The organism is Streptomyces sp. WM6372 (assembly GCF_001279655.1).
Lineage (GTDB): Bacteria > Actinomycetota > Actinomycetes > Streptomycetales > Streptomycetaceae > Streptomyces.
On record NZ_LGDB01000227.1, the window covers coordinates 1 to 54,876 of the forward strand.

Annotated in this window: 59 protein-coding genes (1 of these 59 only partly in view); 32 read left to right on the forward strand and 27 right to left on the reverse strand. The window is 73.9% G+C overall.

Annotation, left to right across the window (positions count from 1 at the left end; genetic code table 11):
- Positions 1-274: 274 nt before the first annotated feature.
- A complete protein-coding gene (locus tag ADK52_RS32880) occupies positions 275-1,669 on the reverse strand; it encodes a hypothetical protein (protein ID WP_159046082.1) in 1,395 nt (464 codons plus the stop codon).
- 400 nt (positions 1,670-2,069) lie between these two features.
- Here ADK52_RS32880 and ADK52_RS32885 point away from each other — a divergent pair, with 400 nt between their 5' ends.
- The 6 genes from ADK52_RS32885 to ADK52_RS32910 are packed head-to-tail and all read left to right on the forward strand — an operon-like array spanning position 2,070 to position 6,850.
- Positions 2,070-2,519, forward strand: coding sequence for a hypothetical protein (locus ADK52_RS32885; RefSeq protein WP_053693519.1), 450 nt, complete (start codon positions 2,070-2,072; stop codon positions 2,517-2,519).
- Positions 2,520-2,521: 2 nt separating this feature from the next.
- Entirely contained in the window at positions 2,522-2,857 is a 336-nt protein-coding gene (locus ADK52_RS42660) for a hypothetical protein (RefSeq protein ID WP_053693520.1), read from the forward strand.
- The gene (locus tag ADK52_RS42665) at positions 2,854-3,192 is read left to right on the forward strand and encodes a DUF4288 domain-containing protein (RefSeq protein WP_053693521.1); all 339 of its coding nucleotides are present in this window, start codon (positions 2,854-2,856) and stop codon (positions 3,190-3,192) included. Before ADK52_RS42660 ends, ADK52_RS42665 begins: the two co-directional genes overlap by 4 nt.
- Before the next feature lie 3 nt (positions 3,193-3,195).
- Positions 3,196-4,500: an MFS transporter gene (locus ADK52_RS32900; RefSeq protein ID WP_053693522.1), complete on the forward strand. Its 1,305-nt coding sequence runs from the start codon at positions 3,196-3,198 to the stop codon at positions 4,498-4,500.
- Positions 4,497-5,723 (forward strand): anhydro-N-acetylmuramic acid kinase, encoded by a 1,227-nt coding sequence (locus tag ADK52_RS32905; protein ID WP_053693523.1) that lies wholly within the window; start codon positions 4,497-4,499, stop codon positions 5,721-5,723. Before ADK52_RS32900 ends, ADK52_RS32905 begins: the two co-directional genes overlap by 4 nt.
- Before the next feature lie 56 nt (positions 5,724-5,779).
- The gene (locus ADK52_RS32910) at positions 5,780-6,850 is read left to right on the forward strand and encodes an alpha/beta hydrolase (RefSeq protein ID WP_053693524.1); all 1,071 of its coding nucleotides are present in this window, start codon (positions 5,780-5,782) and stop codon (positions 6,848-6,850) included.
- Positions 6,851-6,862: 12 nt separating this feature from the next.
- On the opposite strand, the gene ADK52_RS32915 is transcribed toward ADK52_RS32910, so the two are convergent.
- From ADK52_RS32915 to ADK52_RS42670, 5 genes are all read right to left on the reverse strand, one after another.
- The gene (locus ADK52_RS32915) at positions 6,863-7,597 is read right to left on the reverse strand and encodes an SOS response-associated peptidase (RefSeq protein WP_053693525.1); all 735 of its coding nucleotides are present in this window, start codon (positions 7,595-7,597) and stop codon (positions 6,863-6,865) included.
- Positions 7,598-7,867: 270 nt separating this feature from the next.
- Positions 7,868-8,530, reverse strand: coding sequence for a hypothetical protein (locus ADK52_RS32920; protein WP_053693526.1), 663 nt, complete (start codon positions 8,528-8,530; stop codon positions 7,868-7,870).
- A 170-nt stretch (positions 8,531-8,700) separates the two neighbouring features.
- Positions 8,701-9,918, reverse strand: coding sequence for an FAD-dependent monooxygenase (locus tag ADK52_RS32925; RefSeq protein ID WP_053693527.1), 1,218 nt, complete (start codon positions 9,916-9,918; stop codon positions 8,701-8,703).
- A gap of 103 nt (positions 9,919-10,021) precedes the next feature.
- Positions 10,022-11,662: a phosphoglucomutase (alpha-D-glucose-1,6-bisphosphate-dependent) gene (gene pgm, locus ADK52_RS32930; RefSeq protein ID WP_053693528.1), complete on the reverse strand. Its 1,641-nt coding sequence runs from the start codon at positions 11,660-11,662 to the stop codon at positions 10,022-10,024.
- Positions 11,663-11,854: 192 nt separating this feature from the next.
- A complete protein-coding gene (locus ADK52_RS42670) occupies positions 11,855-11,998 on the reverse strand; it encodes a hypothetical protein (protein WP_159046083.1) in 144 nt (47 codons plus the stop codon).
- A 57-nt stretch (positions 11,999-12,055) separates the two neighbouring features.
- Here ADK52_RS42670 and ADK52_RS32935 point away from each other — a divergent pair, with 57 nt between their 5' ends.
- The gene (locus ADK52_RS32935; protein ID WP_053693529.1) at positions 12,056-12,688 is read left to right on the forward strand and encodes a helix-turn-helix domain-containing protein; all 633 of its coding nucleotides are present in this window, start codon (positions 12,056-12,058) and stop codon (positions 12,686-12,688) included.
- Between the two features lie 11 nt (positions 12,689-12,699).
- On the opposite strand, the gene ADK52_RS32940 is transcribed toward ADK52_RS32935, so the two are convergent.
- Both ADK52_RS32940 and sigK read right to left on the reverse strand, forming a co-directional pair.
- A complete protein-coding gene (locus ADK52_RS32940) occupies positions 12,700-13,449 on the reverse strand; it encodes an anti-sigma factor (RefSeq protein ID WP_053693530.1) in 750 nt (249 codons plus the stop codon).
- Positions 13,446-14,066: an ECF RNA polymerase sigma factor SigK gene (gene sigK / locus ADK52_RS32945; RefSeq protein ID WP_078988779.1), complete on the reverse strand. Its 621-nt coding sequence runs from the start codon at positions 14,064-14,066 to the stop codon at positions 13,446-13,448. Before sigK ends, ADK52_RS32940 begins: the two co-directional genes overlap by 4 nt.
- A gap of 272 nt (positions 14,067-14,338) precedes the next feature.
- Between sigK and ADK52_RS32950 the strand changes: the two genes are divergently transcribed.
- The 5 genes from ADK52_RS32950 to ADK52_RS32970 all read left to right on the forward strand — a co-directional run bounded on the left by ADK52_RS32950 (position 14,339) and on the right by ADK52_RS32970 (position 19,251).
- Positions 14,339-15,601 carry an NAD(P)/FAD-dependent oxidoreductase gene (locus tag ADK52_RS32950; RefSeq protein ID WP_053693531.1) on the forward strand — a complete coding sequence of 421 codons (1,263 nt, stop codon included), beginning with the start codon at positions 14,339-14,341 and terminating at the stop codon, positions 15,599-15,601.
- A gap of 86 nt (positions 15,602-15,687) precedes the next feature.
- Positions 15,688-16,455 carry a DUF1365 domain-containing protein gene (locus ADK52_RS32955; protein WP_420714978.1) on the forward strand — a complete coding sequence of 256 codons (768 nt, stop codon included), beginning with the start codon at positions 15,688-15,690 and terminating at the stop codon, positions 16,453-16,455.
- Positions 16,452-17,753, forward strand: coding sequence for a class I SAM-dependent methyltransferase (locus ADK52_RS32960; RefSeq protein ID WP_053693532.1), 1,302 nt, complete (start codon positions 16,452-16,454; stop codon positions 17,751-17,753). Before ADK52_RS32955 ends, ADK52_RS32960 begins: the two co-directional genes overlap by 4 nt.
- Positions 17,750-18,559 carry a DUF1295 domain-containing protein gene (locus ADK52_RS32965; RefSeq protein WP_053693533.1) on the forward strand — a complete coding sequence of 270 codons (810 nt, stop codon included), beginning with the start codon at positions 17,750-17,752 and terminating at the stop codon, positions 18,557-18,559. Before ADK52_RS32960 ends, ADK52_RS32965 begins: the two co-directional genes overlap by 4 nt.
- Entirely contained in the window at positions 18,556-19,251 is a 696-nt protein-coding gene (locus ADK52_RS32970; protein ID WP_234344351.1) for an alpha/beta fold hydrolase, read from the forward strand. Before ADK52_RS32965 ends, ADK52_RS32970 begins: the two co-directional genes overlap by 4 nt.
- Here the strand turns inward: ADK52_RS32970 and ADK52_RS32975 are convergent.
- Positions 19,237-19,857, reverse strand: a complete 621-nt coding sequence (locus tag ADK52_RS32975; protein ID WP_053693534.1) for a hypothetical protein — start codon at positions 19,855-19,857, stop codon at positions 19,237-19,239. The two genes, ADK52_RS32970 and ADK52_RS32975, sit on opposite strands and share 15 nt — an antisense overlap.
- Positions 19,858-20,023: 166 nt before the next feature.
- Complete coding sequence (locus ADK52_RS32980) at positions 20,024-20,434, reverse strand: organic hydroperoxide resistance protein (protein WP_053693535.1); 411 nt, start codon at positions 20,432-20,434, stop codon at positions 20,024-20,026.
- A 124-nt stretch (positions 20,435-20,558) separates the two neighbouring features.
- Between ADK52_RS32980 and ADK52_RS32985 the strand changes: the two genes are divergently transcribed.
- The 13 genes from ADK52_RS32985 (at position 20,559) to ADK52_RS33045 (ending at position 35,640) form a co-directional block, all read left to right on the forward strand.
- A complete protein-coding gene (locus tag ADK52_RS32985; RefSeq protein WP_053693536.1) occupies positions 20,559-21,032 on the forward strand; it encodes a MarR family winged helix-turn-helix transcriptional regulator in 474 nt (157 codons plus the stop codon).
- Between the two features lie 102 nt (positions 21,033-21,134).
- Positions 21,135-21,521 (forward strand): VOC family protein, encoded by a 387-nt coding sequence (locus ADK52_RS32990; RefSeq protein ID WP_053693537.1) that lies wholly within the window; start codon positions 21,135-21,137, stop codon positions 21,519-21,521.
- 76 nt (positions 21,522-21,597) lie between these two features.
- The gene (locus ADK52_RS32995; protein ID WP_053693538.1) at positions 21,598-22,326 is read left to right on the forward strand and encodes a class I SAM-dependent methyltransferase; all 729 of its coding nucleotides are present in this window, start codon (positions 21,598-21,600) and stop codon (positions 22,324-22,326) included.
- Between the two features lie 202 nt (positions 22,327-22,528).
- Positions 22,529-24,136 (forward strand): benzoylformate decarboxylase, encoded by a 1,608-nt coding sequence (gene mdlC, locus ADK52_RS33000; RefSeq protein ID WP_053693539.1) that lies wholly within the window; start codon positions 22,529-22,531, stop codon positions 24,134-24,136.
- A gap of 58 nt (positions 24,137-24,194) precedes the next feature.
- Complete coding sequence (locus ADK52_RS33005; RefSeq protein ID WP_053693540.1) at positions 24,195-25,601, forward strand: FAD-binding oxidoreductase; 1,407 nt, start codon at positions 24,195-24,197, stop codon at positions 25,599-25,601.
- Positions 25,598-27,025, forward strand: a complete 1,428-nt coding sequence (locus ADK52_RS44655) for a cytochrome P450 (RefSeq protein WP_053693541.1) — start codon at positions 25,598-25,600, stop codon at positions 27,023-27,025. Before ADK52_RS33005 ends, ADK52_RS44655 begins: the two co-directional genes overlap by 4 nt.
- A 138-nt stretch (positions 27,026-27,163) precedes the next feature.
- Positions 27,164-28,519, forward strand: coding sequence for a lipase family protein (locus ADK52_RS33015; RefSeq protein WP_053693542.1), 1,356 nt, complete (start codon positions 27,164-27,166; stop codon positions 28,517-28,519).
- A gap of 74 nt (positions 28,520-28,593) precedes the next feature.
- Entirely contained in the window at positions 28,594-30,504 is a 1,911-nt protein-coding gene (locus ADK52_RS33020; RefSeq protein WP_078988780.1) for a peroxidase family protein, read from the forward strand.
- On the forward strand, positions 30,501-30,758 hold the full coding sequence (locus ADK52_RS33025; protein ID WP_053693543.1) for a hypothetical protein: 258 nt from the start codon (positions 30,501-30,503) through the stop codon (positions 30,756-30,758). The genes ADK52_RS33020 and ADK52_RS33025 overlap by 4 nt, the downstream gene beginning before the upstream one ends.
- 137 nt (positions 30,759-30,895) lie before the next feature.
- Complete coding sequence (locus ADK52_RS33030) at positions 30,896-31,906, forward strand: cation diffusion facilitator family transporter (protein ID WP_420714979.1); 1,011 nt, start codon at positions 30,896-30,898, stop codon at positions 31,904-31,906.
- A 238-nt stretch (positions 31,907-32,144) separates the two neighbouring features.
- Positions 32,145-32,504: an SAV_915 family protein gene (locus ADK52_RS33035; RefSeq protein ID WP_053693544.1), complete on the forward strand. Its 360-nt coding sequence runs from the start codon at positions 32,145-32,147 to the stop codon at positions 32,502-32,504.
- A gap of 13 nt (positions 32,505-32,517) precedes the next feature.
- The gene (gene lysA, locus ADK52_RS33040; RefSeq protein WP_053693545.1) at positions 32,518-33,855 is read left to right on the forward strand and encodes a diaminopimelate decarboxylase; all 1,338 of its coding nucleotides are present in this window, start codon (positions 32,518-32,520) and stop codon (positions 33,853-33,855) included.
- A gap of 141 nt (positions 33,856-33,996) precedes the next feature.
- A complete protein-coding gene (locus tag ADK52_RS33045) occupies positions 33,997-35,640 on the forward strand; it encodes an FAD-dependent monooxygenase (protein WP_053693546.1) in 1,644 nt (547 codons plus the stop codon).
- On the opposite strand, the gene ADK52_RS33050 is transcribed toward ADK52_RS33045, so the two are convergent.
- On the reverse strand, positions 35,565-36,356 hold the full coding sequence (locus ADK52_RS33050) for a DUF4386 domain-containing protein (RefSeq protein ID WP_053693547.1): 792 nt from the start codon (positions 36,354-36,356) through the stop codon (positions 35,565-35,567). The genes ADK52_RS33045 and ADK52_RS33050 overlap by 76 nt on opposite strands.
- Before the next feature lie 108 nt (positions 36,357-36,464).
- Here ADK52_RS33050 and ADK52_RS33055 point away from each other — a divergent pair, with 108 nt between their 5' ends.
- Positions 36,465-37,181, forward strand: coding sequence for a TetR/AcrR family transcriptional regulator C-terminal domain-containing protein (locus tag ADK52_RS33055; RefSeq protein ID WP_053693548.1), 717 nt, complete (start codon positions 36,465-36,467; stop codon positions 37,179-37,181).
- 9 nt (positions 37,182-37,190) lie between these two features.
- Positions 37,191-37,811: an L-threonylcarbamoyladenylate synthase gene (locus tag ADK52_RS33060; protein WP_053693549.1), complete on the forward strand. Its 621-nt coding sequence runs from the start codon at positions 37,191-37,193 to the stop codon at positions 37,809-37,811.
- A 79-nt stretch (positions 37,812-37,890) separates the two neighbouring features.
- Here ADK52_RS33060 and ADK52_RS33065 read toward each other — a convergent pair whose 3' ends face one another.
- Entirely contained in the window at positions 37,891-38,313 is a 423-nt protein-coding gene (locus ADK52_RS33065) for a ribonuclease domain-containing protein (protein ID WP_053693628.1), read from the reverse strand.
- 186 nt (positions 38,314-38,499) lie between these two features.
- On the opposite strand from ADK52_RS33065, the gene ADK52_RS33070 reads away from it, so the two are divergent.
- From ADK52_RS33070 to ADK52_RS33080, 3 genes are all read left to right on the forward strand, one after another.
- Entirely contained in the window at positions 38,500-39,168 is a 669-nt protein-coding gene (locus tag ADK52_RS33070) for a maltokinase N-terminal cap-like domain-containing protein (RefSeq protein ID WP_053693550.1), read from the forward strand.
- 116 nt (positions 39,169-39,284) lie between these two features.
- The gene (locus ADK52_RS33075; RefSeq protein ID WP_053693551.1) at positions 39,285-39,512 is read left to right on the forward strand and encodes a DUF6296 family protein; all 228 of its coding nucleotides are present in this window, start codon (positions 39,285-39,287) and stop codon (positions 39,510-39,512) included.
- Between the two features lie 227 nt (positions 39,513-39,739).
- Entirely contained in the window at positions 39,740-41,158 is a 1,419-nt protein-coding gene (locus ADK52_RS33080; RefSeq protein ID WP_053693552.1) for a L,D-transpeptidase, read from the forward strand.
- An 85-nt stretch (positions 41,159-41,243) separates the two neighbouring features.
- On the opposite strand, the gene ADK52_RS33085 is transcribed toward ADK52_RS33080, so the two are convergent.
- Together ADK52_RS33085 and ADK52_RS33090 are read right to left on the reverse strand one after the other, a co-directional pair.
- Positions 41,244-41,906, reverse strand: coding sequence for a DUF4360 domain-containing protein (locus ADK52_RS33085; RefSeq protein WP_053693629.1), 663 nt, complete (start codon positions 41,904-41,906; stop codon positions 41,244-41,246).
- A 60-nt stretch (positions 41,907-41,966) separates the two neighbouring features.
- A complete protein-coding gene (locus tag ADK52_RS33090; protein ID WP_182508475.1) occupies positions 41,967-42,614 on the reverse strand; it encodes a DUF4360 domain-containing protein in 648 nt (215 codons plus the stop codon).
- Between the two features lie 209 nt (positions 42,615-42,823).
- Here ADK52_RS33090 and ADK52_RS33095 point away from each other — a divergent pair, with 209 nt between their 5' ends.
- Positions 42,824-43,231: a hypothetical protein gene (locus ADK52_RS33095; protein WP_053693553.1), complete on the forward strand. Its 408-nt coding sequence runs from the start codon at positions 42,824-42,826 to the stop codon at positions 43,229-43,231.
- A gap of 35 nt (positions 43,232-43,266) precedes the next feature.
- Here the strand turns inward: ADK52_RS33095 and ADK52_RS33100 are convergent, their stop codons facing one another.
- The 7 genes from ADK52_RS33100 to ADK52_RS44130 are packed head-to-tail and all read right to left on the reverse strand — an operon-like array spanning position 43,267 to position 47,595.
- Entirely contained in the window at positions 43,267-45,105 is a 1,839-nt protein-coding gene (locus ADK52_RS33100; protein ID WP_053693554.1) for a complex I subunit 5 family protein, read from the reverse strand.
- Positions 45,106-45,109: 4 nt separating this feature from the next.
- Positions 45,110-45,457, reverse strand: coding sequence for a sodium:proton antiporter (locus ADK52_RS33105; protein ID WP_053693555.1), 348 nt, complete (start codon positions 45,455-45,457; stop codon positions 45,110-45,112).
- Positions 45,457-46,227 (reverse strand): MnhB domain-containing protein, encoded by a 771-nt coding sequence (locus ADK52_RS33110; RefSeq protein ID WP_053693556.1) that lies wholly within the window; start codon positions 46,225-46,227, stop codon positions 45,457-45,459. Before ADK52_RS33110 ends, ADK52_RS33105 begins: the two co-directional genes overlap by 1 nt.
- Positions 46,224-46,514 carry a Na(+)/H(+) antiporter subunit B gene (locus tag ADK52_RS33115; protein WP_053693557.1) on the reverse strand — a complete coding sequence of 97 codons (291 nt, stop codon included), beginning with the start codon at positions 46,512-46,514 and terminating at the stop codon, positions 46,224-46,226. The genes ADK52_RS33110 and ADK52_RS33115 overlap by 4 nt, the downstream gene beginning before the upstream one ends.
- On the reverse strand, positions 46,507-46,812 hold the full coding sequence (locus tag ADK52_RS33120) for a monovalent cation/H(+) antiporter subunit G (RefSeq protein ID WP_053693558.1): 306 nt from the start codon (positions 46,810-46,812) through the stop codon (positions 46,507-46,509). The genes ADK52_RS33115 and ADK52_RS33120 overlap by 8 nt, the downstream gene beginning before the upstream one ends.
- Position 46,813: 1 nt before the next feature.
- A complete protein-coding gene (locus tag ADK52_RS33125; RefSeq protein ID WP_053693559.1) occupies positions 46,814-47,104 on the reverse strand; it encodes a monovalent cation/H+ antiporter complex subunit F in 291 nt (96 codons plus the stop codon).
- Entirely contained in the window at positions 47,101-47,595 is a 495-nt protein-coding gene (locus tag ADK52_RS44130; protein WP_053693560.1) for a hypothetical protein, read from the reverse strand. The genes ADK52_RS33125 and ADK52_RS44130 overlap by 4 nt, the downstream gene beginning before the upstream one ends.
- 193 nt (positions 47,596-47,788) lie before the next feature.
- Here ADK52_RS44130 and ADK52_RS33135 point away from each other — a divergent pair, with 193 nt between their 5' ends.
- Positions 47,789-48,628, forward strand: coding sequence for a class II glutamine amidotransferase (locus ADK52_RS33135; RefSeq protein ID WP_053693631.1), 840 nt, complete (start codon positions 47,789-47,791; stop codon positions 48,626-48,628).
- 34 nt (positions 48,629-48,662) lie between these two features.
- On the opposite strand, the gene hypE is transcribed toward ADK52_RS33135, so the two are convergent.
- The 6 genes in view from hypE to ADK52_RS33165 are tightly spaced (at most 4 nt apart) and all read right to left on the reverse strand, a layout consistent with a single transcriptional unit that may run on beyond the window.
- Positions 48,663-49,724 (reverse strand): hydrogenase expression/formation protein HypE, encoded by a 1,062-nt coding sequence (gene hypE / locus ADK52_RS33140; RefSeq protein ID WP_053693632.1) that lies wholly within the window; start codon positions 49,722-49,724, stop codon positions 48,663-48,665.
- A 4-nt stretch (positions 49,725-49,728) separates the two neighbouring features.
- On the reverse strand, positions 49,729-50,865 hold the full coding sequence (hypD, locus tag ADK52_RS33145) for a hydrogenase formation protein HypD (protein ID WP_053693561.1): 1,137 nt from the start codon (positions 50,863-50,865) through the stop codon (positions 49,729-49,731).
- A complete protein-coding gene (locus ADK52_RS33150; protein WP_078988783.1) occupies positions 50,862-51,191 on the reverse strand; it encodes a HypC/HybG/HupF family hydrogenase formation chaperone in 330 nt (109 codons plus the stop codon). The genes hypD and ADK52_RS33150 overlap by 4 nt, the downstream gene beginning before the upstream one ends.
- On the reverse strand, positions 51,160-53,565 hold the full coding sequence (gene hypF, locus ADK52_RS33155; protein WP_053693563.1) for a carbamoyltransferase HypF: 2,406 nt from the start codon (positions 53,563-53,565) through the stop codon (positions 51,160-51,162). Before hypF ends, ADK52_RS33150 begins: the two co-directional genes overlap by 32 nt.
- The gene (hypB, locus tag ADK52_RS33160; protein ID WP_078988784.1) at positions 53,565-54,482 is read right to left on the reverse strand and encodes a hydrogenase nickel incorporation protein HypB; all 918 of its coding nucleotides are present in this window, start codon (positions 54,480-54,482) and stop codon (positions 53,565-53,567) included. Before hypB ends, hypF begins: the two co-directional genes overlap by 1 nt.
- A 3-nt stretch (positions 54,483-54,485) precedes the next feature.
- Positions 54,486-54,876 carry the 3' portion of a hydrogenase maturation nickel metallochaperone HypA gene (locus ADK52_RS33165; protein WP_053693564.1) on the reverse strand. Its footprint extends 41 nt past the window's final position, so the window shows 391 of its 432 coding nt (coding positions 42-432); the start codon falls outside the window, past its right edge; it ends in the stop codon at positions 54,486-54,488.

Consider the following 54,876-nt stretch of genomic DNA (forward strand, 5'->3'; position numbering starts at 1 on the left):
CGGCAGCTTCGCCCTCGGCAACACCGTGTCGGTACAGACCGTTCCCGCCATCAGCAACGCCAATGCCGGCGGCGACGGTTCCGTCTACGTCACGTTCGTCGGCAGCGCGATCTAGGCCGGACGGTCTTGGACGTCTGTCCCGCAGCGGCTCGGGCCGGTGCGGGACAGAGGCGTACCCGGAGGGCGGCCCATCGCCCACGCTCCGATGCTCCTGCCGCGGACGGTGTCCGCGGCAGGAGCATCGGAGTGGAGAGGAACGCTGCTCCCTCGGGCGTCAGTTGACGCAGGTGCTCACCGGCGCAGGACTGCGGTCGCAGTTCGTGGGCGTGTTGTTGGCGAACACGGAGCCGGGGACGGTGGTGATCGCGACGTTGGTCCAGATGCCGCCCGGGGCGGGATCCGCCGGTGCCGAGTTGTTGGAGACCGAGGCGCCGGTGAAGGTGACGGTGCTGTCGCTGTTGTAGACACCGGCCGCGAAGGAGCCGGTGCCGGCCACCTTGTTGAAGTCGATCGCGGAACCGTCGACGTTCACGGTGACGCCCTGACCGAAGTCGTTGCCGGCGTGGATGCCGCCGCCTTGTGAGTACCGCCCCGAGAGCAGGTTCTTCGTCACGTCCGAGCCGTTGTTGATGTTCAGCGTGCCGCCATTGGCCAGGATGCCGCCGCCCTTGGCGTTCTCGCCGATGACCTGGTTCGCGGTGACCTTGGTGTTGTCCAGGGTCAGCGTCCCCTCTCCCAGGAGGTGGATGCCTCCGCCGCCTCCGTCGATGCCGTTTCCGGCGACCTTGTTCCCCGCGATGCTCGCGTTCTTGATCGTGTGGGTACCGCTGACCACCACGACTCCGCCACCCGAGCCCGTCTGAACGCCGCCGGTGGTGATCCGGTTGTCGGCGATGACCGTTCCGTCCACGGTGGAGGTGCCGGCCGTGAGGTCCAGGCCGGCGCCGAGGTCGTCGGCGGTGTTGAACTTGATGTTGCCTCGGGTGACCGTGAGCGTGCCCGATGCCTTGCCGATGCCCCCGGCGTTGCCGGCCCGGTTGCTGAGGATGTCCGTGTCGACGAGGCTCGTCGTGCCTTCGGAGTAGATGCCGCCCCCCGTGGTGGCGCCACCGGTCGTTCGGTTGTCCCTCACGATGCTGTTGCTGAGCGTGAGGGTGCTGCCGACCCTGCCCCTGATGCCTGCGCCGAGGTTGCCGGTACTGCCCTCCACGGTCACGTTGTCCCCGATGAACGTGCCGCCGTTCTGGACCAGGATCGCACCGCCACCGATGTTGCTGGCCGGCTCCCCGTTCTCGACGCTCAGATCGAAGGCGCTGAGCTTGCCGCCGGAGGCGATGTCGAAGAGGCGGAAGTTCGCGGGGACGGTCCTTTTGATCGTGGCGTTGTTGCCGTTGATGGTGATGCCCGCGGCGAGCGTGATGGGCGGAAGCCCGTCGTCCGCCGATGCGGCCGCGGTGACCTCGTAGACGCAGTAGGACGTCAGGTTCAGGACCGGGTCCCCCATGCCGCTGTTCGCATTGTTGATCGCGGTGACCAGATCCGCCGTGGTGCAGCCCACCGTGACGTCTGCGTGGGCAGGCACCGCGGATGTGGCCGTCGCCGCCAGCGTCGTCAGGGCGAGGGCGGTCAGGTGCCGCAACCGCCGCGAGGTCGTCCTATGCCGTGTCATCGTCGTGCCTTTCGTACCTGGGCTGCGGGATCCGCACGCAGGAGCTGAGCCACAGCAGGTGCGGGTCGGGGTCCGGTGTCAGCACGCGGCGGGGCGCAACGCGGCTGAGACACGCAGTAGGGGTAACCGCACCACGGCGACTTCATGCCGTCCGCCGCCCCGAATACCTCATCTGTCATGCATCCGGACCGCAGTGGCCGCTCGATCAGCGGCAACAGCGCCCCCGGACCGTCCGGCCCGCCGCCCTCCAAGAAGGCTCCCGCCGTGGCCCCGACGCCCCGATAGCCGGACCGCGGGCGCTGCGCGTCAACAGAGCGCCACGAAGGTCGAACCCTCCGTAGTCGAGCTGCTACCTTTCGTGATCGACGAGGGAAGTGATCATGCGGAGAAGGGTGCGTCCATGAAGACGGTCGGGAGCACGACCCGTGCACTGGCGTTCGCGGTGGTGAGCCTGCTGGCGGCGGCAGCGGTACCGGCCGGGCAGGTCTCCGCCGCGACGGGGCGGGCGGCCGAGTGCCGCAACGTCGGAACCTCGTTCACCGACAAGCTGATCCCCGGCCAGTGCATCAGCCACGGCGCCCACCGCCTGGAGATGCAGTACGACGGCAACCTGGTCCTCTACTCGGGCAGTCGGGCCTGCTGGGCGAGCGGCACCGACGGAACCGACGGGGTGTACGCCGAGTTCTCGGGCGACTGGAAGCCCGACTCCCCGTACCTTTCCCTCGAATCGCAGTTCGGGCAGCTCAGGAAGTACCGCGGGAAGTACACCGGACTGCACAAGACGGGCAACGTCAGCATCAACGCCAAGGGCGAGGTCTGGATCGCGTACGGGAAGCTCGCGGGCTGCTGATCATGGCCGTCGACGGAAAGCCGGCGCGTGGCGCGGCCGCGCTCGTCCTCGCCTGCGCCGTCCTGTTCGGCGCGCCGACGGCCGCCGGAGCGGCGGGCGGCGCGCACCCGGCCGCCGGGGCCGCCGCCGTGCCGGTGCGGCCGGCGGACGCGTGCGTGGCGGGCGAGAACCTGGGCGAGATCGCGAACAACTTCATCTCGCGGTGCCGGAGGGGGTCCATCCGGCAGGCGTTCCCCGGGGAGCACTACGGGGACACGCTCGGGTACATCCGGGGCTGCGGGCTCAAGTCCTGCCAGACGGCGTGGAAGCTGCTGAACGACAACCGGTTCAAGAAGTGAGGACGTACGTCGCCGTTCTCGTCTGCGTCGCCGAGGCCGCGGCCCCGGCGACGTCCGGCGGCCAAGCGCCCCTGTACCGGGAGAGCTTCGTCCTGCTGACCGCCCGGACCGAGGACGAGGCCAGGTCGAAGGCCCGGGCCCACGGCGAGGGCCTGGAGACGAGCTACCGGAACGAGCGGGGTGAGCTGATCACCTGGACGTTCCGTCAGCTCGTGGACGTCGCGGAGCTGCCGGACGAGCGCCTGGGCGACGGAACGGAGCTCTACACGCGACACTTCCGGGACTTCGCCGCGTACACCGCGTTCGAACCCCTCCTCTCGGGCGAGGACCTCTGACGCGTGGGACCTCTCGAGCTGCGTTCCCCGGCCGTCCGCCGCAGCACGTCCCGGCGGGCGCTGCTCGCCGGGTCGGTCGGCAATCTCGTCGAGTGGTACGAGTTCGGCGTCTACGGGTGCCTGGCCACCGTCATCGCCGCGAACTTCTTCCGGTACGAGGGGAGCAGCGGAGCCGAGGCGCTGGTGGCCACGTACGCCTCGTTCGCGCTCGCCTTCTTCTTCCGGCCCGTCGGCGCCGTGCTGTTCGGGCGGCTCGGCGACCGGCTGGGGCGGCGGCCCACCCTCATCGTGGTCGTCGGCCTCATGACCCTCGCCACCGTGACGATCGGGCTGCTGCCGACCCGCGCCGCCATCGGCTCCGCCGCGCCCTGGCTGCTCACCCTCCTGCGGGCGCTGCAAGGGCTCTCCGCGGGGGGTGAGTTCGGCGGGGCCGTCGCCCTCATGACGGAGTACGCGCCCGTGGGCCGCCGCGGCCTCTTCGGAGCCTGGCAGTCCTTCACCGTCGCGCTCGGCCTGCTCACGGGGGCCGGTACGGCCGCCGCCCTGGCGAGCGCGCTGCCCGCCGGAGCCCTGCACGCGTGGGGCTGGCGCATCCCGTTCCTGCTGGCCCTGCCGCTGGGTGCGGTGGCGCTGTGGCTGCGTACGGCCTTGGAGGAACCGCCCCCGCCGCCCCCGCCGCCGGCTCCCGCGGCGGACGTCCGTCCCGCCCGCCCCCGGGAGCTCGCGCGGGCCGTCGTCCTCGGCATCGGGCGGATCATGGGGTGGTCCGCGGCCGGGTACACCTTCCTCGTCGTCCTGCCGTCGTACCTCCAGGCGACCCTGGGCGCCTCCCTCCGCGAGGCCCTGTTCGCCACCGCGCTCGCCAACGCCGGGTTCGCCGCCTCGATCCTGCCCGCCGGGGCGCTCAGCGACCGGATCGGCCGGCGCCCGGTGATGCTGGGCGGAGCCGTCGGCGTCGTGGTCCTCGCCCTCCCCCTCCTCCACGTGCTCCGGTCCCCCGACGCCTCGCCGTGGTCCAGGGCCGGGGCCGTACTGCTCGCGGGTGCGCTGGTCGGCCTGATGGCCGGACCGGGGCCGGCCATGCTCGCCGAGATGTTCCCGCGCCGGGTGCGCTGCACCGGGCTCGGACTGGCCTACGCCCTCGCCAACGCGGTGTTCTCCGGCTGCGCCGGGCTCGTCATCACCGCCCTGATCGCCCGGACGGGAGACACCTCCGTGCCCGCCTACTACGCCGCCGGCGCCTGCGCCCTCAGCTGCTGCGCCCTGCTGAGCCTGCGCGGCCGCGACCACCGGGAGCCCCTGCGATGAGGGTGATCGGGCTGATGTCGGGGACCTCGTACGACGCCGTCGACGCCGCGGCCGCCGACCTCGAACTCTCCGCCGAGGACGGCGCGCTGCACCTCGTGCCGCTGGGCATGGTCAGCGAGCCGTACCCGGCCGACGTACGGGAGGCCCTCGCCGCCGCCCTGCCGCCCGCGGCGACCACCCTGGCCGAGGTCTGCCGCCTCGACACCCGGATCGGGCAGGTCTTCGCGGCCGTCGCCGCCCGCGCCGACCGGGAACTGTGCGCGGGGCGCGCCGAGTTGGTCGCCTCGCACGGGCAGACGGTGTACCACTGGGCCGAGGACGGGCGGGTGCGCGGCACTCTGCAGCTCGGCGAACCGGCCTGGATCGCGGAGCGCAGCGGCTGCCCGGTCGTCTCCGGGTTCCGGCCGCGCGACGTGGCGGCGGGCGGACAGGGCGCACCCCTGGTGAGTCTCATCGACCTGATGCTGCTGCGCGGGCGCCCCGGCGTGCCCGCCGCCCTGAACATCGGGGGGATCGCCAACGTCACCGTGGTGCCGGCGGGCGGCGCTCCCATGGCGTTCGACACCGGCCCGGGCAACGCCCTGATCGACGCCGCGGTCCGTGAACTGAGCGCCGGGAAGCGCGCGTACGACGCGGACGGCGCGCTCGCCGCCGCCGGGCGCGTCCACGAGGGGCTGCTGGAGCGGCTGCTGAGCGGGGAGCCGTACTACCGGATGCCGGCTCCCCGGACGACGGGCAAGGAGCTGTTCCACGCGGGCTACCTGCGGGCACGGCTGGCGGGGTTCGGCGAGATCCGGCCGCAGGACCTCGTCGCCACCCTCACGCGTCTGACCGCCCGGACGGTGGCCGACGCGCTGCGCCCGCTGGGAACCACCGAGGTGTTCGTGTCCGGCGGCGGCGTACGGAACCCCACGCTGATGGCGATGCTCCGCGACGAGCTGGCGGACGGCACGGGGCCCTCAGCGGGCAGTACGGCGGTACGCGGGTCGCAGGAGCTGGGGCTGCCCGCGGAGGCGAAGGAGGCCTACGCCTTCGCGGTGCTCGGATACCTGACCCTGCACGGCCTTCCGGGCAATGACCCGGGGTGTACGGGCGCCGCGGGGCCGCGCGTACTCGGGTCGCTCACCCCGGGCGGGCGCCCGCTGCGCCTTCCCGCCCATCCGGGCCGCGCCCCGCAGGCCCTGACCGTACGCGGGCAGGCCACCGCGCGGGCCGCCCGGTGACCGGCGTCCGGAGGGACCGGCCGGGGAACAGCGCGTCGGACGGAGGGAAGGTTCTCGTGCAGGTTCTCGTGCACCATCGGATCACGCGACACGCGGCCGCGGTACTGGCGGCGCTCGTACTCCTGTTGCAGCCGGCGGGGGCCGGGGCCGCCCGCGCCGCCGACAACCCGGCCCAGGTGGTGGAGGAGGAGCGGATCGACGCCCGGACGCTCGATCTCACCGTCTCCTCGCCCGAGATCGACGCGCCGGTCAAGGTGCGGCTGCTGCTGCCGCCGGCCTGGTCCAAGACCGCCACCCGCACGTGGCCCGTCCTGTGGCTCCTGCACGGCGGCCCGGGAGACCACACCGACTGGACCTCCCACACCCACATCGAGGAGCTCGCCGCCCCTCGGGACGTGCTGGTGGTGTTGCCGCAGACCAGCCCGTGCAGCGGATACAGCGACTGGTACAACACCGGCGGCGGCGGCCCGCCGGCCTGGGAGACGTACCTGATCGACGAGATGCGGCCGCTGCTGGAGAGCGGGTACCGCGCCGGTACGGAGCGTGCCGTCGCGGGGCTGTCGATGGGCGGGCTCGGCGCGATGAAGCTCGCCGCCGCGCACCCCGGCATGTTCCGCGCGGCGGCCTCGTACAGCGGGGCGGTGAGCACGCTCCACCTGTCGCTCGACGGCGGGCTCTCCGGCCCCGACCTGGTGAAGGGCGCCGGCGGCGCGTGCCACACCGACTGGCGGCGCATCTGGGGCGAGCCGGGGTTCCCGTACGACACCGCGGACCCGGCGGACGTGCGCCAGCGCGGCGTGTGGGAGCGCAACGACCCGGTCCATCAGGCCGCCGGGCTGACCGGTACCGCCCTCTACGTTGCGTACGGCGACGGCACGGACGCCGGAACGGGCTGGCAGTGGGGCGACCCGCCGGCGAGCCCGACGCGCTGCACGAACCCGCTCCGCCACGGTACCGAACGCGTGGAAGCGCTCATCCACGGCATGAACCAGGATCTGCTGCTGCGGCTCGCCGGGCTGGGCGTTCCGGCGGCGGTGTGCTCGTACCGGGGCGTCCACGCGTGGCCGTACTGGGAGCGCGAGCTGGTGTCCTCGTTCCCGATGCTGATGGCGGCCATCGGCGCCTGACCGGGGCCGGGCTCAGCGGTCGGCCGGGGGTTCGAGCAGTTCGGGGCCGTTGTTCCGCACGCTGTTGACCGCCGTGGAGACCGCCCGTACGTCGAGGTGGCCGTCGGACGGGGTGTGGAGCAGGGCCCGGAGCTCGTGGACGTCCTCGTGGGCGGGATCCAGCCAGGCGTCCTGGTCTTCGGCGGCCACGGCCAGGGGCATGCGGGGGTGGATGCGGCCGGCCGCGTCGGTGGCCTCGGTCGTGATGATCGTGGTGGTGATGAGCCAGGCGACCGGGTCGTCCTCATCGGTCACGGCCGGGTCGCGCCAGAACTCGTACAGCCCGGCCATGGCCATCACCCCGGCGTCCTCGGGAGTGATGAAGTACGGCTGCTTGTACGCCTTCGCCGTGGCGGTGGCGGCCACGGCCTGCCACTCGTAGAAGCCGTCGGCGGGCAGCAGGCAGCGGCGCCGGGTGAAGGCGCGGCGGTAGGCCGGTTTCTCGTGCACCGTCTCCACCCGCGCGTTGATCATCCGGGCGCCGCCGTTCGGGTCCTTCGCCCAGGAGGGGACCAGGCCCCACCGCAGGGTGCGCAGCCGGCGCTCCACCTCCCCCGTCGTGCGGTCGGGGCGTTCGAGGACCGCCCACACCGCGTCGGTGGGGGCCACGTTCCAGCTCGGTGCCAGCGTCTCCCGGGGGTCCCAGCGGGCCTCGAACAGGCCGGCCAGGTCTTCGGGGGCCCGGCTGGATGCATATCGACCGCACATGGCATCCACTGTCCCACCGCGGGGGCTGTTCCGGCCCGGCTCCGCGCCGCGTCGCGCCTCCCGCCCCGCCGTGACCGGCCGCCGTGCCGGCGCCGCGGGCGCGGGATTCAAGGAGGGGTACGTGCCCGCAGCCACCGGGGCGGCCGCCCGGGCCGCTCACCGCGGACGGCCGCCGTCTCCAGGGTAGGCCGCACTGCCGCCGCCGCGCTCAGTGGCGGTCGTCATGCGGGTTCCGGGCCGGGCCGGGTCGGGCCCGGCCGAGCCGCGGGCCTACGAGACGAACTCCTCGTCCCCGTAGCTCACCTTCGCCGTGTTCCAGTCCACCCCGAGGTCGGCCGTGAGGCGCCGGGCCAGCGGGAGCTCGGCGAGCGGGGTGACCAGGATCAGGCGGCCGCCGACGGTGACGGAACCGCCGCCGAGGCGCTCGCGGGCCTCGGGGTCCGCGAGCAGCGCTTCGCGCAGGCGGGCCGCCGAGACGCCCGGGGCCCGGATCTCGGCCGCGTCGGTCTCCGGCGAGGAGCGCGGCAGGCAGCGGAAGGTGAGCACCGACTCTTGGTGGTACTGCTTGCGGACGACGTCGGCGATGTGGTGGAGCCCGTCGGCGCCGACCTCGTCGACGTCGAACTCCCGCGAGCGCTCGTACGTGGTCCGCTTCAGGTCCGCGGACCAGAAGACGCCGTCGAGCAGGGTGGACTCCCCCGACCTGGCACCGTTGGCGCGGATGATCCGGCGCACCTCGTGGTCGAAGCGGGTCAGCCGGGTCCGCAGCCGTTCGTCGTCGGGATCCGTGATGACCGCCGTGTTGTTGGTGGCGAAGACCTCTCCGGCCGCCCGGCAGCCACCGCTGTCGGCACTCGCCCGCGCGGTTGCGGTACCGGCGGCCCCCCACGTCAGAACCCCGACCGCGATCAGGACGCCCCACCGCTGCTTCATGCCTCAACTCCCTGCCCACGGGCCCATGGTGCTGCGCCGGCGGGCGCAACGGGATCACCGTAGGGCCCGCGGTGCGGCTCCCGGGGCGGCGACGCTCCGCTTGGCCGATAACGGGCGGCAGGACTGTCCGGTCGGGTACGGGTCTTCAGGCGCGGGTCCTCGGGTACGGCCTACGGCCTCATGGCCTGGCCGCCGATGCCGGCGGCGCCGTCGAGCAGCTCCTGCCACCACGACTCCACCTCGCGGTGGTTCATCGCGGCCCAGGCAGGGGTCTGCTCCACCTGGCCCCGGCCGAGACGGCGGGCCAGCGCGACCATCTCCCGACCTGCCGCACCGCGCGCGGCCTGGTACCCGCCCAGCAGCTCGGCCCAGGTGCCGGCCCGGCGCCAGGCGTCCTCGAACGCGGTGGCGTCCTGGAGGGCCTTGGCCACCCCGCTCGTGTTGTGCGGGCGCACCACCGTGGCCGCGTCGCCCGCGAGCAGCAGGCGCCCGGCCGTCGTGCGCGCCGTCTCGAGGTCGTAGATGGGCTGGACGTAGGTGTCGGCGGGCTCCGTCATGGCGAGCACCCGCGCCCAGTGGGGCGGGAACTCCCGTTCCAGCAACGTGCGCAGGTGCGCGGTGAGTTCCTCGGTCACCCGCCCCGGCGGGAAGCTCGTCGGGTCGTCGAACGGCAGCCGGCCGCTCCGCGGGGGCATGGCGTACAGGACCCAGTTCACCCGCGGGCCGTCCGGTCCGGGGATGGGGTAGATGACGCAGCTCCCGCCGTCGAAGCAGACGGTGGTCACCGCGTCGGAGGGCACTCCGTCTTCGCCGAGCGCGGCCGGCCCCCGGGCGTCGAGGTTGCCGCGCCAGCAGACGTACCCGGCGTAGACCGGCCGGGAGCCGGGGCAGACCGCCTCGCGCACCACCGAGCGGTACCCGTCGGCGCCGACGACCAGGTCGAACGGCTCGGCGCTCCCGTCGGCCAGCCGTACCTCGGCCCGCTCGCCGGTGTCGGCCACTCCCGTCACCACCGTGCCCTGCCGGTAGACCACCGAGGCGGGCGTCGCCTCCCGCAACCCGCGCCACAGCAGGCCCCAGTGGTACGAGTGGAAGGGGAACGGCTGCTCCCAGAACACCCGCCCGGCCGGCCCGGCCGCCGCGTCGTCCCGGACGATCCAGCGGCGCCGGGTCAGCGGGTGCGCGGCGATGCCTGCGGGCAGCGCGCCGGTGGCGGCGAGTTCCGCGGCCCGGCCGTCGTGGATGCAGAGCCCCAGGCCCCGGTCCGCCAGCCGTCCGTGGGTGCGCTCCAGCACCACCACCTCGTCGGCGCCCGCGCGGGCCGCCGCCGAAGCCAGCGCGCAACCGGCGACGCTCCCGCCCACCACCGCGACCGTACCGCCTCGCATGCCTGCTCCCTCCGCGCGAACTCCCGGAGCCCGCCACCCTACTGAGAAATCTCCGGTCGGGGTGGCGGGTTCGTCCGCGAGGGGTTCGCCGACGGACGGCGGCTCAGCCGGACAGCGCCGCCGAGACGACGGAGCGGGCCTCCTCCTGGACGCGGGCCAGGTGGTCGGCGCCGAGGAAGGACTCGGCGTAGATCTTGTAGACGTCCTCCGTGCCCGACGGGCGGGCCGCGAACCAGGCGTGCTCGGTGGTGACCTTGATGCCGCCGATGGCGGCCCCGTTCCCCGGAGCCTCCGTCAGCACCGCCGTGACCGGCTCACCCGCCAGGGTGTCGGCGGTGACCTGTTCGGGGGAGAGCCGGCCCAGCACCGCCTTCTCCTCCCGGGTGGCCGGGGCGTCGATCCGCGCGTACGCGGGCTCGCCGAAGCGGGCCGTGAGGCCGGCGTACCGCTGGCTCGGGGTCTGCTCCGTCACGGCGAGGATCTCCGAGGCCAGGAGGGCGAGGAGGATGCCGTCCTTGTCCGTGGTCCACACCGAGCCGTCGCGGCGCAGGAAGGAGGCCCCGGCCGACTCCTCGCCGCCGAAGCCGATACCGCCCGCGGAGAGCCCGTCCACGAACCACTTGAAACCGACGGGCACCTCCACCAGTTCGCGGCCCAGGTCCGCGGCCACCCGGTCGATCATCCCCGAGGACACCAGCGTCTTGCCGACGCCCGCGTCCGCCGGCCACTGCTCGCGGTGGCTGTAGAGGTACTCGATCGCGGTGGCGAGGTAGTGGTTGGGGTTCATCAGTCCGCCGTCCGGTGTCACGATGCCGTGCCGGTCGGCGTCCGCGTCGTTCCCGGTGGCGATCTGGAACCGGTCCCGGCCCTCGATCAGGGAGGCCATCGCGTACGGGGAGGAGCAGTCCATCCGGATCTTGCCGTCCCAGTCCAGCGTCATGAAGCGCCAGGTGGGGTCGGTGTACGGGTTGACCACGGTCAGATCGAGGCGGTGTTCCTCGGCGATCCGCCCCCAGTACGCCACGGAGGCCCCGCCGAGCGGGTCGGCCCCGATGCGCACGCCCGCGGCGCGTACGGCGTCCAGGTCGAGCACGGACGGCAGATCGCGCACGTACGTGCCGAGGTAGTCATACGTACCCGTCGTCGGGGCCGCCGAGGCGCGCGCGAACGGGATCCGCCGGACCTCCTTCATGCCTCCGGTGATGATCTCGTTGGCGCGCTCCTGGATCCAGCCGGTCGCATCGGATCCGGCGGGTCCGCCGTGCGGCGGGTTGTACTTGAAGCCGCCGTCCGCGGGAGGGTTGTGCGAGGGGGTGACCACCACTCCGTCGGCCAGGGCCGAGGTGCGACCGCGGTTGTGGGTGAGGATCGCGTGCGAGACGGCGGGCGTGGGGGTGTAGCCGTCGGCGGTGTCGACGAGGACGGTCACGTCGTTGGCGGCGAAGACCTCCAGGGCGGTCACCCGGGCGGGTTCGGACAGGGCGTGGGTGTCCGCACCGAGGAAGAGGGGGCCGTCGATGCCCTGCTGGGCCCGGTACTCGCAGATCGCCTGGCTGGTCGCGGCGATGTGGTCCTCGTTGAAGGCCGTGGCGAGGGAGGAGCCGCGGTGTCCCGAGGTGCCGAAGCTGACGCGCTGGCCGGAATCCGCGGGATCGGGGTGCAGGGCGTAGTACGCGGTCACGAGCCGGGCCACGTCGACCAGGTCCTCCGGGCGCGCCTGCTGCCCCGCTCTTTCGTTGAGCATCCGCCCATTCCTCCGTACTGGATCAAAGAGAACAACCGTGGTCATTGTGTCGCCCCCTGAACGTGCCCGCACCGCCGCGTCCCCACTCGGCCCCCACCTGTGCCCCGGGTCACGCAGCGGGGCAGGCGGCGAGGGTGGCGTCGACGGCCACGGTCCCGGCGCCGGCGAAGGCCTCGGCGAGCACGCAGGTCATCACGCCGGGTCCGCTGCCGACGTCGAGGATGCGGCGGACCCCGGCCGGGGGGCCGGGGGGCCGAGCAGCTCGCCCAGGTGGGCCGCCGTCCGGCGCAGGCCGGGGAGCTGCTGTTCGGCGCGGTTCTCCGGCTGGGTCGCCATGAGGTCCCGGTGACAACTCTTGTTGCTGTTTCCGGGACAGCGCGGTGGAATGCCCCCATGGACACACCAGCCGACGCCCCGCCGCCCTACCAGAGCGTCCTCGACGAGGTCGGCCCACGGCTCAAGCGGCTCCGCGCCAAGCGCGGGCTCACACTGGCCGCGCTCTCCGAGACGACCGGCATCTCCAAGAGCACCCTGTCCCGGCTGGAGTCCGGGCAGCGCCGTCCCAGTCTGGAGCTGCTGCTCCCGCTGGCCGGCGCGTACCGCGTACCGCTGGACGACCTGGTGGGGGCTCCCGAGGTGGGCGACCCCCGGGTCCGGCTGACCCCGCATGAGCTGCCGGGCGGCGGTACGTTCGTCCCGCTGTCCCGGACTCCGGGACCCCTCCAGGCGTACAAGATGATCATCACGGACCGGGGTTCCGAGCCGGACCCGCGTACCCACGAGGGCTACGAGTGGATGTACGTGCTCCAGGGCCGGCTGCGGCTGGTGCTCCCCGAGCACGACCTGGTCCTCGGCCCCGGCGAGGTCGCCGAGTTCGACACGCGGCTGCCCCACTGGTTCAGCAGCGCCGACGGGCGGCCCGTCGAGGTGCTCAGCCTCTTCGGCAGGCAGGGCGAACGCATGCACGTCCGCGCGAAGCCCGCTCCGAAACCGGCCCGGCCGGGCGGAGCCGACCGGCCCGCGTGAAGCGCCGCGGGTCAGGCCGGCAGGTTGAGGAGCACCAGCGGGCGGCTGGTGGGCCGGGCGGATCCGCCGGCGGGTTCGACGGTGAGTCCCACCCCTGAGGCGCCCTGGATGCCGCCCTGCATCAGCGTGGCCCCGTCCTGCGTGAGCAGCCCGGCGGGGCGCATGGTGCCGTGGTCCTCGAACCAGAGCTGGTACGTCCGGTCCGCGCCCGGGTCGGGGAGCCCCGCGCCGATGAAGACCGCGCGGTTCTGCACCTTGGAGCTGACCACGGAGGCGGCGGCGCCGGTGGTGGTGCGGCCCCGTACCGTACGGGCGTCGGCGGCGGCCACGACGGCGGAGACGTCCTGGAGCCGGCGTTCGGTGGCCTGGGCCTGCTGCCGGGCCTCCTCGGCGAGCTGGTTCTGCCGGACGGTGACGCCCCCGAGCACGGCGACCCCGGCGATGCTCGCGGCGATGGCCAGCGTGATGGCCTTGCGGCGCAGGATGGCGGTGAACGTCATCGGCCTGCCCGTGGCCGGGAGCAGCGGGGGCAGTTGGCGGACCGACTCGATGCCGTACAGGACCGCGTCCTTCATGTGCGGAGGCGGCGCCAGGGTGGCGGCCCCGGCCAGGCGGGCGGCGGTGGCGGAGAACTCGTCCACCTCCTGTTGGCAGGACGGGCAATCGGCGAGGTGTGCGGTGAACACCTCGTGTTCCGTCGAGGTGAGTGCGTGGAGGGCGTACGCGCCGGTGAGGGTGTGCAGTTCTCCGTCGTGCTTCATGTGGTCACCCCCATGCAGTCGCGCAGCCGGATGAGTCCGTCGCGCATGCGTGTCTTGATCGTGGGCAATGGAGTGCGCAGGGTCTCTGCGACCTCACGGTAGGTCAGGCCCTGGTAGTAGGCCAGGGTGACGGCTTGGCGCTGGATCTCGGTCAGGCCGCGCATGCAGCGCCGTACCTGTTCGCTCTCCAGCCGGGTTTCGACCTGTTCCGCCACCTCGTCGAACGGGCGCGCCTGTTGGCGGGCGGCCTGGTCGTGTTCGCGGTTGATCGCGGCCTGGGCGGAGCGGACCCGGTCGACGGCCCGGCGGTGGGCGAGGGTGGCGGCCCAGGCGGGCACGCTGCCCTGTTCGGGCCGGTAGCGGGCGGCTTGCCGCCACAGGTCGATCATCACCTCTTGTGTCACCTCCTCGGACTGGGCGCGGTCGCGTACGACCCGGACGACCAGTCCGAACACGGTTCCGGACAGGGCGTCGTAGAGGGTGGAGAAGGCGTCCTTGTCGCCGCGGGCCACCCGGGACATCAGGTCTTCGAGCCGGGGGGCCGCGGTGTCGGGGACACCGAAGGGCAGCGGTTGCCCAGTGGTGGCGGAAGGTCCGCCGGGATCCGTCCGTCGCATGACAGTCCTTTCCTGTCGAAAGGACCGGCCCTCCACTCAGAGGGCCGACCGCTCCGGATGCTGCCAGGTTCCCGTTCTTGACCGGTCTTCGGAGCAGACATCTGTGCGGATTGGTCAACCAGGTCGCCAATTCCCGATCGATGTGCAACCCCCCGCACCGCTGCTGGTTCAGCTTTCGGCAACTGCCACCAATCCGCGGGCGCTCCGGCCGCGAAGCAAGGGGAAACGCCGTCCCGGACGGCGGCGTGGCGACCGGTGGGGAGTGACGGACTGTGCGTACCCAGAGTGTGGCCGTGATCGGCGGCGGGGTCGCGGGACTGACCGCGGCCTACGTCCTGCAAAAGGCGTGCGACGTCACGCTGTACGAGGCGGACCCCCGGCTGGGGGGCCACGCCCACACCCATGAGCTGCCGGCCCCGGGCGGCGGAACGGCGCGGGTGGACTCGGGGTTCATCGTCCACAACGAGCGCACCTACCCCCTGCTGATCCGGCTCTTCCGCGAACTCGGAGTGACCACGCAGGACTCCGAGATGAGCATGTCGGTGCGGTGCGACGGCTGCGGCCTGGAGTACGCCGGCGCCCGCGGGGCCGCGGGCCTGTTCACCGGGCGGGCCGCCCTGCGCGGCCGGTACCTGCGGCTGCTGGCGGAAGTACCGCTCTTCCACCGCCGCGCCCGCCGCCTGCTGGCCGGGGACGGGCCCCCGCAGCAGCTCACGCTGCGCGCCTTTCTCGCCGACGGCGGGTTCTCCCCGTACTTCGTCAGCCACTTCATGACGCCACTGGTGTCGGCGGTGTGGTCCTGCCCCGCCGAGACCGCGCTGGAGTACCCGGCCGCGTACCTGTTCCGCTTCCTCGACCACCACGGGCTGCTGTCCGTGACGGGCTCCCCGCAGTGGAAGACGGTCACCGGCGGCAGCGCGGCCTACGTGGACCAGGCCGCCAAGGAGATCAGCAACATCCGGACCGGCACCCCGGTCATCCGGGTGGACCGGATACCGAGCGGCGTCCTGGTGGGCACCGAGCACGGCACCACCGACGCCTACGACGCGGTCGTCATCGCCACCCACCCCGATCAGGCACTGCGCCTGCTGGCCGATCCCACCCGGGACGAGCAGCGGATCCTCGGGGCCTTCCGGTACGAGGCGAACCCGACGGTGCTGCACACCGACACGAGCCTGCTGCCCCGCTCGCCCAGGGCCCGGGCCTCCTGGAACTACCACCTCGACGACTGCCACCCGGGGGCGGGCGGGGTCCGGGTCAGTTACGACATGACACGCCTCCAGCGGCTGCCGGGCGCCACCCGGTACGTCGTCAGCCTGAACGCGGGCGGGCGGATCGACCCCGAGCACGTGCTGGCCCGGATGGACTACGCGCACCCCGTCTACACGCCCGAGTCGGTGGCCGCGCAGCGGGCGCTGCCCCGCCTCAACACCCGGGTCACCGCCTTCGCCGGGGCGTACCACGGGTGGGGCTTCCACGAGGACGGCTGCCGTTCAGGGGTGCGGGCGGCCGCGGCGCTGGGGGTGCGCTGGTGAGCGGGGTGCAGGCGCCCACGGTGGCGCAGCGGGCGAGCCGGACGGTCCCGGCGGAGCCGAAGGTCCCGGTGACGCCGGCGGAGCCGGTGGCCGCGGCGGTCCCGACACCCCCCGCCCTGCCCGCCGTCGCCGTACCGGCCCTGTACGACTGCGTCGTCTCCCACGCGCGGACGGCCCCCGTACGGCACTCCTTCCGGCACCGCACGTACATGTGGCTCGTGGACCTGGACGCGCTCCCCCGCCTCCCGCGGCCGCTGCGCCCGCTGGCCCGCTTCGACCCCCGGGACCACTTCGCCGGCGCGCCGACCATCCGGGCCGGCCTCGACGCGTACCTGGCCTCCCGGGACGTGCACCTCGACGGCGGGCAGGTCCTGATGCTGGCCCACGCCCGGGTCCTGGGGTACGTGTTCAACCCGCTGACGCTGTACTGGTGCCACGACCGCGCCGGAGCCCTGGTCTGTGTCGTGGGCGAGGTCCACAACACCTACGGTCAGCGCCACTGTTACCTCCTGCGGACCGATGACGCCGGGCGCGCCGAGGCGGCGAAGGAGCTGTACGTCTCGCCGTTCTTCCCCGTCGACGGCCACTACCGCATGCGGCTGCCGGAGCCGCGGGAGCGGCTGGAGATCGCCGTACAGCTCGAACGCGCCGGGCAGCGGGCCTTCACCGCGACCCTGCACGGCCGGCACCGCCCCGCCACCTCACTCGCCCTGCTGCGCGCGGTCGCCCGGCGGCCGTGGTCCACGGCCGCCGTCTGGGCCGGGATCCGCCGACAGGCCGTCCGACTGCTGCTCTGCGGGCTGCCCGTACAGCCCCGCCCCGACCGCGCGCCCCAGGAAGGCATCCTCTCGTGACCCTTTCACTTCCCCGCACCGCCGACGAAACCGCGAAGCGGCAGGCCGCGGCCGTCGCGTTCGACGCAGACCCCCGCGCCCACGCGTGGCCGGACGTGGCGCGGCCGCCGGCGGCCCCCTTCGGGCACCCGGCCGTCGCCCGCCGGCTGGTCCGGCGTGCCGTGACCGCCCTGCCCCTGCGCTGCCGCTTCGGAGCCGAACCGGCCCGCGGCATCGGTCCTTCGCTGACCGTCCACGACCCGGACGCCTTCTTCCGCCGGATCGGGGCGCACGGCCTGATCGGCTTCGGCGAGTCCTACATGGCGGGCGAATGGGACAGTGACGACCTGACCGGCCTGCTGACGGTCCTCGCCGTGCACGTGGACGACCTCGTGCCCGCACCCCTGCGCAGGCTGCGCGGAGCGTGGGTGCAGCGCCGGCCCGAGGCGCAGCTGAACTCCCGGGCCGGGGCCAGGGAGAACATCCACCGCCACTACGACCTGTCGAACGAGCTGTTCGCACTCTTCCTCGACGAGACCCTGTCGTACTCCTCCGCCGTGTTCACCTCCTTCCCGGCGCGCCACGAGAGCCTGCCCGCCGCGCAGCACCGCAAGATCGACCGGCTGCTGGACCTCGCCTGCGTCGGCCCGGGCAAGCGCCTGCTGGAGATCGGCACCGGCTGGGGCGAGCTCGCGCTGCGCGCGGCCGAGCGGGGGGCGCACGTGACGACGGTGACCCTCTCCGCGGAGCAGCAGCACCTCGCCCGCCGCCGGATCGCCGCCGCCGGGTTCGCCGACCGGGTGGACGTGCAACTGCGGGACTACCGCGACGTGGAAGGCCGGTACGACGCGGTGGTGAGCGTGGAGATGATCGAGGCGGTCGGCAGGGACTTCTGGCCGACGTACTTCGCCGCCCTGCGCGATGCGGTGGCGCCCGGCGGACGCATCGCGCTCCAGTCCATCACCATGGGGCACGAGCGGATGCTGCGCACGGCCCGTACGCACACCTGGATCAGCAAGTACGTCTTCCCCGGCGGCCTGATCCCCTCCCGCGAGGCCATCGAGGCGCACGCGGCCGGTGCGGGGCTGCGGATCGTCTCCGACCAGGGGTACGGCGCGCACTACGCGCAGACGCTGCGCCTGTGGCGGGAGCGCTTCACGGAGCGGGCCGGGGCCGTGGCGGGGCTCGGCTTCGACGCGACGTTCCGGCGGATGTGGGAGTTCTACCTGGCCTACTCGGAAGCCGGGTTCCGGGCCCGCTACCTCGACGTCCGGCAACTGCTGCTGACCGAGGACATCTCGTTGGGGGCGGGACAGTGAACGCCGCCTCCCAGGAGGCCCTCGGGAGCAACCTGGCCGCGGCCGCCGGCGCGGCCGCCGCCGTCCTGCTCCTGGCCTTCGCCGTCGGGACGGCCCGGCGCCTGCACCGGACGGCGGACATCGCCTGGGGCCTCGCGTTCGCCGCGATCGCGGTGGTCTCGTACGTCCTGTCGGCCGGCTACGGGGACGGCGGCCGGCGGCTCCTGGTCGCCGCCGCCACGGTCGTCTGGGGGGTGCGGCTGGCCGGGCACCTCGCCTGGCGCGGTCGCGGGCACGGCGAGGACCCCCGCTACACGGAGCTCCTGGCCCGGGGGCGGGGGAATCCGCAGGTGCGCGCCCTGCTCATGGTGTACCTGCTCCAGGCGGGCCTGGTCTGGCTGGTCTCCCTGCCCGTCCAGGCCGCGTCGTACGTGGACTCCCCCGTCGGCGTGCTCGACGTACTCGGAGCGGCGCTATGGGCAGCGGGCCTGGGCTTCGAGGCCGTGGGGGACTTCCAGCTCGCGCGGTTCAAGGCCGATCCGGCCCACCGGGCCGCGGTCATGGACCGGGGTCTGTGGGCGTGGACCCGCCACCCGAACTACTTCGGGGACTCCTTGGTCTGGTGGGGGCTCTACCTGCCGGCATGCGGGACCTGGCGGGCCGCGCTGCTGTGCGCGGTGTCCCCGGTGGTGATGACGCTGCTGCTGACCATGGGGAGCGGCAAGCGGCTCCTGGAGGCCCGGATGGCGGACCGGCCCGGGTTCGCGGACTACACCGCCCGTACCAGCGGGTTCCTCCCGCTGCCGCCGCGGGGAGGCCGGGCGTGAGGGGGCCGACGGGTGCGCTGGCGCTGCACCGGGTGCCGCAGGAGCCGACGGCCGCGGTGCTGCTGCTGCACGGAGGGCGGGCGGAGGGGCTCGACGCACCGCCCCGGGCGAACCTGCCGGGGCTGCGGATGCGTCCGTTCGCACGGGCGATCGCGGGGGCGGGGGCGGCGGCGCGGGGCGTGGTGGTGGCGGAGGTCCGCTACGAGCACCGGGGCTGGAACGGCCACCGCGCGGATCCGGTCCACGACGTGTGGCAGGCGCTGCGTGAGCTGTGCTGCGTGGCCGGGCCGCTGCCCGTGGTGCTGGTCGGGCATTCCATGGGCGGGCGCGCCGCGTTGCGGGCGGCCGCCGACCCGCTGGTCCGCGCGGTGGTGGGGCTCGCGCCGTGGTGCCCGCCGGGTGAACCGGTGCTGCACCTCGGGGAGACGGCCGTGGTGCTCCTGCACGACGAGGCCGACCGCGTCACCGACGCGCAGGGGTCGTGGGACTACGTACGGCGGGCCCGTGCCCGGGGCGCCCGGGCCGCGGGCATCGCCATGCCGCACGGCGGGCACGCGATGCTCCGCCGGGCCGCCTCCTGGCACCGGGTCACGACGGACACGACGCTGGGCCTTCTCGGCCTGGCCCCGCTCCCGGAGGACCTGTTCACGGAGCACGTCCCCGCCGCGCCGGTCCCGTCAGCGGCCCGGTGAGGCCGTGGCCGTCGGCGAACGCCGCTCCGCGTCGTCGACCTGCCGTCCCAGGGGCGCGAACGCGAGGAGGAACAGCAGCCCCGCCAGCGGCAGCAGGTCCAGGCTGACCCCCGTGGCCACGATGCCGGCGACCACCGCGAGGGGCCGCCAGGCGGCTATCCGGCGCAGCGCCGCCAGCTGGGTCAGGAGCAGCAGCAGGCCGACGTAGAACAGGAGCGGACCGACGGTGTAGACGGCAGGCTCCACACCGGCGTGGCTCTTGACCTGCCGGAAGAGATCGTTCATCGCCTCGCGGTCCTCGCTGAGGAATCCGGCGACCAGGTCGATGACCACCTGCGCGACGACGGCAGCCATGCCGACCAGTGCGGTCACCGCCCCGGCTCCGGCGAGTCGCCGGCCGGCCCGGCCCCGACCCGCCGCGGCCAGCCTCCGCATCCCCAGCACGATGGGAACGAAGCACGACACGGCTGCCAGGAAGAAGAGATGGCCCGAGGACCAGGCCAACCCGGGACCGTGCTCCTCGTCGGTCAGGCGGATGAGCCCGTAGGCCGTCATGCAGAGCGGGCCGGCGCTGAACGCCGCCTGCGGCCATGGTGAGTTCGACATGGATCGATCATGGCCGCGCCGCACCCGCCCGTCCTCGGGGAACGCCCTGACCCGCCCCTGACGGGGCGGGTCGGGGGCCTTAGGGGGAGCCCGTCTCGGAGGAGGCCCCGCCTCGGGGGAGGCCCCGCCTCGGGGGAGGACCCGCCTCGCAGGGGCCCCGTCGGGACTACTCGACGACCAGCTCGACCGGGATGTTGCCGCTGGTGGCCTTGGAGTAGGGGCAGACCTGGTGGGCCTGCTTGACCAGCATCTCGCCCGTCTCGCCGGCGAGGGACTCCGGCAGCTCGACGCGCAGGGTGACGGCCAGGCCGAAGCCCGTGTCGTCCTTGCCGATCGAGACCTCCGCGGTGACCGACACCTCACCGGTGTCGACCTTCGCCTGCCGGCCGACCAGGCCGAGCGCGCTGGCGAAGCAGGCCGCGTAACCCGCCGCGAAGAGCTGCTCGGGGTTGGTGCCCTGGCCGCTGCCGCCGAGGGCCGGGGGCATGGCGAGCGCGAGGTCGATCTGGCCGTCGGAGCTGACCGTGCGGCCTTCGCGGCCGTTGGCGGTGGCGACAGCGGTGTACAGCGCGTCCATCAGGGGTTCCTCTCGCGGTGGTGACCGTTCAGCCGGTGATCGGCTGACCTCCAGAAGTAGAGCACACAATTAAGTTGTGCACAACTAAATGCCTCGCAAGACATGCCCGGGTACACTTGCGTCCATGAGCGAGCAGCCCACCCAAACCCTCCGCGACGAGGACTTCCTCCGCCTGGACGGCCAGATCTGCTTCGCGCTGAACTCGGCGAGCCGGGCCTTCAACGGCCTCTACCGCGTCGTCCTCAAGGACCTCGGCCTGACCTATCCCCAGTACCTGGTGATGCTGGTGCTGTGGGAGTACGGCACGACGCCCGTCAAGGAGATCGGAAACCACCTCCGGCTCGACTCGGGAACGCTGTCGCCGCTGCTCAAGCGCCTTGAGGCAGCCGGACTGGTCCACCGGGAGCGCAGCACCGAGGACGAGCGGTCCGTCCACGTCGGCCTCACCGAGGCCGGCACGGCGCTGCGCGCACGCGCGGTGGAGGTGCCGCGCCGGATCGCGGCCGCGACGGGCTTCGAGCTCGCCGAGATCCGGGACCTCCAGATCCGCCTGCACCGCCTCACCGCGGCCCTCGACGCCGCCGTCCCCGAGGCCTGACCGGCCCCCGCCGAAGCGGGCGAAACGCTTCCCGGACGGTGCGGCGCCCAGCCCGGGTGCGTCCGCCGCGTGAGGCGCCGGGGCGGGGGTAGGTTCGCCGGCATGGTGCACGTACTCGGCAGCCGCATCCTGCTCACCCCCACGGACCCGGAGCGCTCGCGCGCCTTCTACGGCGACACGCTGGGGCTGGCCGTCCACCGGGAGTTCGGCACCGGGCCGGAACGCGGGACGGTCTACTTCCTGGGCGGCGGCTTCCTGGAGGTCTCGGGGCGCGCCGAGGACCCGCCCGCGCCCGGGCTCCGGCTGTGGCTCCAAGTCGCCGACGCGCAGGCGGCGTACGAGGAGCTGCTGGCGCGGGGCGCCGAGGTGCTGCGGCCGCCCCGGCGGGAGCCCTGGGGGCTGATCGAGATGTGGATCGCCGACCCGGACGGCGTCCGCATCGCCGTGGTGGAGGTCCCGGCCGACCACCCGCTCCGCTTCCGCCCCTGAGCCCCGGACGCCGGCGGCCCCGGCCCCGCCCCCGGCCCCCGGCCCCGCCCGCCCCCGCGCGATACGCTGGCCCCGTATGAACGACCTCGGCCGGCAGATCGCCTACTGGGACACCGCAGGCGCCGCAAAAACGTTCACCCACCCCCTGGACCTCACCTGGCTGGCGGGCGTGAGCCGCAGCGCCCGGGTCCTCGACTACGGGTGCGGTTACGGGCGCACCATGGCCGAACTGAGCGGCCACGGCTTCCGCGACGTGTGCGGCGTGGACCTGTCTCCCGCCCTCATCGCCCGCGGCCGCCGATCCCGCCCGGACCTGCGCTTCGCCGTGCTGGAGGACCCCCCGGGGCTGCCGTACCCGCCGGCGAGCTTCGACCTCGTCCTGCTGTTCGCGGTGCTGACCTGCGTCCCGGACGACACGGCGCAGCGCGAACTGGTCGCCGAGCTGGTCCGGGTCCTGGCCCCGGGCGGCCTGCTGTACGTCAGCGACATGCCCCTCCAGGACGACGCGCACAGCAGGGAGCGCTACACCGCCGCCCGCGCCGCCGAGCCGGGCAGGCCGTACGGGGTGTTCACCACCGGCGACGGCGCCGTGGTCCGCCACCACGAACCGGCCCGACTGCGCGCGCTGCTGCGCGATGCGGACCCGAACCCCGGTCCCGGCTCCGGTCCCGGCCCCGACGCCGGGTCCGACTCCGGTCCCGGCGTCGGCCCCGGCCTCGACCTCGTGCACGAGCGCCCGGTCGACGTCACCACGATGAACGGGAACCCGGCCCGAGCGCTCCAGCTCCTCGCCCGCAAGCGCTGAACCCCGTCCACCCATCGGGGGGACATCGGGCGCGCCCCCTGGACACGGCGTCAACCCCGCCCGGCCCAGTGGCCAGTAGGGAGGCGGGCACGCAGCAGGCGCATAGCAGAGATGAATATGCCGTGGAGGGCTTTTGTAAAGATCAACTCAGTGTGCTGGATTGATCACCGACAGTGCCCCCTGCTGCGCGGAAGGACACCGAATGCGCACGGTTCGCGAATCAGTCCTGGACGTTCTACGAGCACGTGGTATCACCACGGTCTTCGGCAACCCCGGCTCGACCGAACTGCCGATGCTCAAGCGGTTCCCCGAGGACTTCCGGTACGTACTCGGTCTGCAGGAGGCCGTCGTCGTCGGCATGGCCGACGGTTTCGCCCTCGCCTCCAGAAGCACCTCCCTCGTCAACCTGCACACCGGGCCCGGCACCGGAAACGCGATGGGCGCCATCCTGAACGCGCGCGCGAACCGCACCCCGATGGTCGTCACCGCGGGCCAGCAGGTGCGCGCCATGCTCACCATGGAAGCCCTGCTCTCCAACCCGCAGGCCACGCTGCTCCCCCAGCCCGCCGTCAAGTGGGCCTACGAGCCCCCGCGCCCCGCCGACGTCCCGGCCGCGCTGGCCCGTGCCGTGCAGATCGCCGAAACCCCGCCCCACGGGCCGGTGTTCCTCTCCCTCCCCATGGACGACTTCGACGCGGAGCTCACCGAGGCGGAAGACCTGGCCGGCCGGGCCGCCGCCGCCCGCCGGATCACGCACGCCGCCGCGCCCGACGCCGCCACGGTCACGGCGCTCGCCGACCGGATCTCCCGCGCCCGCTCCGCCGTCCTCGTCGTCGGCGACGACGTCGACGCCTCCGGCGCCTGGGACGCCGTCCTCGCGCTCGCCGAGCACACCGGACTGCCCGTCTGGGCGGCGCCCGTCGCCGCCCGCGTCTCCTTCCCCCGCAGCCACCCCCAGTTCCGCGGGGATCTGGCCCCGGCGATCGGGCCGCTCGGCCGGCAGCTCGCGGGACACGACCTGGTCGTCGTGATCGGCGCCCCCGTGTTCCGCTACTACCCCTACGTCCCCGGCTCCCACCTGCCCGAGGGGACCGAGCTCGTGCTCCTCACCCGGGATGCCGAGGAGGCCGCCCGGGCACCCCTCGGAGACGCGGTCGTCGCGGACCTGGCACTGACCGTACGGGCCCTCGCGGAGCGGCTCCCGGCCGCCGGTGCGGGCGCGCCCGCACCGCACGAGCAGGTGCGGTTCCCCGAGTCGGCCGACGGGGTCCTCACCCCGCTCGCCGCGCTGACGGCCATCGCGCAGGGCGCCCCGGAGAACACCCTCTGGGTCAACGAATCACCCTCCAACGTCCCGCAGTTCCACGAGGCCACCCGGATCTCCGCCCCGGACTCCTACCTGTTCTCCGCGGGCGGCGGACTCGGCTTCGGGGCCGCCGCGGCCGTCGGCGCGCAGCTCGGCGCGCCCGACCGGCCCGTGGTCTGCGTCATCGGCGACGGCTCCATCCACTACGCCGTGCAGGCCCTGTGGACCGCGGCCGCGTACAAGGTCCCCGTCACCTTCGTCGTCCTCAGCAACGCCAAGTACGCGATCCTCCACTGGTTCGCGCAGCTCGAACACGCCCAGGGCGCCCCCGGCCTCGACATCCCCGGTCTCGACATCACGGCCGTCGCCGACGGATACGGGGTGCGCACCCACCGGGCCCAGGGCGCGGGTGAACTCACCAAGCTCGTACGGGACGCGGCGGCCCAGCAGGACGGGCCGGTGCTCATCGACGTTCCCGTGACCACCGAGCTCCCCTCCCTCTGAGGCCCGGCCCCTCCGCAGCCCGGACGCCAGCCTCCCCCACCACCGTCAGAAGGCCCTCATGTCCCCCGAAACCCCTCTCCTGTCCCGCCTGCGCACCCTCCTCACCGACCACGCCGACGTGCTGCACACCGACCCGGAGACCCTCGCGGCGCACGCGCGCGACGCCGCGCCGTTCTCCGCCGCCGGCACCCCGGCCGTCGTCGCCTTCCCGCGCACCGCCGAGCAGGTCCGGCACATCATGCGCACCACGTACGAGCTCGGTGTGCCCGTCGTCCCGCAGGGTGCCCGCACCGGCCTCGCGGGCGCCGCGAACGCGATCGACGGCTGCGTCGTCCTGAGCACCGCGCGGATGGACCGCATCCTGGAGATCGACCCCGCCAACCGGCTCGTGCGCTGCGAGCCCGGCGTGGTCACCAAGCGCCTGAACGACGCCGTCGCCGAGCACGGCCTCTCCTACCCGCCCGACCCCGCCTCCTGGGAGCACTGCACCATCGGCGGGAACATCGCCACCGGCGCCGGCGGGATCTGCTGCGTCAAGTACGGGGTCACCGCCGACTACGTGCGCGGCCTGGACCTGGTCCTCGCCGACGGCCGCCGGATGCGGACCGGCCGGGACACGGCGAAGGGGGTGGCCGGGTACGACCTGACCCGCCTGCTCGTCGGCTCCGAGGGCACCCTGGCCGTCATCGTCGGCGCCACGCTCGGGCTGTGCCCCGTACGGCCGCCCGCGCTGGCCATGCTCGCCCAGTTCCCGACGCTGACGGCGGCCGGGGACGCCGTCGCCGCGATCACCGCGGCCGGCCACGTGCCGTCCGCCCTGGAACTCCTCGACCGGGCGACGTCCCAGGCCGTCGCCGACCACGGGCACCCGATGCTGACCCCGGGCGCCGCGGCCACGCTGATCATCGAGAGCGACACCGCCGAGCCCGCCCGCGACCTCGCGTCGATGGCCCTCCTGTGCAAGGAGGCCGGATCCCGGAACGTGGTGACCGCCACCGGCTCCGAGGAGTCCCGGCAGGTCATCGAGGCACGGCGGCTGGTCACCCCGGCCCTGGGCGCGTTCGCCGCGACCCTCGGCGGCCGGCCGACCGCCTTCATCGAGGACGTGGCCGTACCGCGCTCCGAACTGGCCAAGTTCATGGGCACGATCGAGGAGATCGCCGTACGCAACCGGCTGCGGATCTTCACCCTCGGCCACGCGGGAGACGGCAACCTGCACCCGACCGTCGTCTTCGACGAATCGGACGCGGACGAGTTCCGCCGCGCCCAGACCGCGTACGACGACATCATGGCCGCGGGCCTGGCCCTCGGCGGCACCAGCACCGGCGAGCACGGCATCGGCACGCTCAAGCGCGAGTGGCTGACCCGCGAGCTCGATCCGGTCAGCCTGGAGCTCCAGCGCGGGCTCAAGCGCCTCTTCGACCCGAAGAACCTGCTCAACCCCGGCAAGGTCGTGGAGGCATGACCGACGCCGTGGCCCGCTCCGAGGCCGCTGACGAGAACACCACCGCTGCCGCCGGGATCCCGGGCCAAGCCGCGGGCACCGGCTCGGCCTCCCTCCCCGTACCTCGGCCCGCCCGGGCCGGGCGGGCCGAGACCGTCCGCTTCGCCGCCACCCACACCCTGCCCGCCTTCGTCCGCGGGGCCTTCCACCTGCGGCCCCGGGTGGTGGCGGCGCAGGCGGCCCTCGGCCAGCAGGGCTGGTCGGCTGCGACGCTGCGCGCCATGCGCGCCCGGCACGGCGGGGCGCCCGTGGAGGTGCGCGGCCTGTCCGGGCCGCTGCTGGTCCTGCTGGACCACGCCGACGTCCGGCGGTTCTACGAACTGCCGGTGCGCACCCTCGCCATGGACGCGCCCGACAAGTACAAGGGGCTGTCGCTCCTCGAACCCACGGGCGTCATCTGCTCCCACGGCGACACCCGCGAGGAGCGCCGGCGCGTCAACGACGAGGTGCTCGCGGCCGACCGGCCGGTACACCCCTCGTGCGAGGAGTTCCGGGCGGTGATCGCACAGGAGGCCCCCGCCCTGCTCCAGGGCTCCGAGCTGGACTTCCCGCTGCTGCGGCGTACGGTGGCCCGGATCGGGCGCCGGATGGTCTTGGGCGATGCGGCGGCGGGGGACGAGGAGCTCGCGCGGTGGCTCCTCGTGATCCGCGAGGAGGCCAACTGGATGCGGATGCGCAAGGGCCGGGCCGCGGCCGCCGAGGCGCTGTACCGCAAGGCCGCCGCCCGCGTCGAGGAGTACGCCGCCCGGGCCGAGCCGTACACCCTGGCCGCCCTCGCCCGCAGTCATCCGGCCGCCACGGGACCGGAGGCCGCCGCGCTGGACGCGGTGGGCCAGGCCCACCACTGGCTGCTCGCCCTCGACACCGTCGGCCCGACGGTGGCCCGCACCCTGCTGCTGCTCGCCGCGCATCCGGCCGAGCAGGAGGCCCTGCGGGCGGAGGTCGACGGCGGGGGCGCGGAACTGCCCCGGCTGCGGGCGTGCGTGGAGGAGACCCTGCGGCTGTTCCCGATCGTGCCGGACCTCGTACGGGTCACCCGGGCCGAGACCGAGTGGCGCGGGGTCCACTATCCGGCGGGTACGGCGGTGCTCGTGCCCGCCCTGTTCCACCAGCGGGATCCCGAACACGTCCCGGCCGCCCACCAGTTCGTGCCCGCCCGGTGGCTGCGGCCCGGGGCGGCGCAGGACATCCGGATGGCACCGTTCAGCCACGGCGGCGGGCGCTGCCCGGGTGAGCACCTGGGCGTGCTGACGGCGGTCCTGCTGGTCGCGGCGGTGCTCCGGGGCCACCGGGTCACCGGCGGCAGGCCCGCGGTGGACCCCTGCCGCCCGCTGCCCGGCATCCTCGCCTCGGCCGGCATCCGGCTCACCCTCGCCATGCGCTGAGCCCGTCCGGCGGCGCGGGGCCGGCCGCCCGCCGGGCCCCGCGCCGCACGTCGCCGGCCGCACCCACGACCAGGGCCGGCCCGTCACCCGCACCCGCACCCGCACCCGCACCCGCACCATGCCCCGGAGGGCACCTGCATGACCGATGCCACGACCGCCGTCACCGGGCACGAACCGGAGACCGGCTCCCTGCACCACCTGTGCCGCGTGCTCGCGGAGGCCGCCGAAGGAGTGGGAGAGGCCTCCCGGTACGCCTCCGAACTGGCCCTCGGCACCCGGCTGCCGCGCGCCGCCCGCGACGGCGCCGCCTGGCGCACCCTGCTGCGGACGATCACCGACCCCCAGGGCCTGGGCTGGGCCCCGCGCGGCCGCGGCCTGGCCCGGATCGGCTGGCTCGCCGGGGTGTTCACCAGCCGGGAGAGCCTTGCCGTCAGCCTGGCCGTAACGGGCCTCAAGGCCCGCATCCGGGCCGCCGCCGTGACCCACCCCGAACTGCTCGGCGACCCGGACACCGCGCGCGTGCTGCGGGCCGTCCAGGAGGACCGGCAGCGCGAGGCGGTCCGCGTCTTCCGCTCGCTGCTCGGCACCAAGGGTGCCGAGCGCACCTTCGCCCTGCTGGCCCCCGCCTTCGCCGACATCCTCGCGTGGAACGCCCTCACCGACGAGAACCCGCTCAACGACGGGGCCGGCTGGGAGATCGCCACCGGCCGCACCCTGGCCGGCGCGGAGCCGGTCCTGGGCATCAGCGCCCGGGTCTGGGCCTTCCTCGACCGCGGACCGGGCCGAGCCGAGCCCCTCGTCCCCTCCCCCGCGCTCGCCGAACGCCTCGACACCACCGGCACGATCGCCGGGTACGTCCGCAACATCGGCGCCGTGGGCACCGACGGAACGCTGCTGGTCCAGCAGGTCGTGGGGCCCGACGGCGTCCAGCGGTACGTGGTCCAGCTCGCCGGCATGTCCGGTGTCAGCGACAAGAGCCCCCAGGACCTGCTGGGCGCCGTACACGCCGTCGCCCGGCCCGCCACCCCGTACTCCAGGGCCGTCGCCAAGGCGCTGCGCCGGCTGGTCCCCTCGGGCTGCGAACTGGCCCTGGTGGGCCACAGCCTGGGCGGGATCACCGCCATGAACCTGGCCGCCGACCGGGACTTCTGCGGGATCCACCACGTCACGCACGTCGTCGCGATCGGCTCCCCCATCGACGGCAAGCGCCCGGCCGATCCGCGGACCCGGGTGTACTCGCTGGTCAACGAGCACGACGTGGTGCCGAGCCTGGAGGGCCGCTCCTCGGTCTCCGCGTACGCGCTGCCCGAGCAGTTCACCGAGTTCACCTGGACCGACGACACGCACTCCTTCCCGCTGTGCCACGCCGCGGAGCGGTACGCGCACAACCTGGAGCACACGGTCCCCGAGGCGAGCGCCCGCGTGGACGCCGACCTCGCGCCCTTCCGGGGCCGCGTGACCGCCGCCCGCTTCTTCCGGCTCTACGACCGCTGACCGCGCACCGCCGCTCTCCCACCACCGCTCTCCCCCCCCCGCCTCCCCTCTTCCGCCGACCGCTGAGGAACGCCATGACCGACACCACCTCCACCGAGCCGAGCGCGGCCCCGAGCCGTGCGACCCCGGCCGCCGCGGGCGTTCCCGCGCAGGCCGCCCACCCCGGCCAGGCGCCCTCGTACGGCCCGCCCGGGCTCCTCGAACGCCTCGGCTCGGCCGCCTTCGCCCGCGTCAACCGCACCCGCGAGTGGCACGAACTGCCGCTCCCCCTCGGGCTGCTGAACCTCCGGGTGCTCCGCGACGACCTGCGCCGCAAGAACCTGTACGACACGTACGGCGCGGGCGGGGAGGGCCGCCGGCGTCCGACCGCCGCGCTCGCGCCCTTCCGCTCCTACGACGGCTCGGGCTACGACCCGTACGACGAGGACATGGGCCGGGTCGGCACCCGGCTCGACCGCAACGCCCCGCTGCACCTGGCCTTCCCGGACTCCGAAGAGGAGCTGATGTCGCCGAACCCGCGCGAGATCAGCAGGCAGCTGCTGGCCCGCAAGGGCTTCGTGCCCGCGCCCACCCTCAACCTGCTGGCCGCCGCCTGGATCCAGTTCGAGAACCACGGCTGGGCCAACCACGGCGACAACGAGGAGGCCGAGCCGTTCACGGTCCCGCTCGCCGGGGACGACGACTGGGCCGAGCACGGCGGCAGCTGCCCGATGCGCGTGAACCGCACCCGCCCCGACCCGGTCGCGCACACCGCGGCCGACGCGCCGCCCACGTACGAGAACACCGTCACCCACTGGTGGGACGGCTCGCAGATCTACGGCTCCGACGAGGCCCGCTGCCGGGCGCTGCGCACGGGCGAGCACGGTCGGCTGATCGTGGAGGACGGCCGGCTGCCCGCCGATCCGCGGCCCGGGAGGTCCTGCCTGGACTGGACCGGCATGAACAGCGACTACTGGGCGGGCCTGTCGCTGCTGCACACGCTGTTCGCCAAGGAGCACAACGCGATCTGCGACTACCTGCGCGCCCACTACCCGACCTGGGACGACGAGCGGCTCTTCCACACCGCGCGGCTGGTCAACACCGCGCTCATGGCGAAGATCCACACGGTGGAGTGGACTCCGGGCATCCTCGACACCCCGGTGCTGCGCCGCGCGATGGACGCCAACTGGTACGGGGTGCTGCCGCGCTGGGTCAGCCGGACGTACGGGCGCGTGGGCAAGGGCGAGATGCTCAGCGGGATCCTCGGTTCCCCGACCGACCACCACGCGGCGCCGTTCTCGATGACGGAGGAGTTCGTCTCCGCGTACCGGCTGCACCCGCTGATCCCGGACGAGCTGGCCGTACGGGACCACCGCGCGGGCGGCGTCCGCACCACCATCGGGTTCGACGAGATGCAGGGCGCGACCACCCGGAAGGCGGTCGACGCGTACGGCATGAGCGACCTGTTCTACAGCTTCGGCACGGCCCACCCCGGGGCCCTCGTCCTGCACAACCACCCGGACGCGCTGCGCAATCTGGCCCGGCTCACCGGCGAGCACACCGACCTGGGCACGGTCGACGTCCTGCGCGACCGCGAGCGCGGGATCCCCCGCTACAACGCGTACCGGCAGATGCTGCGCAAGCGGCCGGTCACCTCCTTCGAGGAGCTGACAGGCGGCCATCCGGGTGACACCCCGCTGCTGAAGGAGCTGTACGAGGGACGCCTCGACCGGGTGGACACGCTGGTCGGCAATCTCGCCGAGCCGCGGCCGGCCGGATTCGGCTTCAGCGACTCCCTGTTCCGGATCTTCATCCTGATGGCGAGCAGGCGGCTGAAGAGCGACCGCTTCTTCACCACCGACTACCGGCCCGAGGTGTACACGGCGGAGGGCCTGGAGTGGGTGGACCGGGGCGGCATGGTCTCCGTGCTCCTGCGCCACCACCCCGAACTGGCCCCGGCCCTCGACGGCGTGACCAACGCCTTCGCCCCCTGGAGGACCCTGTGACGGCCGTTCCGGCGCCGCGCACGGAGCGGGAGGCGCGGCGCTGCGAGCCCGCGGAGGGACTGCGGGCCCACTCCGCGGCGCTGCTGCGGCACGCGGAACGGCTGCGGGCGGGGGCCGTGGCGCTGGACTGGAAGGGTCCGCAGGCCGAGGCCTTCCGCTGGCGGATCGAGACGCTGGCCGACCGCTGCGCGACGGCGGCGGCCGGCCTGGCCCGGTCCGCGGAGCAGTTGGACGCGGCCCTGCGCTCCCGCTGACGGCCGGGGACACAATGGGCGGGTGGGCGGACGGTCGGGCCCACCCGTTCCCTGTCGTCCTCGTCGAAAGCGAGCACGCCGTGAGCCACCACCACGAGCACCACGACGGGTCCTTCCGGGCGCGGCTGCGGCACCGGCTGCGGCACCGGCTCGGCCATCTGGCGCACGCGTTCGCCCCGCACGGGCACGAACCGGCGGCCAAGGTCGATCCGGTGATGGAGACCTCCCGGCAGGGCATGCGCACGCTGTGGCTGTCCCTGGGCGTCCTGGGCCTGACCACGGCCGTCCAGGCCGGTGTCGTCGCCCTGTCCGGGTCGGTGGCCCTGCTCGGCGACACCGTCCACAACGCCGCCGACGCGCTGACCGCCGTTCCCCTCGGCATCGCGTTCGTGCTCGGGCGGCGCGCGGCGAACCGCCGCTACACGTACGGCTACGGCCGGGCCGAGGACCTGGCCGGGATCGTCGTCGTGCTGACCATCGCGGCCTCCTGCGCCCTCACCGCGTTCCAGGCCGTGGACCGGCTCCTGCACCCCCGCGAGATCGGCCAGCTCTGGGCGGTCGCGGGCGCCGCGGTGGTCGGCTTCCTCGGCAACGAGTGGGTGGCCCGGCAGCGGATCCGCACCGGCCGCCGGATCGGCTCCGCGGCGCTCGTCGCCGACGGCCTGCACGCCCGTACGGACGGGTTCACCTCGCTCGCCGTCCTGCTCGGCGCGGGCGGCGCCGCGATCGGCTGGAAGAGCGCGGATCCGATCGTCGGCCTGCTCATCACCGCGGCCATCCTCATGGTGGTGCGCGACGCCGCGCGCGAGGTCTGCCGGCGGCTGATGGATTCGGTCGATCCGGCCCTGGTCGACACCGCGCACGGCGCGCTGCTCGGCGTGCCCGGCGTCCGGGGCACCGGGCAGGTCCGCATGCGGTGGATCGGGCACGCGCTGCGGGCCGAGGCCGACATCGTCGTCGACCCGCACCTCACGGTGGTGCAGGCGCACGCCCTGGCCGTCGAGGCCGAACACGCCCTGATCCACGCCGTCCCCCGGCTGACCGCGGCCACCGTGCACATCGACCACACCGCGGACCGCGAGGACCCGCACGCCGCCCTGGCCCACCACGGGGCCGAGCGGGCTGACACCGGGCCGCCGGCACGCTGACGGCGGACTGACGGCGGGCTGACACCGGGCTGACGGCGGAAACCCTGACAGTGCCTTGATGCCGGGGCCGGGAGGGCGTCAGCGGCGTATATGGAGTGGGCCGTTTCCCGTCAAGGTGGCGTCAGGGACCCGCGCGGGGGGACCGCGGGCGGGGATAGCTTCGGAGTCGCGCCCCGGACTGCCTCCCCGCACTCGGGGCGCCACCAGTCGCCTCTTGCGGTTCCTCAGGGAGGGCCCCATGTGTCTGTTCCGGTACGAAGACGATCCCGAGCCCGAGGAACGGGTCCCGGCCGGGCTCCTGTACGTGCCCGTCCGGCCGGGAAGGGGAGCGGAGGCGGTGATCCGCCTGTTCCGCACTCCGCTGGGCGCCCGTACGGCCGTCGGCTTCACCCGCGCGGATCTGCTGGCCGCCACCCTCGGTGAGGGCCAGCGCCACATCCGGCTGTCGGAGTCCCTGCTGCGGGAGCTGTGCGCACCGCTCGGCGCGGACCTGATCACCGTCGACCCGACGCTGTCGGCTCCGGCGGCCGCTCCGGCGGCTCCGGCCGCCACCGCCGCGCCGCTGCGGCCGGGCCGGTTCCCGGCCCAGGCCGTCTGAGGGGAGGAGTCCCATGACCACCGTCACCCTGTCCGAGACCGCCGCGGGCTCCGCGGACGAGCTGTCCGTCTGGCCGGCCTCGACGACCCGGCTGCCGCAGGGGGGCCTCGCCGTCGGCGGGGTCCCGCTGACCGAGATCGCCGACCGCTTCGACACCCCGGCGTACGTACTGGACGAGGGCGAGGTGCGGACCCGCTGCCGTACCTACCGCGACGCCTTCCCCGACGCCGAAGTGCTCTACGCCGCCAAGGCCTTCCTCTCCCGCGCCATGGTCCACTGGGTCGCCGAGGAGGGCCTCGGGCTCGACGTCTGCTCGGCCGGCGAACTCGAACTCGCCGTCACCGCCGGATTCCCGCCGGACCGCATCCTCCTGCACGGGAACGCCAAATCACCGCGCGACATCGAGACCGCGCTGCGGCTCGGCGTCGGCCGGATCGTCATCGACAGCCCGTCCGAGATCGCCCGCCTCGCCGCCGCCGTCGGCCCCGGCGGACACCAGAAGGTCCTGGTCCGCGTCGTCCCCGGCATCTCGGCCGGCGGCCACGAGAAGATCCGCACCGGCACCGACGGCCAGAAGTTCGGCCTGTCCCTCACCGACGGCTCGGCGCAGCACGCCGTCACCCGCATCCTGGGCCAGCCGCAGCTCGAACTCGTGGGCCTGCACTGCCACATCGGCTCCCAGATCACCGACGTGAAGCCGTACCTGACGGCGGTGCGCCGCGTGGTCGGCCTGATGGCCCGCATCCGCGACGCCCACGGCGTCACGCTCCCCGAGCTCGACATGGGCGGCGGCCACGGCATCGCGTACTGCCCGGGCGAACCCGCGCTCGACCTCACGGCGCTGGCCGGCCGGCTGCGCGCCGAGCTCGTCGAGAGCTGCGCGGCGGCCGGGCTGCCCGTGCCCCGGCTCGCCATCGAGCCGGGCCGGGCGATCGCCGGTCCGGCGGGGGTGGCCCTGTACCGGGTCCTCGCGGTGAAACGCACCGGGGACCGGGTGTTCGTGGCCGTGGACGGCGGTATGAGCGACAACCCCCGGCCCGCGTTGTACGGGGTCCGGTACGCACCCCGCCTGATCGGCCGCCACTCCGCCGCCGCGCCCTGTACGGCCACGGTGGTGGGCCGGCACTGCGAGGCGGGCGACGTCCTGGCCGCCGACGTCGAACTCCCCGGCGACGTCCACCCGGGAGACCTCCTGGCCGTGCCGGTGGCGGGTGCCTACCAGCTGTCCATGGCCTCCGGCTACAACATGGTCGGCCGTCCCCCGGTCGTCGCCGTCGACCACGGCACGGCCCGGCTCCTCGTCCGCCGCGAAACCCTGGACGACTTCCGCCGCCGCGACATCGGCGACTGAGGTCCGGCGGGGTACCGGTCGGGCCGCCGGCCGGCCGGTGCCCCGGCGCGTGCGGTCCCGGACCGGTCCGATCGCCGGGTGCGGGGGTCCGGGTCACCATGGAGGAGATCCGTATCCACGGGACTCGCCCCGGAGGCGCCGATGGTGCACACCGATGGAGCGGCCGCGGACGTCCTGGTGGCGGGGGCCGGCCCGGTCGGGCTGACGGCGGCCGCCGAGCTGCGGCGGCGCGGGATCTCCTGCCGGATCGTCGACCGGCTCCCGGCGCGGCTGCCGTACGCCAAGGCGGTGGGGATCCAGCCGCGGACCCTGGAGATCTGGGACCGGATGGGCTTCGTCCGGGCCGCGCTGGAGGCCGCCGTCCCGATGCGCGGGCAGCTCACGTACGTGAACGGCGTGGAGCAGCCCCGGCTGGACCTGGTGCTGCCGCCCGAGGTCCCGTACCGCTTCGCCGCGCTGCCGCAGTACGAGACCGAGCGGATCATCGAGGAGTTCCTGGAGGGTTTCGGGACGCGCATCGAGCGGGGCTGCGAGCTGGTGTCGTTCGTCCAGGACGCCGACGGGGTGACCTGCCGGCTCACCACCCCCGCCGGGGAGGAGGAGGTCCGCACCCGGTACCTGGTGGGGTGCGACGGCGCGCACAGCGCCGTCCGCAAGGGGCTCGGTCTGGCCTTCGAGGGCGGCGCGTTCCCCGAGGAGTACATGCTCGCCGACGTGGAGCTCGACTGGGACCTGCCGTACGCGTACGGGGTGCGGGCCATGCACCACGATGCCCGGGGCGCCGTCGACGATCTGCTGGTGTGCATTCCGTTGCCGGGCACCGGCCGCTACCGGGTGTCGATGATGGTGCCGCCGGAGCTCTCCGCCGCTCCCCCGCAAGGCGGTGACGCGGTGGCGCACGGGCTGGAGGGCGGCCGGGCCCCCGAACTCGGCCACGTCCAGGCCGTCCTGGACCGGCTGTCCCCGCAGCCCACCACGGTGTCGGCCATGCGCTGGTCGTCCGTGTTCCGGATCAGCCACCGGCTGGTGGACCGGTACGGGCAGGGGCGGGTCTTCGTGGCCGGGGACGCGGCGCACATCCATCCGCCGACGGGGGCGCAGGGCATGAACACAGGCATCCAGGACGCCTGGAACCTGGCCTGGAAGCTGGCGCTGGCCGTGCGGGGCGCCGGCGCCCCGGGGCTGCTCGCGAGTTACGACGCCGAGCGCCGGCCGGTGGGCGAGGAGGTCGTCGGCCGTACCGTGCGGCAGGCAGCCGAGGGAGTCCAGGCCGATCCGGAGGACGCGGACACGCTGATGATGCGCCAGGCCCAACTGCTCGTCGGCTACCGGGGCAGCCCCCTCGTACAGCCGGCGGGCCCGCAGGACGACGGCGGGCCCGGGCCGCGGCCCGGCGACCGGGCACCGGACTGTGGCGGGCTCTCCGGGCAGATCGCCGCGTATCCGCTGCGGCTGTACGACCTGCTGCGCGGCCGCGACCACATGCTGCTGCTGTACGGGCCGGGCCCGGCGCTGGACGGCCTCGCCGAGCTGGCCTCGGCGGTACGGGGTCCCGCGAGGGGCCGGGTCGGGGTGTGCGCGGTCCTCGCCGACGCCGGGGCCGAAGCGGACCGGGGGGCGCCGGTGCCCGTGTACCGGGACGGCCGGGGCGAGTTCGCCCGGATGTACGGGGTGCGGGAGCCGGCGGCGTTCGTGATCCGGCCGGACGGCTACCTCGGGGCCAGGCTGTGCCCGCCGACCGTCTCGGGGCTGGCCGCCCACTTCTCCGCGGTGTTCGGGAGCTGAGCGGGCGCGGCGGGACCCCCGGCCCCGGTCTCCGTCCCCGTGCCCCCGGCCCCGGTGAACCCCTTGGCGAGGAGCCGGACGGCCAGGCCCACCTCCCAGGCGAACACCGGGAGTGCGGCGAGCGATCCGGCGACCGAGACCTGCTCGTAGACGCCGAACAGCACGGCGGTGGCCGAGGCGCAGATCAGCGCGCCGCCGACGAGCCCCAGCACGGCGAGGGGCCGCGGGACGAGCCGTGAGCGGTACATCAGGCCGGCCAGGACGAGGGTGTTGGCGCCGAGGACGAAGTTGGGCCCGATGAGGAACGTCCAGTCGTGGACCGCCACGAGGGTGTCGGCGGCCGTGAGGAGGGAGGCGCCGCCCTCGCCCGGCGCCGCCGCGGATTCCCGGCGCAGCGTCACCACCGACAGCACGCTGATGGTGCCGACGAGGATGACGGCGGCTTCCAGCAGCCGCCCGCAGACGTAGCCGAGCGCGGCGCCCTCGTTCTGCCGCTTGACGACCGGGTACAGGGCGACCCCGGTGCCGATGACGGCCAGCGCGAGGACGAACTCGGACAGGGCCCCGAGGAACACCCGGGCGTCGGCGCCGGGGCCGAGGACGTAGCCGGCGTCGTGCAGCACGGGGCCGTACAGCGCGAGCCCGCCGATCGCGGCGACCTCGGTGACGAGGAACAACACCCCTGTGACGAGCGCGGTCTTTCTGTTCGAGCCCATGCGGAACCACTCCCTCTTGAGAGGTGTACGGCGTACACCTGGGCCACACGGTAGGTGTACGGCGTACACTCGTCAAGCCGCGTACCGACGACGAAGGAGCCGATCGACATGACCCGCCGGCCGGAGGCCGCGCCCCGGGCGCCGCTGAGCAGGGACCGGGTGCTGCGCGCCGCCGTCGAACTGGCCGACGGCGTCGGGATCGAGGCACTGAGCATGCGCAGGCTCGCCCAGGAACTGGGCGTGGTGCCGATGGCGCTCTACAAGCACGTCGCCAACAAGGAACAGCTCCTGGACGGCATGGTGGAGGCCGTCGTGGGAGAGATCGATCCCCCGGCCCACGGATCCGACTGGCAGGGCGCGGTCCGGCAGCGGATCCTCTCGGCGCGCGCGGCCCTGCTGGGGCACTCCTGGGCGGCCCAGGTGATCCGCTCGCGCAGCGGGCCGACCCCGGCCGTGCTCGCGTACCTGGACTCGGTGATCGGCATGTTCCGCGCCGGGGGCCTCTCGGTCGACCTCACCCATCACGTGATGCACGCGCTGGGCAGCCGCGTCCTGGGGTTCACCCAGGAGGTGTTCGACGCCGCCCCGGACCCGGATCCCGCGGGGCCGGCGGCCATGCCGCCGGAGGCCGCGGCGGCCTACCCCCATGTCGCGGAGCTGGCCGGGGCCGCGGCCCACGACGGGGAATCCGTCCTGGGCGGCGGCTGCGACGACCAGTTCGAGTTCGAGTTCGCGCTGGACCTGCTCCTGGACGGCTTCGAACGCCTCCGCGGCCAGGGCTGGACGTCAGGAGCCCGGCGGGCCGGGGGTGACCCGATCGCGTAGGCTCGGCCAATGGCCAAGTACTTCGACGTGCACCCCGAGAACCCCCAGCAGCGCACCATCGGCAGTGTCGCTGAAAGCATCCGCTCCGGCGCGCTCGTCGCGTACCCGACGGACTCCTGCTACGCGCTGGGCTGCCAGCTCGGCAACCGTGACGGCCTCGCCCGGATCCGGTCCATCCGCAACCTCGACGACCGTCACCACTTCACCCTGGTGTGCCAGGACTTCGCCCAGCTGGGCCAGCTCGTGCAGATCGACAACGACGTGTTCCGCGCGATCAAGGCGTCCACCCCCGGCAGTTACACCTTCATCCTCCCCGCGACGAAGGAAGTGCCGCGCCAGCTGCTGCACCCCAAGAAGAAGACGGTCGGCGTACGCATCCCCGACCACGCGGTGACGCAGGCCCTGCTCGCCGAGCTCGGTGAGCCGCTGCTGTCCAGCACCCTGCTCCTGCCCGACGAGCCGGAGCCGCTGACGCAGGGCTGGGAGATCAAGGAGCGGCTCGACTACCTCGTCGACATCGTGGTCGACTCCGGCGACTGCGGGACCGAGCCGACCACCGTCATCGACTTCTCCGGCGGCGAGGCCGAGATCGTACGGCGCGGGGCGGGCGACACCACGCGGTTCGAGTGACGCGCCCCCGCCCGCCGCGTGACACGGGTCCGACTCACGCGGCGGGCGGGGCGGCGTACGAACGGCCGGACCGGCGGGATCAGCAGCCGAAGTTGACGCGCCGGAACGAGGCGTAGTGGTCGGAGGTGTAGTAGTCCTCCTCCCACTGCTGTCCGGTGATGATCCGGCGTGCCCCGCGGGTCGGCGAGCCCGGGGTGATGACGGTGTACTCGTGGTAGTAGCCGCTGCCGTGGATCGGGAGCAGCCGCTCGCGGTTCTGGAAGACGACGCCGTCCTGGGAGTACGGGAACGGGCCGCCCTGGTCGATGAGGTCGAGGGTGTCGTGCGCCTGCGAAGGCAGCGCCGAGTAGCAGACGCTGCCGACCGATGCCGCGGCGGCCGCCGCGGCGGAGACGGGGGCGGACGCGGGAGCGGGAGCCGCCGAGGCGGCCGGTCCGGTGAGGAGGGCACCGGCGATCGCCGCGGCGCCGACGAGGGTCACGAAGCGTGGGGGGATTCTCATGCGGCCCATGATGACGCGCGTAGAGCAGCGGCCGTCAACGCCAACTGCACTGTGTTTCCTGCCTGTTCACCGGCCGTGGACGGCGCGTGGCACGAACGTCGGCGCCACGTAAGGCGGACGCAACCTGAGGGCCGCGCGGAGCCGGTGGCAGGATGATCGGCAGTCGACCGAGAGAGGTGCCGCACCATGGCCGTCGTCCACCGGACCACGATGACCCCGGGCAAGCTGGAGCTGCTCGCTTCCTGGCTTCCCACGCAGTCCTGGTACCAGGGCCCCGGCCCGGGGAGCGCCCCCCGGCCGGCCAGGGTCGGGGGTTTCCGGCTCGACGACCCGCAGGGGGAGGTCGGGATCGAGTTCATGGCGGTCTCCGACGGTGCGGGAGACCGGCCGGTCACGTACCACGTGCCCCTCACGTACCGCGGAGCACCGCTGGACGGGGCGGAGAACGCCCTCATCGGCACCTCCGAGCACGGGGTGCTGGGCCGGCGCTGGATCTACGACGGGACCCACGACCCCGTCCTGGTCGAGCGGTTGTACGCGCTCGTACGCGGCGAGGCGGAGCCGCAGGCACAGAGCGAGAGCGACACGCCCGACCCGTCCGTCACGGGCTGGTCCGCGGGGACCGGCCGCCCGGGCCCGGTCACGATCCTCGGCGTGTCCGACGGGCCGGAGACGACCGACGTGCTCGTGCGGACCCCGGGCGGGAAGCTGACCCTCGGCGTGCGGCGCGTCCTGCGGGCCGCACCGGCGCGGGACGACAGCGGCGGGCAGCAGCCGCTGGGGCACGTCACCGCGGAGTGGACGCTGCCGGACGGTACGAAGGCGCGCGGCCGGTACGCCGTCGTCCGCGCGTAGGACCGGCGGCGCGCCGGGTCCGGGCCGGGCTGCGGCGCGCGGGCGGCGCGGAACGGCCGCTGCGCGCATCATGGGAGGTGGGGAAGGCCCCTTTCGCCCGGCAGAGGAGGGCGCGGATGAGTGCCCAGCGCTACGAGCTGGTGTTTACCGAGGGCCCGGACACGAGCGAGGACGTCGTCGTGGTGAGCGCCACCGGCCAGGCCGGGCCGGGCGGCCACCCGGTCTACGCGGACGCGTCCGGCATCGTCCGTGCGGAGATCAGCGACCAGGAAGAGGTGCGCATCCTGGCCTCCGGCGGCGGCCAGGACCCCGCCCGTGTGGTCCGGGTCCGGCCGCTGCCCTGAGCGCGCCCCGAACGCACCGTTGCTCCGTCCGAGTTCTCTTGCGTGCCCGTTCGGTCGCACCACCCGAGCGCATGATCATCATTTAGCCGCGCAATCGTTTTGATGCTCCCAACGGGCCGTGGGCGAGCTGGGAAGGCTGCGTGGCGATGTCATCGACGCACCGTGCACAAAAGGAACGACGGGTACGACGGGCCCGGGGGGCGCCGGGAAGCAGGACGTGGAGTGTGGTGGCCGCCGTGACCGGCGCCGCCCTCGTCGTCGCCGCGGCACCGGGCCGGGCGCCCGAGCAGGACGCCGCGGGGCGCCCGGCCGGCGCCCCGGACGCCGCCGTGACCCTGCTCGTGGGCCGGGCCCTGGACCAGGGGGACGGCGGCATCGCCGCGCGGTGCGCTCTGGAGGCGTTCCGGGACGGCCTGTGCACCGGCTGGCGGCAGCAGCGCGTACGGGCCACCTCCCGGGGAGCCGGGTCGGTCCTGCGCGGGCCCGCGTCCCGGGAGGCCGGCGCGATGGATCGTACGGTCGTCCTCCCCACGAACTCCGGCGGCCCGCTGGAGATCGCGCTCGCCGAGGCGGGGCAACTCACCGATGTCACCGTCCACGACGGGCACGGGCGCTACGTGGGCGGCGAACTCGCCCCCAGGAGCCGTCACTGGACCAACACCGAGCCGCTGCGGGCCGGCGAGCTCTACACCGTCCAGGTCGGCGCCCAGGACGCGGCGGGGACTCCGGTCGGCGTCACCATGGCGTTCCGGACCGCGCCGCCCCCGGACGAGGGCCGCCTCACGGTGGAGTTCGGGCCGCGGCCCGGCACCTACGGCGCGGGGCAGATCGTGACGGCCGCCCTGAGCCGGCCGGTTCCCGCCGCCGACCGCACGGCCCGGGCCCGGGTGGAGCGGGCGCTCCAGGTGACCTCGGAGCCGGCCGTCGAGGGCGGCTGGCACTGGGTGGACGATTCGACGCTGCACTACCGGCCGCGGACGTACTGGCCGGCGCACGCCGAGGTGCACGTGACGAGCGGTCTCGACGGGGTGGAGGTGGGAGACCACGACTACGGCGGCCCCTCCGACTCCACGGAGTTCACCATCGGGGACCGGATCGAGGCGGTCACCGACGCCGAAGCGCACGAGATGACCGTACGCCGCAACGGCACGGCGATCCGGACGATCCCGGTCACCACCGGCAAGGCGGGATTCCGGACCCGCAGCGGCATCAAGGTCGTGCTGGGCAAGGAGTACCAGGTCCGGATGCGCGGGGACTCCGTCGGCATCAAGCGCGGCACGAGCGAGTTCTACGACCTGCCGGTCTTCTACGCGACGCGGGTGACGTGGAGCGGCGAGTACGTGCACGCCGCGCCCTGGTCGGTCGCGTCGCAGGGCGAGGAGAACGTGAGCCACGGCTGTACCGGCATGAGCACGACGGAGGCCGCGTGGTTCTTCCAGACCGTACGGGAGGGGGACATCGTGCAGGTGGTGAACAGCGAGGGCGAGCCGATGGCTCCGTTCGAGAACGGCTTCGGCGACTGGAACCTGGACTGGCGGGCCTGGCAGGCCGGCAGCGCGCTCACCTCCTCCGACGCCCCCGTCTCGGCGGCCGTCCTGCCGGCGGTGTCCCACCACACCGCGACCCGGCTGCGCCCCCTGACCTGAGCGACGCGCGAACGCGGCCCCGTGCCGTACCCGGCGGATCCGCCGGGTACGGCACGGGGCGTCGGGCGGACGGCTCCCCGGGGGGCTACTTGGGCGTGGGACAGACCTGCCAGGCCAGGTGGTAGAGCGTGCTCACGCTCGCGTCCGTGGAGTCCATGGCCATAAAGCTGGTGGCGGTCTGCGGATTGGACGTGCCCGCATTCACGCGCAGTTCCGTATTGATGTTGAAGTTTCGTTTCTCTCCGCACGGGGCCCAGACCAGATCCGCGTACTCGGTCTTGTCGCTCGTCTGCCAGTTGTCATTGTGCGGACCGTTGAACTGATGGGTGCGCTGAGTCGTCTGGGGCATTCCCTGGAAGTAGTAGTTGGCCCGCTCCTGACCCCACGCACCCGGCTGGAGGAATGCGAATCCGCGGTAATCCGCCTGGACGATCGCATAGGTGAATCCCGAAGGAACGTGGACGCGGAGATTGAGCTGGCAGTTCTTGCGGAATGCCGTGGGCGGCGCGCCGGGGCCCACCTGCGCCAGGTAGTCACTGTAGGTGACCGTGAAGGCGGTGTTGTCGGGCGCGACGGCCACTTCGGCGGTGCCCTCGCGGCAGCCGGATCCGTTCACGGTGGCGAGTTCGATCACGATCTTGTCGGGCGGAGCGGTGATCTGCGGGGTGTGGCCGGCGGCCCCGGCGGAGGTCGCCGCCGTGGCGATCAGCACGGCCGCCGCGCCACCGGTGAGCAGGGTACGAGACAGGGAATGAGGCATCGTTGTCACTCCTGATCATCGATCGGTGTTTCCTGCGCTCACGCCGCGTCAGGCCGCCGCCGGGCATTCCTTCCACTCGAAGTGGTAGACCGTGCTCACGCTGCCGTCCGTCGAGTCCATGCTCATGAAGCTCAGGGCCTGCGGGTTCGACGTCCCCGCGTAGACCCGCAGTTCGCTGTTGACGTTGAGGTTGCGTTCCTCGCCACAGGGCGCGAAGACCAGGTCCTGGTAGTCGGTCTGGTCGCTCGCCTGCCAGTTGTCGGAGTACGGGCCGCCGAACTGGTGGGTCGTACGGGCCGTCTGCGGCATGCCCTGGAAGTAGTAGTTCGCGCGCTGCTGGCCGTAGGCCCCGCGCTGGAGGTGCGCGAAGCCGCGGTAGTCGGCGCGGGCGATGGCGTACGTGAACCCCTGCGGTACGTGGACCTGGAGGGCGAGCTGGCAGTTCTTGCGGAACTCGGTGCCGCCTGAGCCGGCGCCGGCCTGGGCCAGGTAGTTGCTGTACGTGACGCTGAACGAGGTGTTGTCGGAGGCCGCGGTGACGCCCGCCGTCCCCTGCGGGCATCCCGATCCGTTGACGCCGACCACCTCGACGGTGATTCTGCCGGGCGGCGTGGACGGGGTGTCGGCCTGCGCGGGAACGGCCAGGGCGCATAACGCCGCGACCGCCGCGCCGACGGTGAATCTGCGGAGCAACATCGTGGTTTCTCCATTCATTGGTCCGGCAGAACCGGAACCGGAACCGATGCGAATTTCGGCATGCACATGCCACCACAGCGGGTGCGTGCTGGGAAGGACGCGAAACGGCCAACACCTCCGTTCCGCACCGCCCTGGCCGAATTCGGGCACCGCGGGAGCGGATGCGGGGCGGTGCGTGTGGGGAGGGCACGGATGGGCATGCGCCGGGTATGGCCCTCCAGCACCCGGCGGAACGCGCCGACGAGGGGCGCGCCGCCCGCTTCGAGAAACTGGCCGAGCTCGCCTCCAATTTCACGAGTTCCGCCGTCTTCTCCGTCCTGTGCGTGCTCTTGGTGGCCGGTTTCGTGGCCGTACACCTGGCGGGGCTGTCCACGGAGTGGCAGCACCTCGCGGGCGACGCCATGGCTGCCGTGTCCCTGCTCCTGCTGGCCTTGCTGAAGAACTCCGAGCGCCGCGCCGAACACGCGATCCAGCGCAAACTCGACGCGATCGCCGCGGCGCTGCTGGAGCAGCAGGAGGACGGGGAGGGCCGGGAAGGCCAGGGACGGGGCAAGGACGCGGCGGGCAAGGCCCACGAGGATCTGGAGTCCGCCATCCGGATGGAAGAGCGGCTGTAGGAGGGCTGTAGGAGGCCTGTAGGACACGCACGCACTTACGCCTGCAGGGCCACCGCCAGCAGCAGGGCGGCCACGCCCACGGCCAGCCAGGCCAGGTAGTCCCCGACCAGCCCCGAATGCAGGCGGCGCAGCGGCAGGACCGCGGCGGCCGCCGCCCCGCGCGCGCCCGCGCCGCCCGGCCACCACAGCGCGGCCCCGGCCAGCAGGCACGCCAGGACTGCCGAGGCCAGGCCGAGCACCGCGCCCGCCGCGGTCCACTCCGTCGGGAGGGCCTCCGCGGCCGCACCGCCGCCCGGGGTCCCTGCCCCGCCCGCGGCGGCGGCGTAGCCGGCCCGGTCCGTGAAGAGCGCCGCGCCGTGGCCGAGACTCTCCGCGACCGCCGGAACCGTGCCGACGAGCAGCCCCAGGAAGAGCAGTACCGCCGGCACCACGACCATGGGCGGGTGCGGTGCCTTCCGCGGCTCCCGGACCTCCGGCTCCTCCCCCTCCCCACTGGTCTCGGCGTCTGCGGGCGCCGGGCTCGGGGGCCGTCCCGCGCCCCAAAAAATCCGGGCGGCCGCGCGCAGCAGCGTGCCGCCGGTCACCGCCGAGGTCAGGAGGAACACCGGCAGCAGCACGGTCCCCGCCGCCTCCTCGCCGAGCGCCTTGCCCAGACCCGCGCCGAACGGCGGGAGACCGGCCAGGACCAGGGCGCCGAGGGCGAACAGCAGGCCGACGGCCCGCAGGGCGCGCGCCTTGCCGTGGAGGCCGCGCTCGTCCACCGATCCGTACTGGTCGAGCAGGACTCCGCACAGCCCGAAGAGCGCCGCCTTCGCGCAGCCGTGGCCGGCCACGTACACGGCCGTGGCGCAGGTGCCCGCCGGGGTGAGCAGGGCGATGCCGACGAGGAACAGCCCCACGTGGCTGACGGTGGAGAAGGCCAGCATCCGCTTCAGGTGCCGCTGCGGCCAGCACATGAGGGCGCCGAGCAGCGCGGTGACGACGCCGACCGCGACGAAGGTGGTGCGGAAGGCGGTGTGCGGGATCCCGCCGGGACCCGAGAACACCGCCCAGTACACGCGGGCGGCCCCGTACACGCCGAGCTCGACCATGACCCCGGACATCAGCATGCAGACCGGGGTCGGCGCGACGGAATGGGCGTCGGGGAGCCAGAAGTGGAACGGCACGGCCGCCGCCTTCACCAGGAACGCGGTGACGACGAGGACGAAGGCGACGACCGTCAGGGCGTCGGTGGGCTGCCCGGCGAGCCGCTCCCCCAGGCGGGCCAGGTTGAGCTCGCCGGTGCGCGCGTACAGCATCGCGATGCCGAGGAGGGCGCCGTACGCGGCGAAGGACGTGACGATCCCGAAGGTGAGGGCGCCCTGGAGCGGTCTCGGGTCCTCGATGCGGTAGCCGGTCAGGGCGAACGCGGCGACGCTCATGAGCTCGAAGAAGACGAAGGCGTTGAACAGGTCGGCCGTCAGCGCGAAGCCGACCATGCCCGCCTCGAAGAGCAGGATCAGCGCGGGGAAGACCCCGGCCCGGTCACCGGCCGGTTCGTCGAAGTAGCGCCAGGAGTAGACGATCACGGCGAGCACGAGCGTCGAGGCGAGCAGGGCGAGTCCGGTGCCGAGCGGGTCGGCGAGCAGGACGATCCCGATGTCCGCGGGGTGCCCGCCGATCCGGACGCCCGCCGCGAACCCCGCTCCGGCTCCCGCCCGCTCCGCGGTGTGCGGCCACAGGGCGACCAGGCAGCCCAGGTCGGCCGCCGCGGCCGCGGTGGCGAGGAGGTCGCAGCCGAGCCGGGGCAGCCACCGGCCGGCCACGGCCAGCAGGACGGCGCCGATCAGCGGGACCGCCACGGCCAGCGGCAGGAGCGCCTCGGCGTCCGCCACGGCCTCAGCCCTTGAGCGCGGTGAGCGCCTGGGGGTCGACCGTTCCGTGGCGCTTGCGCAGTTGGATGGTGAGGGCGAGCAGGAGGGCGGTCACGGTGGCGCCGACCACGATGTCCGTGAGGGTCAGGGCCTGGACGACGGGATCGACGACGGGCCGGCTGCCGGGTACGAGGTCGCCGTACACGGGGGCGGTGGCCCCGCGGCGGTACCCGACGCCCAGCAGCATCAGGTACGTGGACGACTGGGCGACGGCGAGGCAGCCGATCGCGTGGATCAGGTTGCGGCTGGTCACCAGGCCGTACAGGGCGATCAGCAGCACCCATCCGGCGGCCAGGAAGGGCAGGGCGGCCATCATGTGTCGTCCTCCGGGATCTCGTCGTCCTCGTGGATCTCGACGTCCTCGTGGATCTCGACGGCCTGGTCGAGGAAATGGGCGAGCAGCACGATCAGGCCCGAGCCCACCTCGACGCCGACGGCCGCGTTGAAGAGCGGGACCATGCCGCCCGAGGTGATCTGGTTGAACGCGCCGAAGGGCAGGACGTTCTCCAGGAAAGCCCCGCCGGCCGCGAGGCCCACCAGGCCCAGCGCCGTGAACGACACCGCCCCCAGCGCGTCGGTGACATCGAGGGCGGCGAGCGGCCGAACCCGTTCCAAGACCCGGTAGTCGGCGGCGAGATAGGCCAGGTGGAGGGCGGTGGCGAGGACGACCCCGCCCTGGAAGCCGCCGCCGGGCGTGAGCTGCCCGTGGGCCACCAGGTACACGCCCACGACGAGGGCGACGGGCAGCAGGACGGTCCCGAACAGCCGGGTGGTGGGCAGGGCCCGCTCGGTCCGGGGCGGTGCCTTGCGCTCGTCACGGGCGAGGCGCAGCAGCAGGGTCGACGCGAGGACGGTGACGAAGAGGATCGACTCCTCACCGAGGGTGTCGAGGGCCCGGAGGTCGAAGTTGATCGAGGACACCACGTTGGCGGTGTGGTGGGCCAGCGCGGCGGCCACCGCACGGTCCCCGTACGGGTGGTGGTCCGTGCCGAAGGCGGGCAGCCTCGGGCAGGCGGCGGTGAAGAAGCCGGCGAACACCGCGGCGGCGCAGCCGAGGAGGACCAGCCGGGTCCGGTCCTTCACGGGCGCCCCTGCGGGCCGCGCCGCGCGTGCCGGGGTTCGGGCTCCTCGGCGGGTCTGCGGCGGATCTTGCGCGCCGCGAGCAGGATCAGCAGCGGTGTCAGTGCCGTGCCGACCGCGAGCTGCGAGAGCGCCACGTCAGGGGCCTGGAGCACGAGGAAGAGGAGGGTCAGCGCGAGCCCGAGCACCGCGAGGGCCGCGGCCTGCCGCACGGGTTCCCGGCACAGGACGGCCAGGGTCGCGGCCACCACGACGAGCAGCAGGGCCACGGCGATCAGGGCGTCATCCATGGCGGCCCCGCCCCTCCTCGTCCGCGGTGGCCTTGCCGATGGCGATGGTGGTCACGGTCCCGCCGACGGCGAGCAGCAGCCCGATCAGCAGGGTCTTCGCGGCTGCCCGCCCGGCGCCCTGCTCCAGGGCCACGGCGCAGGTGATCAGCGGTACGCCGAGCCCGTTGGCCGGGGCCAGCGCGTGCAGCCGCGCGAGGCTCCCGCGCCCGCGCAGGAGCACCAGCGCTCCCGCCGCCGCGAGCAGGCAGGCGACGCCCAGCCAGAGCAGGACCGCCGCCACGGCGTGTACGGCCGCCACCTCAGCCGTCCTCGCCGGACGGGCCGGAGTCGGCTCCGGCGAAGCGGGTGAAGACGAGGACCCCGGCCGGGGAGAGCACCGCGAACACGAGCGCGACGTCCTGGTACGACGGGCGGCCGTACGCCATCGGCAGCAGCAGGAGGACGGCGCCGGTCACCGTGCCCGCCAGGCAGAGGCCTGCCAGCCGGCCGACGGCGCTGCCGCGGGAGGCCGCCCACAGTCCGGCCGGCCAGGCGGCGGCGAGCAGGACCAGCGCGGCCGCCGACCAGGCGTGCGCAGGGACGGCGCTCACCGCGCACCGTCCCGGCGGGCCACCGCGCGTTCCGGCCCGCCGCCCGGCGCCGCTGCGAAACTGTGGACGACGGCCTCCGCGCGCCCCTCCGGCAGGTCGGTCACGCAGGTGTCCGCGGACCATCCGAGCACCACCCCGGCCCAGCCCGGATCCGCCCCGTCGCGCAGCGGGATCCGCCGGATCCTGCCCGCCGCCGGTCGGTGTCCCCGCCCCGTTCCCCGTCCTGGTCCCCGTCCGGTCGCGAAGCCCGAAAGCGCGGCGAGGCCCCGGACGGCTGCGAGCGGCAGCCCGGCAACCGCCCGCGGCGCCCCGGCGGTTCCGCGCACCCGCACGTCCGCCGCCCGCCGCATGAACCGTACGACCACGGCCGCACCGGCCGCCGCGACACCGGCCACCAGGAGTTCCACGGGGCCCAGGGAGCTGATCAACACCACCGTCACCCCCATCAGCACCGCCCACCACACGAGGATCTCGACCGCCGCGCCGCGCACCTGTCTCCCCTTCCCTGGGCCGCAGACACAGATTCTCGGCACCGCTCCGCCGCCCGCCCCCCGGTCCGGCGCCCGGCGCGGGAGATGCCACCCGTCCGGCGCAAGCACATGGCGGGCGGGCGTGTCAAGGCGCGAGGCGGCGGGAGGGCGGCCGCGATAGGCTCGTACAGGGCGCAGGAGAGGGATGATGCGGATGTGTCGCTGGCTCGCCTACTCCGGTTCGCCGATGCTGCTCGACGCGGTTCTCTACCAGCCGGAACACTCGCTGATCGATCAGAGCCTGCACGCCCGGATGGGCGTCGAGTCGACGAACGGCGACGGGTTCGGCATCGGCTGGTACAGCGCCGACGGCGACGGCACACCGGCGATCTTCCGGGACATCGGACCGGCCTGGAACAACCGCAACCTCCGGGAACTGGCCGCGCACGTCCGCTCCACGCTGTTCTTCGCGCACGTCCGTGCCTCCACCGGCTCGGCCATTCAGCAGACGAACTGCCACCCGTTCCGTCACGGCCGCTGGCTGTGGATGCACAACGGCGCCATCACCGACTTCCACCGCCTCCAGCGCGATCTGTGCATGGCCGTCGACCCCGCGCTGTTCCCGTGCATCGAGGGCTCCACGGATTCCGAGGTGATGTTCTACCTGGCCGTCACCTACGGCCTCGACCAGGACCCCCCCGGCGCGGTCGCCCGGATGACGGGCCTCGTGGAGCGCGTCGGCAAGGAGCACGGCGTCGCCGACCCGATGCAGATGACGATCGCGGTCAGCGACGGCGAGCGCGTCTGGGCCTTCCGCTACTCCAGCGCGGGCACGTCGCGTTCGCTGTACTACAGCAGCAGGGCCGACACGGTGCGGCAGCTGTACCCGGAGCTGCCGTTCCTGCGGGAGGTCTCGGACGCGACGCGGCTGGTCGTCTCCGAACCGCTCGGCGACCTCCCGGGGGTGTGGAACGAGCTCCCCGAGGCCAGCTATGCGGTCCTGCCCTCCGCGGCCACGGAGGACTACCTCCCCTTCATCCCCGAGCTCCCCTGAGCTCACCGGATCGCCGCCGCGCGGGGTCCCGGCGTCAGCAGATGCGGGGCAGTTGCTCTCCGATCGGCAGGTCGACCACGCGGGTGCCGCCGAGGCCGGTGCGGGCCACCACCAGGCCGGGGTGGGCCTCGACCGCCTCGCCGATCACCGTGGCGCCGCGGCCCAGCGGGTGCGCGCGCATCGCGTCGAGGACGGCGTCGGCGTGCTCCCGGGGCACGAACGCGACCAGCTTGCCCTCGTTGGCCACGTAGAACGGGTCGAGGCCGAGGATCGCGCAGGCGTTGCCGACGGCCTCCGGGACCGGCACCCGGCCCTCGTGGATGACGACCCCGGTGCCCGAGGCGGCCGCGATCTCGTTCAGGGCGGCCGCCAGCCCGCCGCGCGTGGGGTCGCGCAGGACGTGCAGGTCGGGGGTGACCGCGAGCATGGCCTGGACGAGCCCGCCCAGCGGCGCGCAGTCGCTCTTGACGTCCACCCCGAATTCGAGGCCTTCGCGGACGCTCATGATGGCCACGCCGTGCAGGCCGATCTCCCCGCTGACGATGACGACATCGCCCGGTACGACGCGCTGGGGGCGCAGGTCCACCCCGTCGGGGATCAGCCCGATGCCGGCCGTGTTGAGGTAGATGCCGTCGCCGTGGCCGGCCTCCACGACCTTGGTGTCGCCGGTGGCCACCTCGACGCCCGCGGCCCGCGCGGCCGCGCCGAGGTCCTCGGAGACCCGGGCCACCACGGAGAGTTCGACGCCCTCCTCCAGGATGAACCCGCACGAGAGGTAGGCGGCGCGGGCGCCGCTCATGGCCAGGTCGTTGACCGTGCCGTTGACGGCGAGGTCGCCGATGCTGCCGCCGGGGAAGAACAGCGGCCGCACCACGTACGAATCGGTCGAGAAGGCGAGGCGGGCCCCGCCCAGGGTGACCGCGGCGGAGTCGCCGAGCCCGGCGAGCACCTCACCGCCGAAGGCCGGAGCGAAGATGTGCTGGACGAGCTCGGCGGAGAGCGCTCCGCCGCCTCCGTGGCCCATCACCACCCGGGGGCGGTCCCGCAGCGGGGCCGGACACGTCCAGCCCGTCACGTCGAGTACGGCGTCGGACAGGGCTTCAGACAACGGGGCTCGCCTCCAGCGGTGCGGTCCGGGCGGCCGGCGCGAGGTCGAGGCGCCGGTAGAGGTAGTACGCGGCGCACGCGCCCTCGCTGGAGACCATCGTGGCGCCGAGCGGGGTGCGCGGGGTGCAGGTGGTGCCGAAGGCCTCGCACTCGTGCGGCTTGATCAGGCCCTGGAGGACCTCTCCGCTGCGGCACTCGGCGGGTTCCTGCGTGGCGATGCCGGTCACGGAGAAGCGGTGCTCTGCGTCGTAGTCGCGGTAGCGGGCGGACAGCCGCCAGCCGCTGCGGGGGATGACGCCGATGCCGCGCCAGGCGCGGTCGGTGACCTCGAAGACGTCCTCCAGCATGGCGAGGGCGGCCGGGTTCCCCTCCGGGCGCACGGCGCGCGCGTAGGCGTTGTCGACGGTGTGCTCGCCCCGCTCCAGCTGCCCCACCGCCCGGCGTACGCCTTCGAGGATGTCCAGCGGCTCGAATCCGGTGACCACGATGGGGACCCGGTGGCGCGCGGCCAGCTCCGGGTACTCCCCCATCCCCATCACGCTGCACACGTGCCCGGCGGCGAGGAAGCCCTGGACCCGGCAGCTCGGGGAGGTCATGATCGCCTCGATGGCCGGGGGCACCCTGACGTGGGAGACGAGCAGGCTGAAGTTGGGGATGCCGAGTCTCTTGGCCTGATGGACCGTCATGGCATTGGGCGGCGCGGTGGTTTCGAAGCCGATGCCGAAGAACACCACCTCGCGCGCCGGGTTCTGCTGAGCGATCCGCAGGGCGTCGAGCGGGGAGTACACCACCCGAACGTCGCCGCCCTCGCTGCGCACCTGGAACAGGTCCCGGCCCGATCCGGGCACGCGGAGCATGTCGCCGAACGAGCAGAAGATGACCTCGGGGCGGGAGGCGATCTCCAGCGCCTTGTCGATGACCTCCAGCGGGGTCACGCACACCGGACAGCCCGGCCCGTGGATCAACTCGATCTGCTCGGGCAGCAGTTGGTCGATCCCGTGCCGGATGATGGTGTGCGTCTGGCCGCCGCAGACCTCCATCAGCGCCCAGGGCCGGGTGACGGTGGAGTGGATGTCGTCGAGCAGGCGGCGCGCCAGCTCGGGGTCCTGGAATTCCTCGATGTACTTCACTGCTGCTGCGCCTCCTGCTGCACGGTGTCTTCCGTGAAGGGCCAGTCCGATACGCCCGCCTCGGCCGCCGCCCGCTCCCAGGGGTCGCCGAACTCCTCCTGGAGCATGCCGAGTTGGGCGAAGAGTTCGAGGGTCTGCCGGGCCGACTCCTCGTCGAGGCGCTGGAGCGCGAAGCCGACGTGGACGATGGCGTACTCGCCGACCTGGAGGTCCGGCAGGTACTCCAGGCACACCTCTTTGACCACACCGCCGAAATCGACGGTCGCCATGCGGGTGCCGTCCTTCTCCCCGATGTCAAGCACTCTGCCGGGTACCGCCAGGCACATGGCCCTCTCCTTGCTGTGGGTGTTGCGGGGCGCAGGCCGCCACCATGAGCTGGCCGAGGGCCAGCCCCCCGTCGTTCGGCGGGACGCGGTGGTGGCGCAGGACGGTGAAGCCGCGCTCGCGCAGGAGGCGGGCGCAGGCGGAGGAGAGCACGGTGTTGGCGAAGACCCCGCCGGTCAGGGCGACGGTGTCGAGCCCGTGCCGCTCGCGCGCGAGGACGGCCAGCGTGCCCACGAGGTCGGCGACGGCCGCGTGGAAGCGGGCGGCGACCACGCCGGGCCCGAGGCCCGCGCGTACGTCGCGGACCACCGCCGCCAGCACGGGGGCCGGGTCCGCGGCCAGCGGGGCTTCGCGGCCGCCGGGCGCGGAGGGCCGCAGGGCGAACGCGTAGTCGGGACCGGCGTCCGCCCCGCCCCCCGGGCCGCTTCCGCTCGCGGTGAGCGCCGCGCCCTCCAGCTCGATGGCGGCCTGGGCCTCGTACCCGGCGTGGTGGCAGATGCCCGCCAGGGAGGAGACGGCATCGAAGAGGCGGCCCATGCTGGACGTCGGTACGCAGTGCAGGTTCCGCTCCAACTGACGCCGGAGCAGCCGTAGTTCCTCGGGCGGGCAGGCCGCCGTGCAGGGCAGGTCCGGGTCCCAGCCGAGACCTGCGGCGCGCAGGTGGGACAGGGCCATCCGGTACGGCCGGTGCACTGCCGCGTCGCCGCCCGGCAGCGGGACGTAGGCGAGGTGCGCGAACCGGGTGTAGCCGGCGTAGTCCGCCAGCAGCACCTCCCCGCCCCAGACCGCCCCGTCGTCGCCGTATCCGGTGCCGTCGAACGCGACGCCGATCACCTTGCGGGTGCCGCTCCGGCCGTGTTCGGCCATCGCGGACGCGATGTGCGCGTGGTGGTGCTGGACTCCGAGGACCGGACGGCCGCCGGCCCGGCCGCGGACCAGGCGGCCCGAGCGGTAGCCGGGGTGCCGGTCCACGGCGAGCAGCCCGGGCGTGACGCCGGTGATGGACTCCAGCTGCTGCTCGGCGCGTTCGAAGGCGTACTGCGTGGCCAGGTCGTCCATGTCGCCGATGTGCGCCGACAGCCAGGCCCGGCGGTCCGCGCCGAGGCAGAAGGCGTTCTTGAGGTCGCCCCCGGCGGCGAGCGTGGCGGGGACGGACAGCGGCAGCGTGAGGGGCAGCGGGGCGTGGCCGCGGGAGCGGCGGAGGGTCAGCGCCTCGCCGTCGCAGACACGCACCACCGAGTCGTCGCAGGGGACGTGGATGGGCCGGTCGTGGGTGAGCCAGGCGTCGGCGAGCCGGGCCAGCCGGTCCAGGGCCTCCGTGTCGTCGGTGACGATGGGCTCGCCCGACAGGTTGCCGCTGGTCATGACGAGCAGCCGGGGACCGGGCGGGTCCCCGGGGAGCCCGAGCAGCAGATGGTGCACGGGGGTGTAGGGGAGCATCACGCCCAGGTCGGGGCTGCCCGGGGCGACGGCCTCGGCGACGAACTCCGCCGCGCGGGCTCCCGGGCGGCGGCGCAGCAGGACGATGGGCCGGACGGGCCCGGTGAGCAGGGCCCGTTCGGCCGGGCCGAGGTCGACGAGGTGCTCGATGCCGGCGGGGTCGCGGGCCATGAGGGCGAAGGGCTTGTCCCCGCGGGCCTTGCGGCGCCGCAGCTCGGCGACGGCTCCGGCGTGCGCGGCGTCGCAGGCGAGGTGGTAGCCGCCCAGGCCCTTGACCGCGAGGATCGCCCCGTCGGCCAGCATCCGGCGGGCCTCGGCCACCGGGTCGGCGCCGGCCTTCTCGCGCGGCGGCGATCCGGTGAGCAGGCGCAGCCGGGGTCCGCAGTCGGGGCAGGCCACCGGCTGGGCGTGGAAGCGCCGGTCGGCGGGGTCGGCGTACTCGCGGGCGCATGCGGGGCACATGGGGAAGCGGGCCATGGTGGTGTGCGCGCGGTCGTACGGCAGCCCGGTGACGATGGTGAAGCGGGGTCCGCAGTGCGTGCAGGTGATGAAGGGGTGCCGGTGGCGCCGGTCGGCGGGATCGGCGAGCTCCGCGAGGCAGTCGGCGCACGTGGCCACGTCCGGGGAGACGAGGGTGCGGGCGGGGCCGCCGGAGCGGGAGGACACGATGGTGAAGCCGGCGCCGCCGGAGACGGGGACCTCGTGGTGGTCGACGGCGTCGACGACGGCCAGCGGCGGGGCGTCGGCCGCGAGGCGCTCGCAGAAGGCCGATACGGCGGCCGGCGCCCCTTCGACCTCGGCGACGACCCCTTCGGGGGTGTTGGTGACGTGTCCGGCCAGGCCGAGGCCGGTCGCGCGGGTGTAGACGTACGGGCGGAACCCGACGCCCTGCACCACTCCGCGCACGGTGACCCGGCGGCGTTCCACGGCTTCCATCAGCGGGTCGGCACCACGCCGGAGTGCGGGTGCACGGCCCGCGAGACCGAGCCGGGACCGGTGTGGCCGGGACCGCTTTCGGGACCGGGGCCGTGCCCGGGCCCCGGCCCGGGGCCGTGCCCGGCACCGGGTGCGTGGTGGTGGCCGGGTACGTGGTCGTGGTCGTGGTGGTGCCCGGCGGCGTGGTCGTGGACCGGACCCTCGGCGTGGTGATGGTGGTGTGCGGGGGGCTGCTGGGCCATGACCGGGGCGTGTACCGCGCCGCCGGCGCCCACCGCCAGCGCCCGGTCGAGCAGGATGCCGAGGCCCTCGCCACGGCGGGCCGAGGTCAGCACCACTTCCACGCCCGGGTTGACCTGCTGGACGTGGGCGCGGAAGGCGGCCTCGTCGAACTCCACGGCCTGAGCGATGTCCGTCTTCGTCACCACGACGAGCTGGGCCAGCCCGAAGGCCGTCGGGTACTTGAGCGGTTTGTCCTCGCCCTCGGTCACCGAGGCCAGGACCACGCGCAGGGACTCGCCGAGGTCGTACGAGGCGGGGCAGACGAGGTTGCCGACGTTCTCCACGAACAGCAGCCGGGTGTCCTCGGGCAGCCAGCCGTCGAGGTGCCGTCCCAGCATGGCCGCTTCGAGGTGGCAGAGCCCGTCGGTGAGCACCTGCTTGACGGGTACGCCCGAACGCGCCAGCCGCAGCGCGTCGTTCTCGGTCGCGAGGTCGGCGGTGAGGGCGGCGACGGGTACGCCGCGCTCGCGCGCGAGGCCCAGTTCGCGCTCCAGCAGGGCGGTCTTCCCGCTGCCCGGGCTGGAGAGCAGGTTGACCACGGTGGTGCCGCGGGCGGTGAGTTCGGCGCGCAGGGTGTGCGCGGCCGTGTCGTTCTTGGCGAGGACCGCCTGCTTCAGGTCGACCACACGGCACATGGTTCAGCGCTCCTCGGAGATCGGTTCGCGGGCGGGGGCGAGGGCGGGGGCGGGGGCGGTGGTCCGGACGCGGTCGGGGCCGGGGCCTTCCTCCCAGTGCACGCTGAGGATCTGCAGCTCGCGCCCGGTGAGGAGTTCGACGTCCGTCGCCTGCCCGCAGCCGGGGCAGGCCAGCCGGGGCGGCATGCCGACCGCCCAGTCGCCCGTACAGGAACGGCAGTGCGCGCGGGCGGCGACCGGCTCCGTCACGAGCTCGGCGCCTTCGAGGAGCGTTCCCGCGCAGGCCAGTTCGAAGCAGAAGGCGAGGGCGTCGGGCACCACCCCGGCCAGCTCTCCGACCTGGAGCCGGACCGAGGTGACGGCGGTCGCGCCGCCGGCCTCGGCGGCTTCCTCC

Coding starts and splice junctions, on each gene's coding strand:
- ADK52_RS32880 (WP_159046082.1), bottom strand. CDS start 1,669: ATGACACGGCATAGGACGACCTCGCGGCGGTTGCGGCACCTGACCGCC.
- ADK52_RS32885 (WP_053693519.1), top strand. CDS start 2,070: ATGAAGACGGTCGGGAGCACGACCCGTGCACTGGCGTTCGCGGTGGTG.
- ADK52_RS42660 (WP_053693520.1), top strand. CDS start 2,522: ATGGCCGTCGACGGAAAGCCGGCGCGTGGCGCGGCCGCGCTCGTCCTC.
- ADK52_RS32905 (WP_053693523.1), top strand. CDS start 4,497: ATGAGGGTGATCGGGCTGATGTCGGGGACCTCGTACGACGCCGTCGAC.
- ADK52_RS32915 (WP_053693525.1), bottom strand. CDS start 7,597: ATGTGCGGTCGATATGCATCCAGCCGGGCCCCCGAAGACCTGGCCGGC.
- ADK52_RS32920 (WP_053693526.1), bottom strand. CDS start 8,530: ATGAAGCAGCGGTGGGGCGTCCTGATCGCGGTCGGGGTTCTGACGTGG.
- ADK52_RS32925 (WP_053693527.1), bottom strand. CDS start 9,918: ATGCGAGGCGGTACGGTCGCGGTGGTGGGCGGGAGCGTCGCCGGTTGC.
- pgm (WP_053693528.1), bottom strand. CDS start 11,662: ATGCTCAACGAAAGAGCGGGGCAGCAGGCGCGCCCGGAGGACCTGGTC.
- ADK52_RS42670 (WP_159046083.1), bottom strand. CDS start 11,998: ATGGCGACCCAGCCGGAGAACCGCGCCGAACAGCAGCTCCCCGGCCTG.
- ADK52_RS32935 (WP_053693529.1), top strand. CDS start 12,056: ATGGACACACCAGCCGACGCCCCGCCGCCCTACCAGAGCGTCCTCGAC.
- ADK52_RS32940 (WP_053693530.1), bottom strand. CDS start 13,449: ATGAAGCACGACGGAGAACTGCACACCCTCACCGGCGCGTACGCCCTC.
- sigK (WP_078988779.1), bottom strand. CDS start 14,066: ATGCGACGGACGGATCCCGGCGGACCTTCCGCCACCACTGGGCAACCG.
- ADK52_RS32975 (WP_053693534.1), bottom strand. CDS start 19,857: ATGTCGAACTCACCATGGCCGCAGGCGGCGTTCAGCGCCGGCCCGCTC.
- ADK52_RS32980 (WP_053693535.1), bottom strand. CDS start 20,434: ATGGACGCGCTGTACACCGCTGTCGCCACCGCCAACGGCCGCGAAGGC.
- ADK52_RS32985 (WP_053693536.1), top strand. CDS start 20,559: ATGAGCGAGCAGCCCACCCAAACCCTCCGCGACGAGGACTTCCTCCGC.
- ADK52_RS32990 (WP_053693537.1), top strand. CDS start 21,135: ATGGTGCACGTACTCGGCAGCCGCATCCTGCTCACCCCCACGGACCCG.
- ADK52_RS32995 (WP_053693538.1), top strand. CDS start 21,598: ATGAACGACCTCGGCCGGCAGATCGCCTACTGGGACACCGCAGGCGCC.
- mdlC (WP_053693539.1), top strand. CDS start 22,529: ATGCGCACGGTTCGCGAATCAGTCCTGGACGTTCTACGAGCACGTGGT.
- ADK52_RS33005 (WP_053693540.1), top strand. CDS start 24,195: ATGTCCCCCGAAACCCCTCTCCTGTCCCGCCTGCGCACCCTCCTCACC.
- ADK52_RS44655 (WP_053693541.1), top strand. CDS start 25,598: ATGACCGACGCCGTGGCCCGCTCCGAGGCCGCTGACGAGAACACCACC.
- ADK52_RS33015 (WP_053693542.1), top strand. CDS start 27,164: ATGACCGATGCCACGACCGCCGTCACCGGGCACGAACCGGAGACCGGC.
- ADK52_RS33020 (WP_078988780.1), top strand. CDS start 28,594: ATGACCGACACCACCTCCACCGAGCCGAGCGCGGCCCCGAGCCGTGCG.
- ADK52_RS33035 (WP_053693544.1), top strand. CDS start 32,145: ATGTGTCTGTTCCGGTACGAAGACGATCCCGAGCCCGAGGAACGGGTC.
- lysA (WP_053693545.1), top strand. CDS start 32,518: ATGACCACCGTCACCCTGTCCGAGACCGCCGCGGGCTCCGCGGACGAG.
- ADK52_RS33045 (WP_053693546.1), top strand. CDS start 33,997: ATGGTGCACACCGATGGAGCGGCCGCGGACGTCCTGGTGGCGGGGGCC.
- ADK52_RS33050 (WP_053693547.1), bottom strand. CDS start 36,356: ATGGGCTCGAACAGAAAGACCGCGCTCGTCACAGGGGTGTTGTTCCTC.
- ADK52_RS33055 (WP_053693548.1), top strand. CDS start 36,465: ATGACCCGCCGGCCGGAGGCCGCGCCCCGGGCGCCGCTGAGCAGGGAC.
- ADK52_RS33060 (WP_053693549.1), top strand. CDS start 37,191: ATGGCCAAGTACTTCGACGTGCACCCCGAGAACCCCCAGCAGCGCACC.
- ADK52_RS33065 (WP_053693628.1), bottom strand. CDS start 38,313: ATGAGAATCCCCCCACGCTTCGTGACCCTCGTCGGCGCCGCGGCGATC.
- ADK52_RS33070 (WP_053693550.1), top strand. CDS start 38,500: ATGGCCGTCGTCCACCGGACCACGATGACCCCGGGCAAGCTGGAGCTG.
- ADK52_RS33075 (WP_053693551.1), top strand. CDS start 39,285: ATGAGTGCCCAGCGCTACGAGCTGGTGTTTACCGAGGGCCCGGACACG.
- ADK52_RS33090 (WP_182508475.1), bottom strand. CDS start 42,614: ATGTTGCTCCGCAGATTCACCGTCGGCGCGGCGGTCGCGGCGTTATGC.
- ADK52_RS33095 (WP_053693553.1), top strand. CDS start 42,824: ATGGCCCTCCAGCACCCGGCGGAACGCGCCGACGAGGGGCGCGCCGCC.
- ADK52_RS33105 (WP_053693555.1), bottom strand. CDS start 45,457: ATGGCCGCCCTGCCCTTCCTGGCCGCCGGATGGGTGCTGCTGATCGCC.
- ADK52_RS33115 (WP_053693557.1), bottom strand. CDS start 46,514: ATGGATGACGCCCTGATCGCCGTGGCCCTGCTGCTCGTCGTGGTGGCC.
- ADK52_RS33135 (WP_053693631.1), top strand. CDS start 47,789: ATGTGTCGCTGGCTCGCCTACTCCGGTTCGCCGATGCTGCTCGACGCG.
- ADK52_RS33150 (WP_078988783.1), bottom strand. CDS start 51,191: ATGTGCCTGGCGGTACCCGGCAGAGTGCTTGACATCGGGGAGAAGGAC.
- hypF (WP_053693563.1), bottom strand. CDS start 53,565: ATGGAAGCCGTGGAACGCCGCCGGGTCACCGTGCGCGGAGTGGTGCAG.
- hypB (WP_078988784.1), bottom strand. CDS start 54,482: ATGTGCCGTGTGGTCGACCTGAAGCAGGCGGTCCTCGCCAAGAACGAC.